The organism is Rhizobium anhuiense (genome assembly GCF_003985145.1).
Classification (GTDB): domain Bacteria; phylum Pseudomonadota; class Alphaproteobacteria; order Rhizobiales; family Rhizobiaceae; genus Rhizobium; species Rhizobium anhuiense.
This window is the reverse complement of the sequence record NZ_ML133536.1, coordinates 1-57671: the sequence shown is the minus strand read 5'-3', so window position 1 is coordinate 57671 and position 57671 is coordinate 1. Positions and strand designations below refer to the sequence as shown.

The window sequence follows — 57671 nt, the reverse complement described above, 5'->3', positions numbered from 1 at the left end:
AGCGCTGTGGCAGCAATGCAACGCATCGAACAGTCATCCTCGCAGATCTCCAGTATTGTGGGGGTCATCGACGAAATCGCGTTTCAGACCAATCTTCTGGCGCTCAACGCAGGCGTCGAGGCGGCACGATCCGGCGAGGCAGGAAAAGGTTTCGCGGTGGTTGCCCAGGAGGTGCGGGAGCTTGCTCAACGCTCCGCGCACGCAGCAAAAGAAATCAAGAATCTTATCCTCAATTCGGTTGATGAGGTCAGCAGTGGCGTCAAGCTGGTCCGAGACACCGGCGAAGCACTCAAGATTATCATTCAACAGATAGTCCTGATCAACACTCAGCTTGATGCCGTCACCGCCGCTTCCAACGAACAGTCCGCAACCCTTTTTGAGGTCAACCGGACAGTCAATCAAATGGATCAGGTTACGCAGCAAAATGCAGCCATGGCCGAGGAATCCACGGCTGCAAGTACGGCACTTGCCATCGAGGCAAAACAGTTGCGCGGGATTGTAGCGGAGTTTCAAATTGAGAATGCTCTCTCTGAGAGGCAGACCAGTCAAACCAACCCGGAGACAGCGTCAATGTCTTCGCCAGCAAGCCGGATGCTTGAAGAGGTCGCGAACGCACTCGGCACAGTGAGTGACCGTCGAGTTGCAGATACATCCCGGCAATGACCGCGGACCGCCTCAGGTCGTTCCCAGATTGCTTCAAATGGAGTCCATTTTGCCGCCACTTAAGAAGCTTCCGAAGGATCTGTAGCGGATGTCATTAGATGACGAAATTCAGCAATTCAGAAAGAAGAAGACTGGCGGCACCGCGTAAAGCCGCCAGGCATTCGCTGTCTCCGAAAGCAAGGGCAATTTCATCACCCGGGCGATGGAATACCAATTCCCGGAAGCTTTCCTGGATTAAATGAAGCATCGGGTTTCCCCCTCGTACGATGTCGCCGTGAATAATGATGAAATTGGGCGCCATGAACTGCTGGAGGTTCGCCAGACCGACCGAGATATTGAACGCGTAGTCGCGAAGTAATTCTCTTGCGCCTGGGACATTGTCGTTGGCCAGAGTCAATAATCGGCTCACATCCAATGAGTGAGGTTGTGGCAGCCGCCTGACCTTGGCCTCGTCTGCTAACCACTTCGAGCTGGCAATTGATTCCCAGCATCCGCGTCGGCCGCACTGGCATAACCGACCTTTGATGTCTACGGTCGTATGACCGATTTCACCGCCTGCACCTGCGGATCCCCGATAGAGATGCCCATCAAGGTAAAGCGCCCCACCCAAAGTCTCGCCGATATGGACCGAGGCGAAGTTTCTCCGACCGCGGCCTTGCCCAAACCATCGGTCTCCAACCAGCAAAGCTCTGGTATCCTGATCGACACACACGGTAACTCCAAATCTTTTGTGCAACTCGGCTTCGAGGGGTAAGCCGTCCAGGAATGGCCCGAGACTGACGGTCACAATTGTGCCCGTCTCCGTATTGATCGTTCCAGCCACTGCTACACCTATCCCTAAGATTGGCTTGCCAGATGCGATAGTTTCTTCGACACAGGTGCATATAATACGTGAGGCGTCGGAGGGGTGTGTTAGGTTCTTCGGAAAATCGGCGGCGTGTTGAGCATAGACCTCGCCCTCCAAAGAGACCAAACACGCACTCACGCGGTCGTGCAGCAGGAGCACCGCGCACATTGGTCTTGCATCCTTGGAAAACCATAACTTGGTAGCTGGCTTGCCCCCTGTTTCGTTCGGAGGTATCACTTCTCCTTCCGCTAGAACACCCTGATCGATCAGGGGCTGCACAATCCCTCCGATAGTTCCTCGAGTCACACCGGTAAGGCGGGCCAGATCTGCTCTGCTAGATGGCCCTATGTCGTACAAGGCTTGCAACAATCGGCCCCGATTCGCGGCGCCCAAGGTTCCCGTTGGAATCAATCTTTGAGCCAGTACAATACCCTTAGTGCTCTCATCAATATGGTGATCGTCAGGACTGCCCTCGCGTTCTCCCAGTCGATGAGCTTCGTGTCTTCTTATCAAGGATTCCATCGCATCCAATCCTGTTGCCGAATTCCATTGCCACCAACGGCCAGTACTAGCGGAGGGCGACCTTTCGCCATTCGGTGGGGCTCGGATTATGAGCTGGGGTGGCAATGTGCTGTTCGTCCAACGCTTCTTCAATCGGCACCGGGCGTTACGGGAAACTTTGGCCGGTTCCCGTCCCCAGCCTCATTCAGTGATCTCAGTTGTCCGGCCAGCCGTTAAAAAACTATTGAAATTTCCAACGTGCTCCGCACAGAAGCTGACCAAAGTGACGCCTTAGGCGCCCGTCCGCCAATATACAACAAATATTCAGTAACATACTTATTGCGCCCGCCTGCTCCTAATCTACTTTAAAATATACTTTGTGATATACTGTAATTTAGCTACCAAACGTGGGAAAGCAGTGCTAGCGTTTGTGTGGGCTGATCAGCATTCTAGTGAGCATGATTGGAGAACGTGATGAACGGATTCGGTGCACTACGGCTCATAACTCGCAACACAACTGGTGCTTTCTCAGGCGAGAAGCTCGCCGTTTTCGGTGGGAAGCCTGTGGTCCCCCAGGGACGTGTTACACCTTGGCCCGCCGCGGAGAATAAGCACTTGCATGCACTCCAAGGTGTTGTGGATGGTGGAAGGTATCACCGCGTTAACCACCCAATCGTGAGCGATTTGGAACAAGATCTTGCAAGCTGGACTGGGAAGTGGCAAGTGCGCGCTGTCGGCAGCGGAACGGCGGCCATTCACATCGAGCTCGACTACGTCAAAGAGCGAGGCGAGCAAGTTGTTACCGCGGCACTGAATTGGCCAGGAGCGGTAGGACCAATCAAAATCAGCGGTCTCGAACCCGTCTTCGTTGATGTCGACATGAACTTGGCCGGGATTGATCAGCGCGCGGCCGCTGAAAAGTTCGGCCCTAATGTAGCTGCAGTTTTAGTCACTCACCTTTTCGGAAACAATGTTCTCGTCCCCGACGCGAGGTCTGCAGCGCGAGCTCAAGGCATTGCTGTGATCGACGACATCTGCCAATCAATCGGCGCCGCGAAAGCAATCGTCGGCGGTGCGCATCTTGATGCAGACGCGCTCGCTCTATCCGGAAACGGCGCCAAGCACCTTGGGGCCGGCGAACTGGGATTTGTCATTACTGAGGACGCCAACTTGATTGCACATGTTGATCGCGTATCGCTGTCCAGCTCTTCTCGAAGTGGAGCGCGAATATTCTCGCCCTATTCCCAAGGGTACAACTACAGGCCGAACGTATTCTCGTCATCTATAGCGAAGCTGCGGGTAACAGAGATGGATACGCAACTGCAAATCCGAAGAGACAATTGCAAGCTTTTGTGGGAATTGATCGGCGAACTTGTGGGCATATCTCCTCTCTTCAACCCATCCGACTGCGACCATTCGATGCTCAACTTTCCCCTCCGGATCGAACCTGAGGCGCTTGGCTTCGCACCCGGCCCGGCTGCAAGGGATTTCGTGGTCAGGTCTCTGCAGGCCGAAGGCGTGCCTATCTGTGTTTGGCTCACGAAGCCCGTATTCGAATATCTTCCGGACATTTGCGACAACTGGAAGGCCGCCGATTTCCCGAACACAGTGAAACTGTTGGATACGATGTTTTACGTCTCGGAGATTGCGCCACCCAACAATGGCGAATTGATGGAGCTTTATGCAGAGGCGTTTCACAAGGTTTGGAATGCTCTTCATAAGCAAGGCCCGAAGATCGCCGCAGGAGCAATTTCCGGCTGAGCACCGCGCATCAATTTCCCAGTGCCGCAATGGTCAACATCCGATCGGCTACAATCCTACCCTGCTCAATGCCTGGAAGATTGAAAGCTGGCACTGGGACAAAACTCAGAGTCATTCTATAATGAGGACTGCTTATGTCTTTTTCAAAAAGTCCGGAACTACTGATCTTCGACTGCGATGGGGTTCTCGTCGATAGTGAGCTTATTGCAACTGCGGTGCACATCGAAGCTTTGGCTAAATTCGGCTACATCATATCGGCTGAAGAGTATAACGATCGCTTCATAGGGATGACTGACCAGCAAAGTTATTCAGTCATAGAATCCGAGGGCGACTTACGCCTACCGGAGGATCATCATGAATGTGTGATGGCCGAAGTTGCAAAACGATACCCTCGCGATCTGCGTGCAATCAGCGGCGTTCGGCAAACCTTGGAGACCATTAATTTAAAGAAGTGCGTGGCGTCGAACAGCGATGCTGCAAAGCTTTCCTTGGCGCTTAAAGTCACGGACCTACATGATTACTTTTGGCCCCATGTCTTCAGCGCTTCGCAGGTTGCGAGTGGTAAGCCTGCGCCGGATCTGTTTCTGTTTGCAGCAGATCATATGAACACACCGGCTAGCAGTTGTCTCGTTATTGAAGACAGCGTTGCTGGCACTCAGGCGGCGGTGGCAGCCGGGATGATGGTGATTGGCTTCGTAGGTGCTTCGCATTGCCTTCCTGGGCACGGAGACAAACTGATGGAAGCAGGTGCCACTAAGCTGTTTAGCCGCATGACCGCGTTGCCACAAATCTTAGCAGGTTTGTGATCACGCTGTTGCGTGCTGGCGACCCGTCTTGAATCGCGGCGTCACCGTGCAGGATATATCGTGAGGTCCGATAGCTCACTAGTGCAGGGGCTTCACCTCAAGTTGACCGATCGTCACTCGATTGCTCGGCCCGCCAAAAAATGGAGACACTATGACCGAGAAAGCAATGGTAGCTGGAACTCCGGTAACGATCGAGTACCTAGAAAGATTTCCGAATTTCATTTCCATTTGCGCAAGTTGGTCTTTCGGACAATGGGGTTGTCAATCAAATGGCTCGTACGAACAAACGCGAGGCGAGTTTGAAGCGGCAACAAAAAGCTCGATGCCGCTAACACTAGTCGCCATCGAAAACGCGTTGCCAGTAGGAATGGTCACGTTGGCTGATCGTGATTTCGATGGAAAATCTCATCTATCCCCTTGGCTTAAGTCGCTTTTTGTCCATCCATTTCACCGCAAAAAAGGAATAGCCAGGTTGTTGATCGAGCGGCTCGAGCACGAAGCATCGTGCTTCGGTTGCAAGAGTCTTTATCTGACAACAGAGGACGCGCAACTTCTTTACGAGAAGAGCGGCTGGCGGGCAATTGATCACGTCCAAACATCGTATGGCGAAGCGGCGTTAATGAAGAAAGCCCTGCTTCCTCTCAACTGAGGCTACGCTAGGACGAAATAATTGCGCCGGAGCTCCAAGCTGCTTTCATGACAGCTCTCTCAACGCTTGAGCACGCGATGGCGCTACGTGGCAACGCAGCGGCTTGGGTGGAAGCCGATTTATGGATCATCTTGATGTTGAAGAGCGTGTTATTGCCGGCACATCGCAGCGATAGTGGGCCGGCTAAAAACTTCCTCGCACTAAGGGCACCCCCAGGATTTCGCTCCCCCAAGCCTTGCTGTGATGGGCTGTTGCAAAAGGCCGCACGAACAAGCCGTACAAAGTAGCGAGCTACCCAAAATTCTCATCGAAAGGTTTTGAATCTTTATGGACACCAGCAACAATGTGGCATCAGTGCTTGTGAATTTTTGCTCCTCGCGTCTCGGTTACCTCGGCGGCCGACGTGATCTGCGTGCATCGCTCACTTTAACTTCTCTTCTTGCTTTCGGTATTCCATCCTACGCCGCAGCAGAGGCGCTACTTCCGGTAAAGCCTTCACCATATCTTGTAAGTGCGATTACAAGAAACATGTTCAAGCTGCCGAAACCCGATGACGACTTGGTCCTGCTATCTGCGCACCGCGGATCCTGGGAGATCTATCCTGAGAATTCAGCCTATGCCTTGCAAGACGCCTGGAATTCGCAGATTGAGAGCGTGGAGGTCGATGCCCGCTTCACCGCAGACAAAGAAGTCGTTCTATCTCACGACTACAGGATTGATCGCGAGTCAACTGGAAGCGGCCTATTATATAATCAGAACTTGTCGCAGCTACGACAGGCCGATCTACGGGACCGACATGGCCGCGTTTTTACGGATTCACAAGGGCGAAAGGCGAAGTTCCTAACATTCTCCGCCGCGCTCGATCTACTCGCCGAATATGTTTCCGATGATGGTCATGGGTACGTGATGATCGTCGATATCAAGGCGGCAGTCGATGATCAGGACCCTACTGATCCCATCGAGCTCATGCAACGCTGCCTTGACATTCTCGCGAGCAAGGGAAATGCGAAACTCAGCAAAGCCGTTGTATTCAAGCTCAAAGCAAAGGATGCGGCGGATGTCGGCACGATTCTAAATCGGACAACCTACGACCCCAACCTCATTGGCGGGCTAATTGTCGTCGAAAACCCGGATGACGAGAATGTGAAGGATTCCAGCTATGATCCCCACAAGGATCCAATCTACGATCAATGGAATGTGGTGCCGTTCTCCATTCAGTTTGAAATGAACCAATTCTATAAAGGTGACGGTCTGCAGGCATATTTCGACTATATCGACCAGCAGCAGGGCTTCGCCACCTATCATGAAAGTAACTACTTTCCAGAGGGCGTAGCAAACAGCGCCGGAAAATGCTGCTTCGAGCACAACACGGATCCGAAATCGACCGCTCAGCGAGGGATCGTACCAGATTACCGAGGAGATCCTGAGATGGCGCTCGTCAATCGTACCAATCTTATCACCACTGATTGGCCCGACGTAGTCGGCGATATGCTGCGCCAGATACGGCGCCGCAACACCTCCGAACTCACTCGCTAGAGCAAGACCTCCGCATTCAAAAAGGGAATGTTTTGATGAATAATGGAATAAAAATCTTCCTATTGTCTTCCGCGCTGGGCTGTCTTGTCGCTGGAGAAGGGCAAGGGGCATCATGTACCAATGAAGCCAATTGCCTTAGAAGCGCGTCGGAGAAAGTATCTCAGACGCTCACACCGAAGGTAGTGCCCATTTTCGGGGAATTTCCAAAGCTGTACATACACGACTCGGCGGCAGAAGCGGATTATCCAGTGCCCGAAGATACGAGGCAGGCATTTGACTTCTATACCAACAAGACTTCCTTCAACCTTCCACCGCGCACGTCAATCGAGACTAGTCAAAGCGCGTCGATCAGACCAGACACGGGGTTCACTGTCCTTTTGGTCGAAAAAACCCGTGAAAATACTGTTCCTAATGGCGGCAGCGCCTTATCGCTTCTAAGTTCTAATTCAAACGATGCTTACCTATCATTCGCATTGGGAGCTGCACCCAATCCGAATGGTCAGAAGTGGTCATTCGCGAAAAGCCTGCTTCAAAGCGACATGGCGTCTACTGCATGGTGGCAGAAGCCCTGGGACATGAACGTCGTGGGGCCAACAGGGGCATTCTCCGGCACTGAGTGGATTTACTATACCTTTACTCCAGACGGCAAAGTTCGCATGGACCGTTTTGCGCCATACACATATTTTCTAGCGTTTACAGCTTACCAGTGGGATGAGGCAGTGCTCGACAGTGGGTTCCCGCATTCTCCTTTCAGCTCTGGCACGCCAACCGATCGTCCGAAATCCGTCATTTTCGGATCGGTTGGCCCATGGGTTATTGGCGCTGCAGCAGTGCCCGGTCAGACATCGCCCATGATTGAGCCAATTGAGGCGCTACCGGGGTTTGAGGGAGTGACGATCTTCTCGAACCCCTTGTCGATGAAAGAAGTCGTAGCGTATCAGAACTCCCTGAAGAGGAGCGACTTTCTGGACGTCAACATGCTGCCCTGCAACAGCGGCCAGTACCTTTCCGGCGAGATAAGGACTCCCTGCGGCACGGCTCGTCCTGGCAATCCTCCGTCGAATGTAAAATCGGTGGCTGGTGATGCGATCCGCACTAATATTGAACGCTTTGAATAACGAATGTTGGACGACTCTCATTTGTTCCAACGGCGATCAGACGGCATCAGTTTCAGCTACCGCGATGCCGCAATCCCGGTCGCTTGTGAACCGAATGTCTGACAAGATTGGGCAAAGATGGTGACCACTCAAGCGTGGAAATCGCCGCGCTAAGATATTCTAGAACTCTAGCAGGATTAAGCCGTCTCAATTTCTGAGCATTGCAGCAGTGAGATTTTCTCCGGCGCGGCCCCAGGTGGCCGGCGTGCGATCCTCAAATAGTGTCGCCAGCGGGCCCCGTTTCGTGAAAGCCTTTTGAGTTCGCTCAGCGACTTGAGCGTAGGTCCTCGTCCGGCCCTTATTCATCTCTGGCCCAGCCCTTGCTGTCGGCTGTCTTCGCTAGGAGGAATGCATAACACCTGCTGATCTCGTCGAGCTTTCTCACTAACTCGCCGTCCGATCCACCAAGCAAGGTTTGATAGCCCTCGCCTCTTGTTGACCTCTGCCAATCATTCGCAATAAAGCGCGCGGTCGCATTGCCGAGGGAAGAAACCCTTGGTTTAGGGCTGCCAAACGATACGGCTGCGCGCCTCAATCCGTCTAGGAAGCTTGCGTCATCGAGTCCGCTATAAGGTTTTCCTTCGGAATTCGTCGCATTGAGGAAGATCTGCTCGTCACCGACTACGCTATATCCGCCGCCCAAGCCATTTTTCGTTGCATCCGCTGCCTCGAAGAATCTCTGCGCCACGGTGGCGCTAAGGCTGCCCTGCGGAAACCGCACGATAACAAGGCCTGTCTTACCTGTCGTGTCGTCGAGGCGAGAGGTAAGAACGCGATATTGGCGCAAGACGTAGCCTAGCGAGCTGGCAAGCCTATCCGCCGCGGCATCATCGAGATCACCCTCGGTCTGAAGCGATGCATTTGTTTTGAGGAGATACCCGCCCGGCGTAACCTCTGTCCTCAAGGTCGCAGCGTCGATCCCGTTGTCTGTTATGATCTTTGGCACAATGTCTTTTGAGACTTCGGCTGAAAACGTCGCTCGATCAATATAGCTGGCCTGGCCGAGCCGCGGCAAATGGAAACCTACGGAGGGCGTTGCCCGATAGGACACAAGCACCTTTCGCTCTGCCAGCGCTGTATTCTGGGATGCTTAAGGGATGGAGGCAGCCTCTTTGATTTGGCAACATAAATTAAAATGCTGGTAGGTGATGCCGACGACGGCTTTTGGATTGCCCGCAGCAGCCGCAGATATGCGCGGCACTCGACAAAATTCTTCAGGCTCGTTGACTAGGATCATTCGTCGAGATGACAGTTTGAAATGTCACAAACTTTTCGCAGGCCCCGGAAAACCTGTTAATCCACGTTCGTTCACCTCTTGCACAATCCTTGAGACGGCACCCTGTTCTAGATCAAGGTGGTTCATCAACGCGGACTCCACCAGGGTCGTTGCCGTGCCTAGTTCAGACATTGCGTCAATTAGCTTCTCGAGGCTTTCAACAAACGCGGGCCGAAGTTCCGACGCAGTTAGTTCCATTCGTAAAGGGTGAGTGCAAAAACAGAACCGGTGGACGATTTTGCAAGCCTCGCAATTCGATGCTTCTTGCGCGATTTTAGTGAATATCGCTTCTGCCCTTAAGGCAAGTTCGTCAGAGGACAATTTATCCGCCACGGTCCAGCTCTCTGGGGCCTGCGGCCGCATTCGATTCAATGCCGAGATCAGGGTTTCACGTCCGACAACATAAACATCTAACAGAGCTCTTTCCGACATCGGCCTGGTGAAAAAGCCTCTTTGAGGGATGTATTGAATCTTCCCTTCAGCTGCGAGCCGCTGAAGCGCTTCGCGAACTGGTGTTCGACCAAGATCGAGCTTAGACGCTAGATCCTGTTCCCTGAGATGTTGCTCCGGCACACGGCCGTTACTGTGGAGAATTCTTCGAATAGCATCGTAGGCAATATCGGCCTTTGCAGGTTCTGGTTCAGTAGAAAAATTCGAGCCACCCCCACGACCTTGGGGCGCGTTCTTGCAACACCGCATTTGATAGTTTTCCTCTGTCGATATCCTTCAAGGACCCTACAGGAGCTTCTTGCTTTGAGACCGGACGGTCGCTTGGAATTGAAGGTCGAATTAGTCGACCCTTCCAATACCGGCACCGCGTTTCACGCCCGAACCAGATTCGGGATCAACCACCTGTATTACAGCCGCGGCCGTAATTGGCAGCTATCGCATTCTGCCGCTAAGTTCAATGCCATAGGCACAAGGCTGCGTCGGGATGGCGCGCTGGTCCAATGTCTACCGCCCGTCGTATTACGCGCAAGCGGCCGCCTTTAAGCGACCCGTGTCTCCAAGGCCTGGAAGTGCGATCAATGTACTGACAGTTTTCAAAATCAACATGTGCATGATAGCTCTTCGGTGGACGTGATCGGTTACTCCTATCAATCAGCTGATTATAGGCTTCGGCGGATTTGATGTAGCCGCGGCTCGCGAGAGCCTCGACTTGTCCATCAGTAGCGATGGCTTCGCCGTTGTCAGAATCGCCTCCAGCGCAATCAAAGACACGTTCAGATTTTGAATGAGACCATGTGATCTGATGCATTTGTTCCGGTTCGTGTTTGGTGGCGAGATGTGCTTTGGTTAGGTCCAGGCCTATGCTTGCCTCGTGTTCGGCAGGTGGTTGTTGCAATGTCGACAATATTTCAAGGCTCAGCTCCATGCCGGTCACTCCGGGACGGTTAACCCGATAATATCTTCCGCTATCTGCGACTTCGCGAAGCGCATCCAGATGCTCGTTCCGTGCGGCCGGCTGCCAGCGTATACCACGCCGTTGAGCAAGCACGCGTTCGCCATCGAGCAAGACGAGCCCCATTTCCGGGCTATCACACCTGGGTTCGTTTGGATGCATTTTGTCACGTCGGTTCATCTAAGCCTCCCGTCGCTGACCGGGGTAGTCCCATGCCGCGTGTTGAGCAGGTCTAGACGGCACTCCGCCATAGATCAATATTTAACAATAATATATTTTCTGATATATTTAGCCAATCGCCATTGCTTACGTTTATACTTTGTTGGGCGAGTACACAACTCGGTACGATATAGTATTACGCAAGGGAGTTCAAGATTTGCTTGAGTCCGCAAATGTTCGAGCTGACAATCTCCCGTTGGCGATGGCCAAACCTCGAAGTGGTAATGTACGGCTATGACTCCCTCAAGCAGCACGAAAAGTTCCCCTTCTATCTGACAACCCCGACATGTTGGTCGGATTGAGTATTTCGTCACCACCGGGCTAATCGCCAATGAGTTGAATTTACTGGAAGAATCTCAGTCTCGACGGAGACACTTCCTTCGCTCTTGTATTGAAAGTCGAACACCAGATTGCTGACAGGATAACGCGTGGGACGAACACCGGTTACGCCGAAGTCAGTTTACTCGGACCACCATTATATTCGGCCGGCAGAGAAAGCGTTCTCGGAAGGTCGGAAACGATGACATCCTGGCTCCCCTTGCGGTAGATCCGACTAGCTTTCGCTGGACGAGCGATGGTCTGACTTGACAGCTCTTGAGAAGAGCTCGGATTTTGACTCGTCAAGGATACGAAGGACCGCGGCCGCCCTAGGAGTTTTAGACAAGGTTTGAGACGTGCGTCGCGCTGAAGTCGCTACACAGCGGCCTGCAGCAGCTCACCGAGTACAGGAGGCGCTTAATGGGAGGCCCTTCAAGCTCCTACAGCTTATAGGGCCATCCAGGCTTCAGACTTAGCCGAGCTGGACGCTTCCGCCTAATTGGCTGGCGCGAAGGCTAGCGCCTGAAGTCATTCGTCGCACCCTTGCTGTAGAGACAGCTTGCCGACTGCGATTGGTGGAAACCCAGGCACGCGATCATCGTGGCACGGTGATCGATGAGCGAATCTGACCGCATTTATTCTTCCACCAATCGCAACACTGGGGGCGCGTCATATGCGCGGAACGTCTTAAGGTCGACTTGAACCATCGGGCCACGCGGCGTGTGTATCGTGAGGGTACTGATATCGACATCAATGCCGGATTTGTGTACGTCGCGGATGGCGTCATTCATTTTTTGAAGCGCTGCGCCTAGCCTTTCCTTAGCATGCTTCTGCCTTGTGAGGTAAGATGTCATGGTGCCCTGCTTGTTTGCTGCTTGAGTTCCGCTTATGCGGTCAATTTGATTCGCGCTATGAATCGATAGCGTTTCGAGCACGATCGAACGGGCTCCTCTTTAGTTTAGACACCGTTGCTGGTCGCTAAGTAACTGCTGTAGCAGGTCGGACCTTTGCAAATTTCGCATTCTTCCCTCCATGGCGAGACGAAAATATGCTTCCCGATCGTTGCGCGAGCTCCATTTCGCTTCAGCACCAGCGCAACCCATTTGGCCATAGAGAGTTGTTCGCCCTCGCCGTGGCGTGCAGTTTGCTGCGCCACATAGAACGCCAAACTGAAGTTTTTATTCCGCCCATTGGGCGCGATTTCAGGATGGCAATCTACAATAGGGAGAAATATTGGCATCGTGTCGTTATCATTAGTCCATTAAAAATATAGAATTACGGTCGCAAAAGGATGTCGCCGACATGAAAATTCTGGGTCTTGCGGGAAATGTAAAACGACCATCGCGAACTGCCTCCCTTGTGGAAGCACTTGTGTCGGCAGCCACATCGAAGCTGGGTCTCGATGGGCAAACCATAGAACTGGTTGACGCTGCCCCCATTCTCTTCAAGGCGCTTCGATCGGACCAGTTGGATGCCGAGGGGCGGGCGATTATCGACGCCGTCGAGGCGGCTGATGTCCTTGTTGTCGGGTCGCCGGTCTACCGGGCATCGTATACCGGCGCTCTCAAGCATCTCTTCGACCTTGTTGACTACCGCGCACTGACCGGAAAGCGGGTCATTCTGGCTGCCACAGGTGGCACACCGCTGCACGGTTTGATGACCGAACATCAGTTGCGCCCGCTATTCGGCTTCTTCAACGCCCTGACACTGCCGACGTCGATCTACGCTACCGAAACCGATTTCACGGATTATGAGATCGCCAGTCCTGTGGTTCAAGAGCGTATCGAGCGCGCCGTTTCAGAACTCGCTCAGGTGCTGCCGCTCTCTGATCACACCGCTGCCGCGCGCGCTCATGCAAACCGCCCGGCGCTCGCCGCCGCGTCAGCCTAGCCATTTCAAGAGGGAGAGTATCATGTCCTATGCCAGCAGAGAGCCGGTCAAATTCGCCTACTGGGTTCCCAATGTTTCGGGTGGCCTCGTCATTTCCAATATTGAGCAGCGGACGAGCTGGACGATCGAATATAACAGAAAGCTGGCGCAGATCGCCGAGGCCGGTGGCTTCGACTACGCGCTGAGCCAGATCCGTTTCACCGCCGGTTATGGCGCCGAATTCCAGCATGAATCCGTCTCCTTTAGCCATGCGCTGCTGAAATCGACGACAACGCTGAAGGTGATTGCCGCCATTCTGCCGGGACCATGGAATCCTACACTGGCGGCCAAGCAGATCGCCACCATCAATCACCTCACCAATGGTCGTGTCGCCGTCAATATCGTCAGTGGCTGGTTCCGAGGCGAGTTCCACGCAATTGGCGAGCACTGGCTTGACCATGACGAGCGCTACCGCCGCTCGGAGGAATTCATCCGCGCACTGCGCGGTATTTGGACCGAACACAATTTCACGTTCCACGGCGATTTTTATCGCTTCAACAATTATTCGCTTAAGCCCAAGCCGATCGATCCACAGCCGGAAATCTTCCAGGGCGGCTCCTCTCGCGCTGCACGCGACATGGCATCGCGTGTTTCCGACTGGTACTTCACCAATGGCAACACGCCGGAGGAAATCAGCAAGCAGGTGGCTGACATCCAGGGCAAGGCGAAGGCTAACGGTCATTCCGTCCGCGTTGGTGTCAACGCTTTCGCCATCGTCCGCGAGACCGAGGTAGAGGCAAGGGCCGTGCTCGCCGAGATTATTGAGAAGGCCAATCCAGAGGCGGTCAATGCCTTCGGGCACGAAGTCAAGAACGCCGGGAAATCATCACCTGAAGGCGAGGGTAACTGGGCGAAATCCTCTTTCGAGGACCTGATCCAGTACAACGACGGCTTCCGCTCCAACCTGATAGGGACACCCCGCCAGGTCGCCGAGCGGGTCATCGACCTGAAGCGCGCCGGCGCGGACCTCATCCTTCTCGGTTTCCTGCATTTCCAGGAAGAGGTCGAGTATTTCGGCAAGCACGTCATCCCGTTGATCCGCGAGTTGGAAGAAGCCGAAACGGCGACGGCCGTCGCCGCCGAGTAATCGCAACACGTTGTCGGCCGGCCCGCAAAGCCGGCCGCATCAACGATGACAGGCCAAGAACCCGGTGGTTCGTGGTGGGATAGCGTGCGCCTATGAACTCGTGGGCTCGTGGCGCGCCGTCGAAAGCAGGGGCTGCACACTATGACATTTGCCTTCGGAGGCTTGGGAGCGGCGCCGTTTCCGCCGGACGTTCAGGAGCACTTGGCCGGCTTGGACAGAGGAACAGGCGCGGCCTGGGCGTCGCCCATTGAAGCCGGCGCAACGGACGGCATCATTCTGGAGCTGGCCCGCATCGATCTATCCTTCGGTGGCGTCGTCGCCCTGAAGGATATCGATCTGTCCGTTTGGCGTGGCGAAATCCTCGCCGTTATAGGGCCCAACGGTGCTGGCAAGAGCTCGATCATCAATGTGATCAGCGGCGTATACCGACCCGATCGCGGTTTTGTGTGGCTCTCCGGGCGCCGCCATGCCCAGGTCCCGACGCAGAAACTTGCCCGTCTCGGCATCGCTCGCACGTTCCAAAACCTGGCATTGTTCAAGGGTTTGAGCGTTCTCGACAATGTCGTGGTGGGACGAGCGCACAAGACGCGGTCTAGCTTCGTCGAACAGATCGTCGGCCTCGGTCGAGCCCGCACGGAACAGAGGGATGCCCGCAGTCGGGCTTTCGAGGTGCTCGAGTTCCTCCACCTTTCGCATATTGGCGATCGTCTGGTCGGTACACTGCCTTATGGTCTGCAAAAACGGGTGGAATTGGCGCGCGCTCTGGTGGCCGAGCCCGACATCCTGCTGCTCGATGAGCCGATGGCCGGAATGACGGCGACGGAAAAGAACGAGATGGCCGATTTCGTGCGCGCCGCACGTGACAGGTTCGGTACCACCGTCGTGCTGATCGAGCACGATATCGGCGTTGTCATGGGGTTGTCCGACCGCGTTGTCGTGCTCGACTACGGCCGCAAGATCGCCGATGGAACACCCAACGAAATCCAGCGCGACCAGCGCGTGATTGATGCCTATCTCGGTGTCGCTCCCGAAAATGAAGAGGGGGCGGGCATCTGATGGCTGACTTCGACTGGCTGTTCTTCATGGAGGTTCTCGTCGGCGGCCTTTTGTCCGGCGTCATGTATTCGCTGGTCGCGATCGGTTTCGTCCTGATCTACAAGACATCCGGCGTCCTCAATTTTGCGCAAGGGGCGATGCTCCTGTTCGCGGCGCTGACCTTCGTCAGCGTGACGGAACGCGGCATTTCCTTCCCGCTCGCATTCGCGATCACCTTCGCGATCATGGTCGTTATCGGGATAGCTGTCGAGCGTACCGTGTTGAGGCCGCTGACCAACAAACCGCCGATCACGCTCTTCATGGCGACGCTCGGCCTCTCCTATATTATCGAGGGCGCTGCCCAACTGATCTGGGGCACGCAGGTGCACGGCCTTGATCTCGGTATCGAGGATGTGCCGTTCGATGTCGGTGGTGTCTACATCAGTCAATTCGACATCTTCGCAGCCGTCGTTGCCGCCTCCATGGTGCTGCTGCTCTCTGTCTTCTTCCGTTACACCCGCATCGGGCTCGGTTTTCGCGCCGTGGCCGACGATCAGTTCGCGGCGCTCGCCGTCGGGTTGAGACTGCCTTGGATCTGGGCGACGGTCTGGGCCACCGCAGGTCTGGTGGCGCTGGTCGCCGGTCTTTTGTGGGGAGCCCGCGTCGGGGTGCAATTCTCACTGTCGCTGATTGTCCTGAAGGCCTTGCCGGTTCTCGTCCTCGGTGGGTTCGACTCGATCCTCGGCGCGATCCTCGGCGGGTTGCTGATCGGCGCGTCCGAGAAGCTGGCTGAGGTCTATATCGGCGGATATTTCGGCGGCGGCATTGAGGGCTGGTTTGCCTATGTCATCGCGCTCGCCTTTCTTCTCGTGCGCCCTTCCGGCCTGTTCGGCCAGAAGCTTGTGGAAAGGGTCTGACCGATGTCCACGACCACCCATGATCTTTCGGTCTACAGTTTCCCGGCGCACTGGGCGACGCCATTGCGTTGGCTTGCCATTGCCTATGGTGTTGTGCCGCTTCTCGGGTCCGACTATCTCTTCGAGGCTATCCTGTTGCCGTTCCTGGCGCTCAGCCTCGCCGGCTTGGGGCTCAATATCCTCACGGGTTATGCAGGGCAGGTGTCACTGGGAAGTGCTGCCTTCATGGCTGTCGGTGCCTTCGCAGCGTTCAATCTCAATCTTCGCGTCGACGGTCTGCCATTGATCGTCAGCATGATTCTTGCTGGTCTTGCGGCGGCCGGCATCGGTCTGGTGTTCGGCCTTCCGAGCCTCCGCCTCAAGGGCTTTTACCTTGCAGTATCGACCCTCGCTGCGCAGTTTTTCGTGCAGTGGGCGCTGACCAAATTCAGCTGGTTCTCCAATGACTCCGCGTCCGGCGTGATCGATGCGCCGCAGCTTTCGGTCTCCGGATTTGTTTTCGATGACCCGGTCGGACGATACTATTTCGCGCTGACGGTGGTCGCCGTTCTCACTTTGCTGGCCCATCGGTTGGTGAATTCGCAGACCGGCCGCAATTTCATCGCCGTGCGTGACAACGAGACAGCGGCGCGGATCATAGGCGTGCCGGTGCTGAAAACCAAGCTTTTGGCCTTCGCAATCTCCTCCTTCATCATCGGCATCGCCGGAGTCCTGTGGGCGTTCGCCTATTTGCGCACGGTCGAGCCCGCCGGTTTCAATCTTGACCGGTCGTTCCAGGTCCTGTTCATCGTCATCATCGGGGGGCTTGCATCGATCCGCGGTGCTTTTTTCGGAGCGGCGCTGATCGTTGTGTTTCCCCTGGTCCTGTCCCGGCTTGGCTCCTTCCTGCTCGGAAATATCTTCAATTCAGGCGTGTTGGATATGAGTCAGCGCATCGTGCTCGGCGCGCTCATCATCCTCTTTCTGGTCCTCGAACCGGATGGGCTTGTCGCCCTTTGGGATCGGGTCCGAAAACGAATCCGTGCCGCCATCGTGCAGTCCTGATCGAAACGGAGCTATCAAGGCTCTCGAAATGCCACCAGCCCTTATCAGATCAACCCGGACCGGCGCCTTGCCCCGGTCGATACCCGGAGTATGTCCAAAAATGACGATCCTTGCCAAATTCAAGATTGCGGCTCTTGCCGCCGGCCTCGCCTTCACGGTGGCCCTGCCGATGGCCCATGCGGACGAACAATATTTCCCGCTCCAGAGCTATCGCGTCGGCCCCTATGCTGCCGGCGGCACCGGCTTCTTCGGTGGTTTCATCGATTATCTGAACCTGATCAACACGCGCGACGGCGGCGTGGGTGGCGTCAAGCTGACATGGTCGGAAGCTGAAACGCAGTACGAGGTCGAGCGTGGCGTCGAAGCCTACGAGCGCCTGAAGTCCAACCCGAACGTCGCCGCCTGGAACCCGCTTTCCGTCGGCATTGCCTATGCGATGATCGATCGCATCACCGCCGATAAGGTGCCGTTGATTACTATCAATCATGGCCGCACGGATTCGACCGATGGCCGCGTTTTCCCTTATGTTTTCCCGCTGCTGCTCAATCCATACAGTGAGACCTCAGGCATCGTGAACTACATCGCCGGCAAGGAAGGCGGTATCGAAAATCTCAAGGGAAAGAAGATCGTCGTTCTCTATCACGGCTCGCCCTATGGCAAGGAAACGATCCCGATTTACGAACTGCTGGCGCAAAAATATGGTTTCGAACTTCAGCAGATCGAGGTGCCGCATCCTGGCAACGAACAGCAGTCGCAATGGCTCACGATCCGCCGCGCCAAGCCAGACTTCGTCGTCCTACGCGGTTGGGGCGTGATGAACCCGGTCGCGCTGAAAACCGCAGCCAAGGTTGGCTTCCCGGCAGATCATATTATCGGAAACGTCTGGTCCAATTCAGAAGAAGACGTCATCCCCGCTGGTGATGCCGCCAAGGGCTATACGGCGATCACTACGCAGGCATCTGGCACAAAATACCCGGTCGTTCAGGAGATCGTCAAAACGCTCTACGACTCCGGCAAGGGCAACCTCGAAGACAAGAAGCGTATCGGGTCAGTTTATCATAACCTCGGTATCGTCAACGGCATCCTCAATGTCGAGGCAATCCGTATCGCGCAGGAGAAGTTCGGCAAGCGGACGCTCACGGGCGACGAGGTCCGCTGGGGTTTTGAACACCTACAACTCAACCCGGCGCGTGTCGAGGCGCTCGGCGCCAAGAGCCTGTTCCACTCGATCAACGTTACCTGGGATAATCATGAGGGCAACGGCTACGTGACTTTCCAACAGTGGGACGGGAAGAAGTGGAACGTTGTCTCTGACTGGATTGCACCGGACTGGGCACTGTTGCGGCCGATCATCGAGAAGTCCTCGGAAGCCTACGCGACCGAGAAGGGCATCAAGCTTCGTACCGCGGCAGACGCCGAAACGGCGACCAACTAATCCCTTCATGCCGCGCCTGACAACAGGCGCGGCATGAAGAGCTGGCGCGAGGGTGGTGCCTCTCTCTCCAACCTCTCGCCTTCTCTCAATCTCGCCTTTCAAGGCAAGAGGACACTGTCATGGCTCTGGAAACCACTCTGCTTGCGGTCGATGATCTGAAGGCAACGTACATTCACGCCATCACCGCACTCGACGGCGTCGGTTTCCATCTGGCGCGTGGTGAAATTCTGGCGCTCCTTGGCGCCAACGGCGCGGGAAAGACGACGACGCTCAAGGCGTTGTCCAATCTGCTTCCAGCCGAACGTGGGCAAGTCGTTTCCGGCAGCATCCGCTTCGACGGGCTCGATGTCCTGCGCACAAGCCCTGCTGCACTGGTGCGTGCCGGTCTCGTGCAGGTGCTTGAGGGCCGCCATTGCTTCCGCAGCCTGACGGTCGAGGAAAACCTCGTCTCCGGCGGGCTTGGCCGCAGCGGCACGCGCGCTGAGATCGCCGAGGATATCGAGAAGATCTACGCGCATTTCCCCAGGTTGAAGGAAAAGCGTCGTGCACTTTCCGGCCTGACCTCGGGTGGCGAGCAGCAGATGACGGCGATCGGCCGGGCGCTCATGTCGCGGCCGCGCCTCCTGGTTCTCGACGAACCATCCATGGGACTGGCGCCGCTCATCGTCCAGGACATTTTCCGGAAGCTCCGCCACCTCAATCGCGAAGAAGGTCTTTCTATCCTTGTGGCGGAGCAGAATTCCGCCGTCGCTCTGAAATATGCGGATCGCGCCATCATTCTCGAAAACGGCGCCACGGTGCTGACCGGTGACGCACAGGATCTGCGCGGGCGCGACGACATCAAGTCTTTCTACCTCGGCCAGAGAGCCGTGGCTCCCTCCATCCCCGCCGTTGTCGGCTAACACGATCCAAGAGGAGAAACACCGTGACCCATCCTACCATAAATACCGAAAATGCCGCAAAGGCCGTGCCACCTGTTCCACGCCCGTCGCAGCCCGCCCACATTATCAAGACTGACGCCGAAGCGATTGCCATCGCCAAGACACTCGCGGCAGAGTTCGTCAAGGAATCGGCAGCACGCGATCGCGACCGCATCTGGCCGGTCAAGGAACTGGACGCGTTTTCGCAAAGCGGGCTTTGGTCTATCAACGTGCCGAAGGCCTTCGGCGGTCCCGAGGTCTCTTATGCGACGCTTGCGAAGGTCATCGAGATCATCTCGGCGGCCGATTCATCCATCGGACAAATCGCGCAAAACCACCTGGGTGTGGTCGCCGCCATCCGCACGGTGTCAGACGAAGACCAACAGAAGCTGCTCTTCGCGGAAGTGTTGAAAGGAACGCGCTTCGGCAATGCCTTCTCCGAATTTGGATCCAAGCGTGCGGTCGACTTCGAAACAAAATTCGTTGATGCCGGAGATCATGTCGTGGTCAACGGCCAGAAATTCTACTCGTCAGGAGCGCTGCTCGCGCATCTGGTGCCAATCGTGGCACTGGATGACGAGGGCAGGGCCTGGTACGCAATTGCCGAGCGCGGTGCCCCGGGTCTGACTGTCATCGACGACTGGTCCTCCTTTGGCCAGCGTACCACGCTGTCGGGCACGGTACTGCTTAACAACGTCAAAGTGTCGAAGACGCATCTCGTGCCTGGCTACAAAGGGTATGAAGTGCCGACTGCGGACGGAGCGATCTTCCAGATTATCCAAGTGGCTGTCGATACCGGCATCGCGCAGGCCGCGATTGACGAGACCGTCAGTTTTGTGCGCACCAAGAGCCGCGCCTGGGTGGATTCCGGCGTCGACAACGCTTGGGACGATCCGTACACAATCCAGGCGATCGGGGACTTGACGCTAAGGCTTCATGCGGCGCAGGCGCTGCTTGAAAAGGCAGGTTATGCCATTGACCGAGCGATCCTCGACCCGAACGCGGGAACCGTTGCGGAAGCCCAGATCGTTACCGCCGAAGCCAAGATCCTCTCCACTGAGATCGCGATCGCGGCCGCCAACAAGTTGTTCGAACTGGCAGGAACGCGCTCGACCCTTGCAGAGCACGGGCTTGATCGCCACTGGCGCAACGCCCGCACCCATACTCTGCACGACCCCGTCCGCTGGAAGTATGCCATTTTGGGTAAGTATTTCCTGAACGGCGAGAAGCCACCGCTCCACGCCTGGAGCTGAGGGTTTCGATCTGCAAAGCACCCTGAGATTAGGTGCTCTGCAGATTTGTCTCCAGCGTATACGAGGGAAGAAGTTGTGGCCTTCGTCAACGACTGTCGCGGACATTGTTGTCACTGCTCGGCCGCCGATCGTCATAGCCCCAAGTCTTTTTCATATTCTGCCGGCCATCTACGAAGGGCGCATAGTCGTCCGGAGATAAACATTTTGGCATCCATTATTCAAATCCCTCAGATCAAATCAATGGATTTCACTAATTCGCTCTTGGAAAACATAAGGGGGGCTGGCAGCGCAGGCTGCCTCACAAGGAGTATATGCGATGATGATCAAAGGCACTGATAGCAGCCCCTTTATTAACGGATCCGATGACAACGACACAATCTATGCACGCGAGCTCAATGACTGGATCAAAGCCGGCGGCGGCGATGATTGGGTTTGGGCTCAAGCCGGCCACGACGTGATCTTTGCCGGTGACGGCCATGACATTGTCTATGCGGGGGATGGCTCAGACACAATCCATGCTGGTGATGGTGACGACCTCCTGTATAGTGACGGCTCATTCAAAGCCTTCAACCCCTTCGAAGTGCGCCGCGTAATACCACATAGCGGCGAGAGCGACGACAGGCTCGACGCCGGTAAGGGAAGGGATACCCTGGTGGCCGGCGACGGCGCAGATGTTCTGACTGGCGGCGAAGACGGCGACGCCTTCGTGTTTCGGTTCCACGATCCTATGGTTGGAACAACGCACTGGTATACGACTGTGACGGATTTCGACCCGAAGCAAGACCGTTTTGTCATGGACGCCGGTGACTTCGGCAAAGGGGATCTGTTTGGCGCAAATTTCATCAACCACTCGAAGGGTTTCCCAGGCGAATTTGTGGACACTTTCTACAATGGCGAGGCCGCGAAAGCGCACGGTCAGCACGTCGTGGTAATCACGGATCGAGGGTTCACGTCTGGCTCTGCCGCCGCGACCGCTATTCACGACGAAGTCCCCGGTGACATCATTGTCTACCATGACGAAAAAACTCTCGGTCAAGATGGCAAAACTCACGGTGCGACACTAGCCTATGTCGATTCTGCGAACCACGCGCATGCCTTCGCTCATGTCGACAATCTGCACGACATGTCGGATCTTACCTCGCTTACGGCGGAAAATTTCGGCTTCATTTAATTCGAAGATCCGAGGAGCGTTCCACCCTTGGGGCGCTTCTCTTTCCCAACGTGGCGCAGGGAACTGAAAATAGAAACGACGTGATTTATTGATCGACTGCACCAGTAAAGGTACGCCATTGAAACAAGTTCTCGTCGCCGATGACGACGCCGCCATGCGCCACCTGCATCCTGGGGCGGTTGCGCAAGCTGACTTTCTTCTCGCTGGCTGAGGCTAATGCCGCTATTGGCACTTGATCGCATCAACGATCACCTCATGCGTCGATTGGGTGTTACCCGGCGGCAAGTATTTGAACGTGTCGAACGTGCTGCGCTCGCTAGCCTCCCGGGTGAAACTACGAATTCGCCGAATGGCGTCTGGTCCGTGTCTCGACCGATTATCACGTCGAGTTCAAAAGCTTCTTTTATTCCGTCCCCCATGCCCTCATTCGCCAGCAGGTCGATCTTAGAGCAACGGCGCGCACCATCGAGATCTTTTACCGCGGCAAGCGCATCGCCGTCCATCAGCGCCGCTATGGCGGCTGTCGTCATGGAACCGACCCAGATCACATGCCCAGTTCCCACCGGCGATACGCTGAGTGGATACCAGATCGCTTTGGGCGCTGGGGCGCATCCATCGGTCAAAGCATGCCGCGAGGATTTCTCCGTTGCATACCACCGCGTTCCCCGGCTGTTCGCCACGCTCGCGCTTGCAAGGGGTGACGGGCGATACGGCAGAATCCCCAAATCTATCGCCAAGACCGACCTGCTGATCCTCGATGACTGGGGACCGGAAAAACTCAGCGATGATCAGCGCCGCGATCTTCTCGAGATCATCGAAGACCGCTACGAGCGTCGCTCGACGATCGTCACAAGCCAGGTGCCCCTGGATCGCTGGTGGGAAATTATTTCAAACCCAACGCCGCCGATGCGATACTGGATCGCCTCGTTCACAACGCCGAGGCATCGATATCATTGGCGAAAGTATGCGCAAACAGCGTTCACCGATGGCGCTTGAAACACAGCAAAGCTTGACCTGGCACAAAACCCGATCCAAACATCAAACAGACCCAGGATCAGCCCGAAAAATGGCCGGCTTCAAATCGGAATCGGTGGCCGGTTTCATCGGAATACGCACCCAATGCAACATCTGAAGATCGACCTGATCGGCTTGCTTAATGCCAACGAAGCGCATCGTCGGTCGCCTTGCAGCTTCTGCGATCGCCGCAGCATCGATGATGTCATTCTTGTTCGATTTTACATAGACTTCACTGCGCCGGGATGATGCGGACGGAATGCCCCATCGTCTGCAACTTGGCGCAAGCCATTGGGAACCCGGACGGGATTCCATTCCGACAAGCGTTCTGTTCGCTCGTTCGAAGAACTGCAGTAGCGTCTCGCGCCGGAACTATCCAGGCCGACCACGTGGAAGAGGTTCTTTCCGATATCGATGCCGAAGACGGCGCATTGGCGCAGTTGGTTGCGATCCATAATTTCAGCCCTCCTTTGCCCACCTCCGTTATGCTCTCGGGAGACAGGGCGGACCATCCCATTAGCTCTAAGCCCTGCTCGTAAGCGGGAGGTGGTGAAGGGCATGTGCCGCGATTGGACGACCTCCCGGCCGGCGCCAATACAACTCAGGCGCTGGCGCGCTAATGACGTGATCAGGTTAAACCATCCCGCATCCAGCGCTCGGCTATTGCGAATGTGCGGATTGGATGTTTGCATTTGCGGCTGCAACCGTCGAGGCCTCCCTGGGTGACGCGACTTTGGGAGCCGCAAAACCACCGCGGATTGCTACATTCAACCGCACGTGATCCTTGGCCAGTTGTTGGATCGCCGCAGCGAGGCTCGCCTGAGCGCTGGACACCTGCCTTTGCGCTTCGAGAACATCGAGGAGAGAAGAGGCGCCATCCGTGTACGAGGCCGTCGAAAGCTTCAGTGCTTCTTCGATCGTTTCTACTTGCCTGCGACGTGAGTTCTCTGTGTGAACGTCGCGTCGGACGGCTGTCAAAGCGTCCTCGACTTCCTGCACAGCTGTCAGGACGGTTAATTTCCAGCTTATGTAGGCTGCTGCGGCGTCCGATTTAGAAGTCTCCACGTTTGCCCGCAAACGGCCGCCGTCCAGAATTGGGAGGTCGAGGCTCGGCCCGAAGGACCATTTCAAGATACCCCCGTGACGGCCGCGCTGCTTGGTATAGGAAGGGGTGATCGAGCCGGAGAGCGTTATCGCGGGGTAAAGCTGTGCTTCCGCCACGCCGATCTGTGCAGTCGCGGCGGCGAGATCCCGTTCAGCCTGGCGAATATCGAATCGATTGCGAATAAGATCGGCGGGAATGCCGGCATTGATCTTTCCGCGATAGACCGGCTGCCCTTCACTTTTCTGCAGTTGCTTGATCACTGTTTCCGACGGCAAAGCGAGGAGGGCCGCAATGTGATGCGCCGACACGCGAAAATTCAGTTCTAGCCTTGGTATTTCGGCAATCGTCGATCGGACAAGTCCTTCGGCTTGCAAGACATCCAGCCGGGAAGCCGCTCCCGCTTCGACTTGAAAATTCGTGAAATCGTAGGTCTCCTGGCGGGACTTCAGGTTCGCTCGGGAAATCGAGACGCGCTGCTGGTAGTACCGGGCGTCGATGTAGGAGGAAACAAGATCTTTGATTAGAGCTAGCTTTGCGGCGTCGACAGCCGCATGCGCAGAATCAAGAGAAGCCAGTGCGCTTTCAGTGCTGCGCCGGTACTGACCGAATACGTCCAGCAGCCAAGTCAACGATAGTTGCACGCTGGAGATATTCTGTGTGCTCGTGACATCTCCCCCTTTGCCGATCTCGCCGCTTGACGTGTGTGATGCCTTGGGAAGGCCCCCGGCGCCAGCGATGGTGACGTCCGCGGCGGCGGCATTAACCCTTTCGAGCGCCTGCTGAACACTGAGGTTCTCATCCAGGCCGGAGGCAACGTACTGGTTGAGCGTACGATCTGAAAACGAATCCCACCACGCCGACACCGCAACATCGCCGGCGCTCTGTTTTGCACCCTCGGAAAACTTCTCCGGCAAAGGCGTTTCCGGCGGTGCATGGTCGGGCCCGAGCATGCAAGATGACAAAAGTAGCGGCAACACCGCAGCGGCCAGACGGAACGAATGCAATCAATCAGCCTCCATTACAGCGAAATTCAACTCAAACCCGTTTCGCCTGCCCGAAGGATGATGCCAGCGCGCAATTGCCGACGCAGCAGATCGAGAATTCCGGCGTGACACTACGAAATCGCGTGCAGCCAAAACAACAAGTCGACACCCGCTGGCGCGAGCTGGCGTCAAATCCCTTTAGGCCTGTCGTTCGGATCAAACTGAATTATAGTGATCCAATTAGCAGTGAGTGCCGGTCGGTTCTCGTTCTCGATCTCCACCGTAACCTCGTAGGTAGTCACCAGCATGCTTGCGCCGCGAAATTGACATTCAGAGAGAACGAAGCGACCGCGCACACGGCTGCCGGTCTTAACTGGTGACATGAAACGCACCCGGTCTAAGCCGTAGTTAAGGCCCATGGTCTGCTCGCGGATCTTTGGCATGCCGCTAAAGTTCATCGCCGACAGAAGCGAGAGTGTCAGGAAGCCGTGAGCGATAGTGCCACCAAACGGGCTTTCGACTGCCGCGCGTTCCGGGTGCACGTGGATGAATTGATGATCGTGTGTCGCATCGGCAAAGAGATCGATTGTAGTTTGATCAACGGTTATCCATTCGGATTTACCGAGCTCCTGGCCAATTCGCGACGGCACGTCGGCGAGCGAAAGTTCGTGCATACGACCTCACTTATTTGATGTCTGATCAAGTCGTGGATTTTCTCGGAGGCGAGTTGCGATCTAACCAATCGTCACGATCATTCGACTGTGACTGATTTAGCCAGATTCCGCGGCTGGTCCACATCTGCCCCCATGACGACCGCTGTGTGATACGCAAGAAGCTGCAGCGGCAGAGAAAAGATCATCGGCGAGATAATCTCCTCGACATTGGGTAATACGATAGTGTGCATGGTGGGGAGTTTCGACATCGAAGCTCCCGTCTCGTCTGTGATCAGAACGATGCGGCCGCCGCGGGCAGCCACTTCCTGCATATTGGAGACAGTCTTATCGAAGAACCGATCATGTGGCGCGATGACGATGACTGGCATATTTTCGTCGACCAATGCGATCGGACCGTGTTTTAATTCTCCTGCCGCATAACCTTCGGCATGGATATAGGAAACCTCCTTAAGCTTCAGCGCACCTTCCATGGCCAATGGGAAACTTGTGCCGCGGCCGAGATAGAGCACGTCGCGGTAATTCGACAATTCCCGTGACAAGAGCTCTATCTTCGGCTTGATGTCGTTCAGCACCTGTCGCATAACGCTCGGCAACGTCGCCAAACTTTGGACGAGCAATTGTTCCTCGCCATCTGTGATCGTGCCTCGCGCCTTGCCTGCGCCGATGGCTAACGCCGCGAGAACAGCAAGCTGGCAAGTGAATGCCTTGGTAGAAGCAACGCCGATCTCTGGCCCGGCGAGGATCGGAAAGATGGCATCTGCCTCGCGGGCAATAGTTGATTCTCGGGTATTGACGACAGCGCCTATTCTCAGACCCTGTGCTTTGCAATAGCGCAGCGATGCAAGCGTGTCAGCCGTCTCACCAGACTGAGAGATGAAGAGCGCTGCCGACTGCGGCGACAACGGGATTTCGCGGTAACGGAATTCAGAGGCGACATCAATTTCAACCATTAAGCGTGCGTAGCGCTCGAACCAATATTTGCCAATCAATCCCGCAAGATATGCCGTGCCGCAGGCGGCGATCGCGAGGCTCTCAACCCTGGCGAAATCGATGTCGGTTGAAGTCGTTGTGACATGACTATCTTTGACATTGATGTAGTGCCCAAGAGCACCGGCGATGACCTCGGATTGCTCGTAGATTTCTTTTTCCATAAAGTGCCGGTGATTGCCCTTGCAGACCAGGTCGGCGGTAGCAATCGATCTGTGCCGCGGGCGCGTAACGACTTTGCCTTCGATATCGAAAACCTGGACACTCGTTTTGCCTACAACAGCCCAATCGCCATCGTTCAGATATGTGATGTCATTGGTGAACGGAGCAAGAGCGATCGCGTCGGAGCCTAGAAACATCTCACCATCGCCGTGGCCTATCACTAACGGTGGTCCATTGCGCGCCACCATAATGGTCGCGGGATCATCCTCGAACAGGATGGCAAGAGCGAAGGCGCCCTCGACGCACTTCAACATGGCATGCATTGCCTCAAGGCATCCCATGCCATCCCGGCGGAATTTTGTCAGGAGATGCGCAATCACCTCGGTGTCCGTGTCAGTCTGGAACTTGGCCCCTACCTCCGCCAATGCGTCCTTTAGCTTGGAGAAATTTTCGATGATGCCGTTATGAACAACGGCTACACCATCGGTAAAGTGCGGGTGAGCGTTGCATTCTGTCGGTGCGCCATGGGTCGCCCATCGTGTGTGGGCAATGCCGACAGTGCCGCTCAGGGGCGCTTCTTTCAATCTCGTTTTAAGGTTCCCGAGCTTGCCTTCCGCACGGCGCCGGTGCAATTCTCCTTCGAAGATCGTAGCAACGCCGGATGAATCATAGCCGCGATATTCCAGCCGCCCCAAGGCTTCGATCAGCCGCTCCGACACGGGCTTATGTCCCACTATGCCAACAATCCCACACATGCTCGTCACCCATGTCCCAAGAGCCCCCGACAGGTAATCAGGAGGCGGACGCCGCTCGGCGCGTGTCCTCCAGCGCGTGCTAATAAATCCAAACAGATTAGTACAATTGATTGTTGGGATAGCTATCATCCACGTTATGGATGCAGGTGTACTTAGGTAGGTGGTCAATCAACGCTGTACGTGGCGAAAGGCGCTTTCTGCAGAGTGGGACCGATAGGCTGCGCCGGGTGATCGGTGCCTACTTCTGAAGATGTTCCTGGCGACAGCAAGATATTTACCGACGACATACCGCGCGTGGATTTCTATTCAGAGCGAGCAATTGTCATTCATCGCGCGCACGAAAACAATTCGTGCTCATGCAGGTGAAGCGGTCTGTATCTGCGAGTTGAGCCTTAAACGTAATTGACCCCTTCGCATGCGACCAGTTCGCAACTCATAAATCGGAAGCAGAACCAGCATCTCCTGGAAAACATCAGTCGATCTAGATTCGACAGGTTGGTTTCGGGCGCCGATGGGAAGGAGGCTTTGGCATGGGACGAACGCAGGCTATCTTCAAACGGTCTCCGAGGAAAGGTCACATGGCCGCGTGTGTCGGCAGTAGATGGTGCCTTAAGTTTTCGACAGGACAGCCGGATCCTGACGCTGGAATCCGGCGGTCCGGTGCAATGTGCAGCCGGTCGTAGCAAACGCGATCAGTAAATCACTTAGCACGACTGCCCGACCGCATTTGCAAAGAGAACTGCGTCAGAGTGCCGACGGTCGCACGGGCCATGGCGACCCAGAATCGTCGTTCGCACAAGCAACGAGACTACCCCTTACCACCGGATTTTCGCCCGACGCCTAGTTTTATGATTGCGGCAAGCGTCCACCAACCCTGACCCGAGCTGGATTTCCCATCGCCGTGCTTCCTGCAGGAACATCTCGAGTGACCACGCTACCAGCGCCAATGACAGCATGATCGCCGATCGTCACGCCCGGGAGAATGATTGCTCCACCACCAATCCAGACGTGCCTGCCAATGCTGACCGGTCGTCCCAACTGCAACCCAGCCTGGCGCTGCTCTGGATCATGTGGATGGTCCGCAGTATAAATCTGCACAGCGGGCCCTATTGCGGTTCCGTCGCCGATAGTCACTGCTGCCACGTCAAGGATGACGCAGTTGAAATTGATGTAGACCCACGCTCCGATACGGATGTTGAACCCGTAATCGCAGTGGAACGGAGGACGAATAGCAGCTCCAAGCCCGACAGCCCCCAATCGTTCTACCAGAAGCGCATGCCACCGCTCGGCGGGGTCGCCCAGCGTGTCATTGTACCGTTTCAGCCAAGCCCCGGTGAGGAGCAACTCGGCTTGGATCTCAGGATCCGCTGCGTTATACATCTCGCCTGCGAGCATCTTTTCTTTTTGGCTGCGTGTCATCGTCTCTTCTCAGATCTTGTTCGAGGAGTGGTCGGTCATTGCGCTCGGATTCACCTGGTTGCCGGCAGAGCGCACAGAGGAGTTAACAGCAATCTTTCGCCTTTTCGCGGTCTGGTTCGAAAGTCATCTGCTCAAGCGCGGCAAATCCTGCAGATAGGCAGACCGGGAGCGACCTTCGCATTCACCGGCTGGGGGAGGGCACAATAAGATGTGTCTATTTAGCTTGGCAGATTCCGAACACAGCGGCAAGCGCATAGGCAGACCAAGGCTGACTAAGAGACCGTCATAAAAAGACTTTTACTCAAGTTACTGCCCGGCTTCCCGAAGGTTTATTCTATTCCAGTCTCTATGGGCCGTCCGCCTTGCTCGATGCCGGCGGGAATGCAAATCGTCAGCGTCTTGGCGGGGCGCGGCATGACGAAGGGCTGGTTCACCGACGGAGGCCGCTATCGCGGCCGCCGTCAATAGAATCCTTGGAACCTGAAAGATTACCGCTGGCCAGTGCCTATGAACTGCTCATTAGCTGTAGTTTCTTTCACCCACCGATTGCTTCTTAGCGTGCAGAATTGGGTCGCCAGGGTGACAAGCGCGCGACAGCGGGCGGAGGTGGATATTCCACTTTCCGCCTCACCTTCGCGCAAGACCGGACGAGAACTGCTGGATGTAGGAAATTCACCCCTTACTGGCAGGCGGTCAGGCCCCCCGGATTTCGAATGGCGGCAAAACCGACGCCGTCGATCGTGTCGTCGTTACGGGCAATGAAGCAGTAATTGTCATCGGCGGGGGGAGCGGCGACGATGCAGGAGTTGGCCCCAGCCGGAATGACATAGGTGTCGGCTCCGACGATCGCAAAGACGGAGGCCGTTCCGTTCGGATGGGGCACCGGCTGCTTGGTGAAGAGGATCGCGTCGTTCGGCGGGGCGACCGCAATGGGCTGGTAGTTCCGGCAATCGGACGAAAAAACGAGTTGCGCGGCGGCAGGCAGCGCTGTTGCGAGGATAGAGACGATGGAAATGGCAAGCCCGGCAGCGATTTTATCGCGACGTGCTGTTTGGCCAGCGAATTTCGACGTGATACGTAACATTGCTATATTCCTTTCGGTTCAAGGGTTGGCTTGTTCAAGCGTCAATGATGATCCGGTTCTCTGGGTCTACGGTCCTCCTGTCGCCGAAAAGGTTCCGTCAGCTTTGTAAGTCACGGTGTAGCTCGCGTAGCCGATGGTGAAATCGCAGCATGCCGAGTTGCTCTCGTCATAAGTCACGGTGCTTCCGACCGGCTGGTAGCCCATCTTCACGAAAAAGATCTGTTTCGGTATGCAGTTCATGACGGCGTTGGGGAAAGGAGCGACGAAGCTCGAGAGTATGATAGCTTGATTGTCGTTCAGTGCGACGACGCCACAATAGAGCTCGGGACGCGGCAACGGCGTGTAGGAAGGCACGTTTATGCCAAATCCTCCGATCGCAACTCCGGCTTGATTGGCGGGCGCGGAAAGTCCAAGCGGATCGAGCGTCAAGGTCGTGCAATTGTCCGGCGAACCGTCGACCGTGGTGAGCGTAACCGGTCGGAACGCCGAGCTGCTGCCGACCACGGATAGCGTGGCGGCATTGAGCGAGAGAAGCGCGATAAGCTGCGAGGGGGACGCCGCCTGTTTGGTGCTGAGGGCACCTGCATAGACCTGACTGTCCAAACCGAAATTTATCTGCGCTCCCGAACTTGCGTAATTGCCGATGCTTTGGCAGCCGAGACTGCCGCTGAGGATGGGACCATGGCTCGGCAGCAACGGAAATGCCGCCTGCTTCTGGAAAACATAGAAATATTGCGTCGTCTGCGAGAAGTTCCGAACGATGATCTGGTAGGACGAACTGGTCATGGCGTGTGACAATCCCCTCTGAGATCAAGCCTGTCCGTCGCCCGGCGGGCGGCGGCAACGCGCGAATGCTGCGCATGCAGGTGAAGAGGGGACGGTTCTTCACCTGCATGGCTGCCAAGGTTTACTGGAGCTGCGTCGTCCAGGTGCCGTCAGATTTCAGGCTGACGTTGCAGACGGAATAGCCGCCGGTGAAGTCGGAAAGCGCCGCGTTCACGCTCGACTGCGTGAAGTTCATCACGACACCTGGCGTGTAGGCGCCGGTCTGGACATAATATTTCAGGATCGGCTGGCAATCGGTATTGCTGGCCGGGTTTGCCTGCACGAAGTTGGAGAGCACGATGCCGCCATTGACGGCAACCGCTGAGCCGACATTGAAGTAGGGCGGCGAGTTGAAAACCGGCGTGGTGATGCGGAATGCGCCAGGCTGTACACCTTCCCCGTAGATTGGCGAGGATAGTCCGAGCGGATTGACCGTCGCAGTCGTCCAGTCGTTCGGTTTACCGCTGCCACCCGAACTCGGAGCAAGATCAATGGCGCGGCTGGCTGACGAGTAGCCAGATGATGCGCCAATTTGCGGCGGTGTATTCGCCTGCTGGATGCCGGCATAATATTGCAGGTTGACCTGGAAGGTCAGGATCGCGCCGGTGTTGTCGTAGTTGCCGAGCGACTGCGAGAAAAGGCTGTTCGAATAGACTTGCCCGCCGCCGGTATAAATTGCCGGTTGCTGGAAGAAGTAGAAGTTTTGCGTCTGGGATTCGTAGTTTTTCACGTTGATGGTCAACATTGTAGACATGTCGGCAACCCTTCTGCGTTGATAGTGAAAACAAGGGTCTTCGCGTCGGCGAGGGCAGGGTGGGCTAGCCTTCCTGCCGGTCTCGTCATTGAAACCCTAACTAGAAAGATCGTTGATACGGTGAATTTGAGCAACCTAAAGCTGTTGAGCGCAAGGTAAAAAAACCGTGCGGAATTGTGCTTAGCGTAACGCTTGTTCCGGAGGGATGGATTCGAGCAGCCCAATAAGATTGGACCGAGCCGCCGCAGATCGGCCACGTAGCGCCATTACCCACAGCAATTCCGTGGCGGAGATCGCGCTGTTCCTATGCCCGTCTATGGTCCCTCGCCCCAAGAGCAGCCAATCGAGGGAAACATCCAGCAGGCGCGCGAGAGCGCAGGCGCTTTCGAGGGACGTATGGCCGCCATTTTGCCAGCGCGAGACGGCCGCGACTGATACATTCAGTTCGGCTGCAAGAGCGTGTACTTTCCGGAACTTGCCCCGAGATATCGCTTCTCGAATGCGTTTGCCGCGGGCTGGATCGTAGGTCACGAACGATTCTTCCTTGGTTGCGTTGAATTGGCAGCCACAGCGAGCTTGAGATCGATCAAGCTTCGGAAATGCCTGTGAAAATGAAAGGTAAGTCGAAGCGCCGGTCAATCTGGTGAAATATCCAGATTGCTCGAGGTCGGCGCCTGTTGTGAAACATCGACGATCAGGAGGAACGGATATGTTGCGGATACTCACCAAAGACATGCTCGAGACCGATCGACGTGCGTTCGATGCAATGTTTCGGGCTCGCGCCGTCGTTTTTCGCGATCGGCTGGGATGGCAGGTCGATGTCCGGGATCAATGGGAGAGGGACCGATATGATGAGGTCGAAGATCCCGTATATCTCGTCACTCAACGACCTTCGGGCACACTGACAGGTTCGCTACGCCTGCTGCCGACCACTGGCGCGACGATGCTCAAAAGCGAGTTTCGGCATTTCTTCGATCAGCCTATCGACGTCGACAGCCCGACGACCTGGGAATGTACTCGCTTTTGCGTTCACCCATCTGCCGGACACATCGCGCAATCGCGCGCAGTCGCCACCGAACTGCTCTCAGGGCTTTGCGCTCTTGCCCTCGGCGCCGGTATCGAAAACATCGTCGGCGTCTATGATGGGGCGATGGTCGGGGTGTATCGCAGGCTCGGCTGGAGGCCGACGCCGCTTGCCCGATCACTGCCCGAGATCGGCAAACTGTATGTCGGCCTGTGGGACGTGACTGGAGATAACTGTCGGACACTTCGCACCAACCTAGCCCGACTTCTCAATCAAACCTCTTCCTGTCCTGGCAGGGCCCTTGTCGATGGTGGCATGCGGTAAGGCCAGTCGCCGTCCCGCCGCCCACAGTGTCGTCAGTTCCTTAACCTGTTCTTCACATCGCGCCATGGTTGCCATAAAACGTTCTTTTCTCGTTCACCGCGAAATGTTACGACTACCCCAGTCAGGAAAACACACAACCGCGAGTCCATCTCATGCTGAGCAGTTCTCGTTTTTTCTACAGTTTGGACCGGATCTCCGCATCGCCGACGTTGGAAGATCTGGAAACGACGCTGGACGAAGTCCGCCACATCTATGCGATATCGCACATGGTTCTGCATGTGACCCGCTCCTCGGGCGCAGCGGCCAACAATCCATTGCTGATGCTGACCTACCCGCCCGAGTGGGTGAAGCAATATCTTGCCCGGGATTACTTCAGCATCGATCCCGTCGTGCGGCTCGGACAGCGCGGCTTTCTGCCCGTGGAATGGTCCGCGTCAAAATGGGATTCAGGGCGCGCTCACGGCTTCTTTAAGGAGGCGATGGCCTTCGGTATCGGGCAGCAAGGCGTGACACTGCCGGTGCGTGGGCCTCACGGGGAGCGATCGCTGTTTACGATCACCTCCAATCAGCCCGCCTCCTACTGGCGTCGGTTCCGCATGGACAGCATGCGCGACCTCCAGTTTCTCGCCCACCATCTCCACGACAGGGCCATGGTTCTGTCGGGCCTGAGAAAAACTGCGGATTTTCCGCAATTGTCGCGCCGCGAACTGCAATGTCTCGATATGACGGCCAGCGGCCTAATGGCAAAGCAGATCTGCGCCCGCTTGTCCATTTCGGTAAGTGCGGTGCAGCTCTATCTTGCGTCGGCACGCCGAAAGCTGACCGTCGCCACGACCAGTGAAGCTGTCGCCAAAGCCACGGCGCTCGAATTGATATCAGCGTGGTGATAGCTTTCTCCGATGACCACGAAGGCCGCAAAGTCACCGAAGGTTCATCAATGCCAACAAGCAGCGGTGCCGAGCCCACTTCGTCAGACGTGTGTGCTCGCTGATGCCGGAAAGAGCGGGCGACCGGCTGCATCCCTCTCATCCCACAGCCTTTGCCCCGAGACGGCGGAGTAGCATGGTTTGCGCGGAGGAAAATTTCAGATGCGAGAGTATCCGAGGAATTAGAGCGAGACTATTTGACAGGATTGCGGTGCCTGCTTCAAGCATGTGCCGCTGGCCTTACAAGGGTTAGTCGTGACGATCTTCACTTCATTGCACCTGCTTGAACGCAAGGACAGCATTCATGCCGCCCATGGCGAAGGCGTTGCTCATGGCCACGCCCACCCTGCGCTCTCGGGGCACATTTGGCGTGACGTCCAGATCACAATCGGGGTCTGGTTCGCGATAGTTGGCCGTGGGCGGCACGACACCTTCTTGGATCGCCATCACGCAGGCTATCATTTCGAGCGCACTTGCTGCCCCGAGGCAGTGCGCGTGAGTGGATTTGGTGGAAGAGATGGACATCGATCGAGCATGGTCACCAAAGACGCGCTTAATCGCCGTCGTTTCGATCTGATCGTTGGCCTTGGTGCCGGTGCCATGGGCGTTGAGGTAGTCTACATCCTCGGCATTTAAACCCGCATCAACAAGGCAGGCGCGCATCGCCGCCTCCGGCCCATGCACAGCTGGTGCAGCTATGTGGTAGGCATCGGCGGAAAGGCCGATGCCGGCGACCTCGGCAAGCATCGTTGCACCGCGGGCGGCGGCATGCTCATAGCTTTCCAGCACGGCCATGCCCGCACCTTCGCCCAAAACTAGTCCTTTCCTGTCGCCCGAGAATGGCCGGCAAGTATCTGGAGCGAGTACGCGCATTGCTTCCCATGCCTTAAGCACGATCCACACGAGTGGCGCGTCGCTTCCTCCAGCTAGCATAACGTCCGCCCTACCGAGCTTGATCTGATCTACCGCTGAAGCGATCGCATGGTTGGCCGAGGCGCAGGCAGAGGTGGCACCGAAGACTGGCCCCCGCAGCCCGAGGTTCATGCTTACCTGACAGGCAGCCGCGCTAGGCATTGCCTTTACCCCAGTGAATAGCTCAGTGCGAGTCGCGCCGCCCAATAGGAGGGTGCGGTAGGCCTTCTCGGTAGCGTCCCAGCCGCCAAAGCCAACGCCCACTGTCGCGCCGAAACGGTGGGCATTTCCTTCATTGCACGAAAGGTCGGCCTGTAGCATGGCTTGTTTAGCTGCAAGCACGGCTAGCAGGCTGAAGCGGTCCATGGAGATGAGCTGTTTGCGATCAATGTCGTGTTGAGGCAGCACCTTGATCTCGGTCCCGATCATCCCCTTCAGCTCATGAATCTCTGAGTTTGAGATCGGGCCGATGGCGGAGCGGCCTTCGCGCATCTCCGTCCAGATAGAGGAAGCATCGGTGCCCAGTCCGCACAGTCCGCCCAATCCGGTGATAACGACGCGTCTGTCCATTCAGACCTCCTTGGTGAGCAAGCCACGGACGGCTTCCACCACGTCGCCGATATTGTTGAGGTTCGACCAGGCATCGGCCGTATTCATCTCGATCTTAATGCCGTAGAGCTGCTCCAGATCCCAAAGGACATCGGCCAAACCCAGCGAATCGATGCCAAGTGAAGTCAACTCAGTGTCAGTCGTTATTTCGCCGAGCGCTACGATCGTTCTCCCGCCGTCTTCAGCTTTGACGAGCTTATTGATCGCACTGATAATTTCCAGTGTGAGTTGATCAGCCATTTGTATTCCTCTCCATCATGCCTAATTTCGACGAGCCGACGGCCTTGCGAGAAGGCTCGATCTAATTGCTGCTAACATCGGAAGATGTTCCGGCTCGTCTGCGAAGTGACGACAGAAACCAATAAAACTTACCGGAATCTCACCGCGCGGCTGCCCTGCTATGGATCATATGGGATCATTGGTAAAATTGATTGTGTGGATCAAATGCATCCACGCTATGGATTGTGGCTCGACATATTGCCGCGGCTAACTTCTCGCGCCGGCGCCGTTTCAAACCCTCAAGAACAAGATTTATCGCGGGATCGAAAGTAGAGCTTCGGCTACTATCCCGGGTCGGCGCGTTGGTCATTTTCGCGCAGAAGCGCATGTGCGGAAGGTCGGGGAAGTCACCGCAGCTGGATGCTGGTTTCCGCGATCGGCCGAACATAGGTTACAGGAATAAAGTTTTGAATCACCTTTGCATGAGGCCAGGGAAAGCATACGAATCGTACCTTCTCAGGTAACGATCGCTCTCGGCAATAGCTTCGATTGCTAGCTGAGCTGAGGCGGCGGGGGCCGCCTGTAACATAATGCCTCCTTTGGGAACACAGCCAACGCGCTGTGATGAGCCGGCGGTGCCGCTTACGACGTACAACTTTCCATCTCAGATTCCATGCGCGAAGCCTCTTGGATCATAATCTCGCGCATCCAGATGTTTCCAGGATCAGTGTTGTGAAGAGCCGGCCATTGGACAGCCTCAGTGAATGAAAGAAGCGGCAAAGGATGCTCAATGATTCTTAGTGGGATAGTTCGTTCGTAATGTTTGACCAGCCGCAGGGGGATGGTTGCTATTCGATTAGTGCCAGACAGCAATGGCGGGATCAAGTTAAACCCCGGGACGACGAGCTCAATACGCCTCTTGAGGCCGTGCTGCATCAATAACCATTGCTCTACGGAAGGCTTAAGACCACGTCCGAACTTAGCCGCAACATGTCCCATGGACATATATTGCTCCAAGGAGAGCTGCCCTTGTAACTGCTCGTTCGTAGGGCAGCCGACGCACACCAGTCTCTCTTCGAAAAGCCTTGCCTTCGGATGGGCGCCGGACATGAATAAATCCGGGAGGATCAGAAAATCGACATCACCACGGCGGAGAAGCTCCTCCGGATCGTCGTCAAGTGGCAGCAACTCGAAGCTGACCCCTGGCGCCTCCCGAGCTAAGCGCAATATTATCTTGTCGAAGAAGACCAGTGCCATGAAGTCTGAGAGGATAATTCTGAATCGGCGGTCGGACTCCGCTGGGTTTATTGGATCCCAAGCTATAACGGAGACCTGGATATGCAAGAGGGCTTCGCGGACAGCGGGGGCAAGTGCCTCTGCACGCGGGGTCGGAACTAGCTCCCGTCTCTGCATGATAAAAAGGTCGTCGCGGAAATAGTCGCGCAACCTAGAGATGGCGGCGCTCATGGCGGGTTGGCTGAGGTTGATGCTGCGCGCCGCTGCTGTGAGCTTGCGCTCGGTCATTAGAGCGTCGAGTGCTACAAGAAGGTTTAGATCTAGGCCTTTAAAACGCATGGGTTGAATATCCATTTCATAGATGATTGCCATCCAAACAATCAATTTTACCAATCTTTCGGATCACTTATAGAAAACCCGGAACTTGATCAATATCAGGGCCAGGAACTAAAAAACGAAGTGCCGGGCAGGGGCCCGGTTCGAGACTCTTAAACCTCTTAACCGCTCGATTGCCTAACCGGCAATCCAACAAGTATGCGCAACAATATCGCGCAGCTCTGATCGTGGTTGGGCGAAGAAACAACTTGGAGCTTTTGCATGTCTTCTGAAGTGCGATGGAAAATATGCTGGGAAAATGAGCTGGAAGCTTCCGACCACGCGGAACTCGCTGATTTTTTTTGTAAGACCTATGGACCGACGGGAGCGTTCAATGCCAAGCCGTTCGAGACTGGCCGAAGCTGGGGTGGTGCGAGGCCCGAACGCCGCGCAATCGCATATGACTCGCACGGCGTCGCTAGCCACATGGGCTTGTTACGCCGCTTCATAAAGGTCGGTACGACTGATTTGCTTGTGGCTGAGCTAGGCCTGTACGGAGTGCGACCGGATCTAGAAGGATTAGGCATCGCTCACTCGGTCCGCGCCATGTTTCCGGTTCTGCGCCAGTTGAGTGTTCCATTTGCTTTCGGAACAGTTCGCCACGCCATGCGGAATCATATGGAAAGATACTGCCGAGACGGGACCGCCAATATTATGACCGGGCTGCGTGTGCGCTCCACGCTTCCAGACGCGCATTCCGACCTGCCAGCCACGCGCACTGAAGATGTCCTCGTATTGGTGGTTCCCGTCGACCGTCCAATGACTGAGTGGCCCGCGGGCTCGTTGATTGAACGAAACGGGTCGGAACTATGAAACGGCCCGCATATATGAGCGAAGTACCGGTCAATCACACAAGCGGCCACGAAGCTCGCTGCGTTTACTTGACGTTCGACGACGGTCCTAATCCATTCTGCACGCCGCAAATCCTGGATGTTCTAGCTGAGCACCGCGTTCCGGCGACATTTTTTGCTATCGGCTCATACGTGAAGGATCACCCCGAACTCATTCGGCGTCTTGTGGCGGAAGGTCATGATGTCGCCAATCATACCATGACGCATCCCGACCTCGCCACCTGCGATCCCAAGGATGTGAAACGTGAAATAGACGAGGCGCATCAAGCTATTGTCTCGGCCTGTCCCCAAGCCTTGGTCCGGCACTTACGAGCGCCTTACGGGGTTTGGACTGAAGACGTCCTTTCAGCATCGGTGAGGGCTGGACTTGGAGCCGTTCACTGGTCGGCCGACCCTAGAGACTGGTCTTGCCCGGGCGTCGACGTGATCGTTGATGAGGTGCTTGCTGCTGCTCGGCCTGGGGCAATCGTGCTTTTGCACGACGGGTGTCCTCCCGATGAGGTTGAGCAATGCTCGCTTGCCGGACTCCGTGACCAGACGCTCATAGCACTCTCTCGAATTATTCCGGCACTGCATAGCCGCGGATTCGAGATTCGTTCACTTCCCTGAAACACTGGACAAACGAGAAACCATGACCCTGCTCGCAACAACCAGCATCGCCGCCATCTCGCTTTATGCAATGCTCTCCACTGTTTATAAGAGCGCGCAGGTCTTTCATGCTAGGCGGACAACGATCTCAACAACACCTGCGAAAGACATTGAAACCAACCCCGTGCCAAGCGTTGATGTCATCGTGCCGTGCTTCAACGAAGACCCAATCGTTCTTTCGGAATGCCTCGCGTCGCTTGCGGAGCAAGATTATGCCGGAAAATTGCGCATCTATGTAGTCGACGACGGTTCCAAAAATCGCGACGCGGTTGTGGCTCAGCGCGCTGTCTATGCAGACGATGAGAGATTCAACTTCACAATTCTCCCTAAAAATGTTGGAAAGCGCAAAGCGCAAATCGCCGCTATAACCCAGTCCTCTGGGGATCTCATTTTGAATGTGGACTCAGACACCACGATCGCCCCCGACGTCGTATCTAAGCTTGCCCACAAAATGCGGGATCCAGCAGTCGGTGCGGCGATGGGCCAAATGAAAGCCAGCAACCAGGCGGACACCTGGCTAACTCGCTTGATTGACATGGAGTACTGGCTTGCCTGCAACGAGGAGCGCGCGGCACAAGCTCGCTTCGGTGCAGTTATGTGTTGCTGCGGCCCATGTGCGATGTACCGTCGGTCTGCTATGCTTTCGCTGCTCGATCAGTACGAGACGCAGCTTTATCGCGGCAAGCCGAGTGACTTCGGCGAAGATCGCCATTTGACGATTCTCATGCTGAGCGCAGGCTTTCGAACTGAGTATGTTCCGAGTGCCATCGCGGCGACAGTCGTTCCAGACACGATGGGTGTTTATCTACGCCAACAACTACGCTGGGCACGCAGCACCTTTCGGGATACTTTGCTTGCGCTCCCCGTACTGCCTGGTCTCGATCGATATCTCACGCTGGACGCAATCGGGCAAAATGTCGGCCTGCTACTTCTTGCGCTGTCGGTATTGACAGGAATTGGCCAGTTTGCGCTGACCGCCACACTACCCTGGTGGACGATCCTGGTCATTGGATCCATGACTCTTGTCCGCTGTAGCGTGGCTGCCTATCGCGCCCGCGAACTGAGGTTTCTGGGTTTTGCTCTCCACACGCTTGTGAACATCTTTCTCTTAATTCCCTTGAAGGCCTATGCCCTTTGTACCCTATCCAATAGCGACTGGCTGTCGCGCGGATCAGTCGCGATTGCGCCCACGGTTGGGCAGCAGGGCGCTACCAAAATGCCAGGGCGGGCGACATCTGAAATTGCCTATAGTGGCGAGTGATGAACGCGTCACTGCAGCTCAAAATCTGGGACAAGAAATGAACGGGCAATTAACGAATTTGAAGACGACGATCGCTGATCCGCACCAGGATCATCTCATCCTATCGGAGCGGCAGCACCAATCGAAATTTAAGGCAATGGATTCGCCTTCTGGCTCATTGTCCCCAGTCGCAATCGACCTGGCCGGCGTTTCGAAATCATATGGTGGTAAAATCGTCGTCAATGACTTGTCGTTTACTATCGCCGCAGGAGAATGTTTTGGTCTTTTAGGACCGAACGGCGCAGGTAAAAGCACGATCACCCGTATGATCCTCGGAATGACGTCGCCGAATGCAGGCAAGATCACTGTACTCGGAGCGCAGGAGCCGGGCCAGGTTCGCTTGGCGCGCGCGAAAATCGGGATCGTGTCTCAGTTCGATAATCTCGACCTGGAATTCACGGTCCGCGAGAACCTTTTGGTATACGGCCGCTACTTCCGCATGAGCACCCGAGAAATCGAAACGGTGATCCCATCGCTGCTTGAATTTGCGCGACTTGAAAGCAAGGCGAATACGCGTGTGGCAGACCTATCGGGAGGGATGAAGCGACGCCTCACTTTGGCGCGTGCGCTCATTAATGACCCGCAGCTACTCATTTTGGACGAGCCGACCACTGGCCTCGACCCACACGCGCGCCACTTGATCTGGGAACGACTTCGATCGCTGTTGGCATGCGGCAAGACAATTCTTCTGACGACCCATATCATGGAAGAGGCTGAGCGGTTGTGCGACCGGCTGTGCGTGCTTGAAGCTGGGCGAAAGATCGCCGAGGGCCGACCGCATGCCCTGATCGAGGAGCAGATTGGCTGTCCTGTGATCGAAATTTATGGCGGCGATCCGCAGGAGCTTAGTCTCTTGATCAGGCCGAATGCTAGGCGACTGGAGATCAGCGGAGAGACCCTGTTCTGCTACACGCCTGATCCAGAGCAGGTGCGCGCGCAGCTGCGTAGATATACGGGCCTGCGCTTGCTGGAGCGTCCACCAAATCTAGAAGATGTCTTCTTGCGGTTAACCGGACGCGAGATGGAGAAGTAGAATGAGCGTAGCAGCATTATCCGCCGGCGGTTTAAATTGGCTCGCAGTTTGGCGCCGGAACTATTTGGCTTGGAAAAAAGCGGCGTTGGCATCCATTCTGGGAAATCTAGCCGATCCCATTATATATCTATTCGGGCTCGGCGCTGGATTGGGAGTGATGGTGGGGCGCGTTGACGGCGTATCGTACACTGCTTTTTTGGCGGCTGGAATGATCGCGACAAGCGCGATGACTGCTGCAACCTTCGAGACTATCTATGCGGCCTTTGGCCGAATGGAGGGCCAGCGCACCTGGGAAGCAATGTTATACACGCAGCTCAGGCTGGGGGATATCGTCGTTGGGGAAATGGCGTGGGCGGCAACCAAGGCGTCGCTCGCAGGCACCGGTATTGGTATCGTCGCCGCCATGTTGGGATACACTCACTGGCTGGCTCTTCTCTACGCTCTTCCGGTCATCGCCATCACGGGCTTAGCCTTTGCGAGCCTTGGAATGGTCGTCACGGCCCTCGCGCCCAGCTACGATTATTTCATATTTTATCAAACGCTGGTCATCACACCGATGTTGTTTTTGTCAGGCGCAGTCTTTCCCGTAGACCAGTTGCCCGTAGCATTCCAACAGATAGCCGCCTTCTTGCCCTTGGCACATTCGATAGATGTTATCCGCCCGACGATGCTGGGCCAACCAATCGCCAATGTCTCCCTGCATATCGGCGTTCTCTGCATCTACATAGTCGTACCATTCCTCGTGTCGACCGCATTGCTTCGGCGGCGACTAATGCGGTGACGGATGCTGCTTCACATCATCATCAGAATCAATCCGGTCGGTTTGCTTTGCTTGGCCCGGCATCTCGCAAGTCGTATGGAGGCCAGGCGACGGCGCGTCTCCTGGTAAGCGACTGGCCTTGTGATGACGGTGAGGAAAGGCTGCCGTCAAGGGTGCCGACACATTGCGTGCGGTCAGTGCGGGTATCGCCGCTGTCTCGCTCGTGCAGCAGGGAGTTGAAGAGCGGCGACCGGATCTGCCCTCAAGCGCAAAACGGTCCAAATTCAAGTGCTAGCCGCCTTCAACGTCACGTGTGCGCCGAGAGCCCGCCCCATCTGGCATGTCCCGGATGCACCACTCCTTCTCACCAAGTTGCTTCGAGCACCATGTTCAGCGGCGTCTGGGCTGCTCGTCTGACATGTGTGAACCCGCCTGACCGGATCACCTCCGTCAATCGCTTCTCTCCCGCCTGAGCGCCAAGTGCTAATCCCGTCTCCTGCGCCAGGGAGGTGGGAACGCAGATCATCGTCGAGGCGGAGTAGTAGAGCCGCCCGACCGGGTTGATATTCTCCTCAAGCGTGTCTCCCGCCAAAGGCTCGACGACCATCCAGGTGCCGCCTTCCTTCAGTGCTTTTTTGATATGAGACGCCGCGGCTTCCGGGTCGCCCATGTCGTGTAGGCAGTCGAAGCAGGTGATCAGATCGAAGTCGCTACCGTCGAAGTCCTGCGCGCGGCCCACCTCAAACTGCACGTTCGTCAAACCGTGCGCTTCAGCGTGCGCTTTCGCAGCCGCGATCGAGCCCAAATGAAAGTCGTAACCCGTGAACTGGGATTTGGGAAAGGCCTGCGCCATCAGAACCGTTGATACCCCGTGCCCGCATCCGACGTCGGCGACCGTTGCACCCGATTTCAACTTGGCGTTCACGCCATCGAGCGCCGGCAGCCACTCCTGGACCAGCGCATTGACGTAACCAGGGCGGAACAGCCGCGCGACAGCGCAGAACATGCAGCCAGCCTGGTCACCCCAGGCAACGCCTTCACCTGTCTTGAAGGCAGACTGCACCTTCGCCTGATTTCCGACCATGGCGGCAGCCGTATCGAAGGCGCCAATCAGGTTGACCGGGCTGTCGGGTTCAGCAAACACGTAGGCCTGCTCGGGCGTGAGCGAGAACCGGCCATTCTCGTAATGCACATAGCCCGAAGCCGCCTGCGCTGCCAACCACTCGCGCACATAGCGAGGCGTGCATCCCGCGGCCACGGCAACCTCCTCGGCCGTCGCGGGTCCGATCGCCTTCAGCGTCTTGTAGAGGCCAAGGTCATCGCCGATCCGCACCAGCGGCACGCTGAATGCACCACCAAGGTCGCCAAAGATGCGGTCCACGAGCTCCTTAAGCGTTGTTTCGTTGAGTTGGGTCATGTCGGATTCCTCCTGATATACGGGCAATCTTTTGCCAATCGTCGTCTTCAACGGACCGGCAAAGGATGGATGCTCTCGATGGGGCGTATGAACTGCTTGCGCTTTGCACTTCGTCTATCGACCGGCGCACGCACTCTAACTGGATAGCCTCCTCGCATCGACAGTGACGGGCAGGCGCCTGTTCTGCGACAGGTCGGGAAGAGCAATCTGCCATCCGTTTTTCAGCAGAATAAAGCCGCCCCATAGGCTTTTGTGCTCAACCGAGATGATCGGTTCCTCGAGGTCTTTCTTGTGAATATAGGCCGATAAGCCGACGTCAGTTCTGCTGATTGTCACTCTCATGCATGTTCCTTCTCGCTGGCTGCTTTGGGAGCTTTCAAAGTCGAGCGTTATCAAAGCCCATTATTCTGGTTGGAAATATCCCCAGGCCGATACCTCCGTTATGGCTCTACATCAGATTTGGGCGGAATCCGCTCACTGGATGTGATACCGGTAGTACGCAATTTTCTAACCGCATGTTCGCCCGCTCGTCTCATTTTTCGCGCTTTAGTCGGTGGCGATCAAGCAGGGACGCAGGTCTTTGGCATCGGACACACCGAAGCGCATTGTTGCGTGTCAAACTCACCCTTGCACTCGGTACATTTTTTTGAATCCACAACATATCCTTCACCTTTGAAACTGATCGCATCTGAGGGACATGCAAATTCGCAAGAGCCGCACTGGGTGCACTGGGATGCAATGATCTTATAAGCCATGTTTCAACTCCTGAGTCAGTCAGAGGGGTAACGCCGTCGGCATCGACGGCTTGCGGTCAAACTCGGCGATGTACAGCGCGCCGATCGCAGTCTCGATGTAAGCATAGGCAAATGCGTCCGTTGCTCGCACGCCAGCTTTTGCCAACCGCTTCTTTGGTCCATCGCCAATTTTGGCAGAGAGCAGAATATCGATACCGTCGAGTGCAACGATGATTTGATCCAGAGCGCTCTCCTCGCCTACGCCACCCAAGCAATATGGCAGAACCTTACGGTGTCCCACCAAGTTGATCCCTTTTCGAGAGACGGCATACAATTGGAGTTCTCTTACCTGACCGAAATGTTCGTTGATCCGGCCGCCACCTTTAGTCGCCACGGCAACGACAAGAGTTCCCGACGAACCCAGTGACTTGACTGCTTTGTTCGCGTCCAATTTTGCTGCAAATTGATCCTCTCGCTCATGCTCGACCAGCTTCCGATATACCTCGCGCTTGTTGGCATCGTATCCAGCTTTGGTGGAGATTTGGTCGAGGGCAAACTCTCGCTCACGATCATCGCCCAGCAAACCGATGGCGTCGGCCCGGCACTGTTGGCAGTGGCGCATAAGCTTAACGTTACCATCGAGACAGTCTTGAAGTGCCTTTAGTTCGAACTGCTCCGGGCAACGCTGACCCGTGAGACCGTAATAAGTACCATGCGAATGCTTTGAAATCAGGGGCACAACATTGTGCATGAATGCCCCGCGGTCTCTGATCCATTGGTTAACTTCCACGAGGTGCGTGTCATTGACGCCTGGAATCATAACCGAATTGATTTTGGTGAGGATGCCGCGTTCGGTCAGCATTTCCAAACCCAACATTTGGCGCTCGTGAAGGATCCTGGCACCTTCTATCCCAGTGTATCGACGATGACCGTGGAGTATCCATGGATAGATCTTCGCCCCGACTTCCGGATCCACCATGTTGATGGTGATCGTCACGTGATCGACGTTCATGTCAGCTAGCTCATCGACATGGTCCGGAAGCGCCAATCCATTCGTAGAAATGCATAGTTTGATGTCAGGTATTTCTCTGGCAACGCCTTCAAACGTCGCTACTGTTTTCTTCCAGTCGTAACAAGCGTCGCCCGGTCCGGCAATGCCGATTACGGAAAGCTCCGGCACTTTGCTGGCGACGGCAATCACCTTGCGTAGTGCCTGGTCGGGAGTTAGCTTGACTGATGCGACCCCGGGACGGCTTTCGTTGGTGCAGTCATATTTGCGATTGCAGTAGTTGCACTGGATGTTGCAGGCAGGTGCGACCGCGACATGCATGCGAGCAAAATAGTGATGGGCTTGCTCTGAAAAGCAGGGATGGTCTTTGATTCTCTCCCAGATCCGCGCATCCATGTCATCCGTCACCGAAAGGTCATAGGACGAAGATGCGCGGCCGCCGCGCATAGCGGGCGCCATCGGCGCCCGGTCGAAGGGGGCGCTGCTGGTCATCCCGACCTCTATTTCCGGTTCCGACATCGCATTGTTCCATTGGCTAGGAAAGGTTAAACCTCCAAAAGCAAGATCGATTCCGGTCGACGAGACATTGCTGTTTAAGCGCTTATGTCGCCTTTACCGCCCGTTTCCGCGCTCGCTGTCGGAGATGTTTTGTAGCAATCAAGGCAGGATTGCGCCCGAAGTCGCTTCTCCGGCAACCAAAGCTTACGATGCTCTTGACATCGCTCACCTTCACTCTTTGATCACATCGATACCAAACCGGCGCAGCGCATAGCCCACCTGCCGCGGCGTTTTCCCTAGTATACGAGCCGCCTTGGCCTGTACCCAACCAGCCTTCACCATTGCATTGATCAGCCGATCACGCTCAGTGAGACCGGGTGCCTCCACTGTGGCTGCGGAACCCGTGAGAGTACCTGCGTTGGCCCCCAGTCCGCCTAACGTTGCATCTCGTGGGTTGAGACGATGCACCGCGTCGTTGCCAATACCGTCGTGGGCGTCTTTCCAGAGGAGCGCCGAAGAACACTGGTCTTGCTGACAGGCAAAATCTGATGAAGCGATCGTATTTGAACTGGCGAGAGTAGCGGTCCTTTGTACGCAATTGTCCAGCTCACGAACATTGCCGGGAAAGGCGCATTTCGACAAAATGTCTATTGCCGACGGCGCGAAGTCGAGATCTCGATCATTTGCCTTGTTGAATTGCTCGAGAAACACTTGCGCTAGAAGCGAAATGTCTCCGTCGCGCTGCCGAAGCGGCGGCAAAATGATGGGCACCACATTGATCCGGTAATAGAGGTCGGCTCTGAACTCCCCTCGAAGGACGGCCACTTCAAGGTTTTTGTTGGTGGCGCATATAACTCGGACGTCTACTTTCAATGTCTTCGTTCCGCCGAGACGTTCGAATTCGCCTTCCTGTAACACGCGCAATAACTTCGCCTGGAATTGTGGTGATACATCGCCAATTTCATCAAGCAACAGCGTTCCGCCATTGGCCAGTTCGAAGCGTCCAGCTCGTTGAAGGAGAGCGCCGGTGAAAGCACCCTTCTCATGGCCAAACAATTCGGATTCCAGAACGGTTTCCGACAGCGCGGCGCAATTCAACTTAATAAACGCCTTGCTTTTCCGTATCGATAACGCGTGTATTGCTCTTGCAAAGCATTCCTTGCCAGTGCCGCTCTCTCCTCTCAAGAGCACCGCGGAGTTCGTCGCCGCCACGATATTGGTGGTAGCTAATACCCTCTTGAGCGCGGGGCTCTCCCCAACGATCCAGTCGATTTTATCGAGCTGGGTGGGTTGAGGCTTGGAATTGATTTTCGGAATCTGTCCTGCTTGTTGTTCCTCGGCGACTGCGCCGCCATCGCTGCACAATTCGCGATAGCGCTGGCAGGTTAAGCCGATCAGGACGGCAATCATTGCCAGAAGGGCTTCGTCCTCATCTCCGCTTTTCTGCGCGAAATCAATCCACAATGCGCCAATTGCTTTCCGGTTTACTTTAACGGGGAGAACGGCAGAATTTTTCCCAAAGTGCTTCTCACCGCTAGTGATGACACGATTTATTGCGTCCGCGTGTTCAGTCGTAAGAGAACGCGAGCGAACGTCGTGCCCAATGGGAGCCCGCACGTTTATCCAGGGCTCTCCTCCGGCGCCGTGAATCACGATTCCGCCATCGCGCAATTGCAGATGCTTGACGAGGGCGTTCATCGCAGCCTTCAGTACGTTGTCTAGAGGAAAAGAAGAGATGAGCTCTTTGGATATGTCGTAGAGTATATGGAGCCGCGCCTCTGGTTTAATCATGCCTACAAACAGGGGAGGGTGCACTGCTTTTTACCCTGGTGCGCGAAATATGCTAACGCATATTCCTAAGTTAAAAATACGTGTTCCGGCGGCATAGAAAATTGCCTTTCGAAAGGTGATGAGTGGATGCACACTCAATCGCCGCCGCTAATGCAGCTGGATCGGTCGCTGCTATTCCGGCGGAGGTAGGGACTCCTCATCCAAATTTGAAGAGGACCCCGAACCCGCCCCGGGGATAATTCCATTTGATGTCGCCACTCGCTTCGCATAGCACTCTGCATGTGCCGCATTCCAAACAGCCATCGGAAACAATCGCCACCTGACCAATTTCGTTCACTTCGTAGCATTTGGCCGGACAGACTTGCGTCAAGGCGAGCAGGTTCGGGCTTGGCGACCGGTGCGGTCGCACTGTGATATGCGGACGTCCAGTGTCGACGAGATATCGGTTTTGGTACAGCTTGTCCTCAATGCGCTCAATGATGGTCGCCTTCATCGAATTTTCCTTTAACGCCAAGATGCGGCGGAGCGGACCGCGTCGCTGATCAACCCCCAACGGGATCGTGCCTTGACAAAGGAGGCAGCTGTAGCCTTCTCCCTGTTGATTTTAGGTGCACCGTCGACACGCACAAAATTTTGCGCTGCCTGTGATATAAGCGTTGGATAGGTCATGAAAAAATTGTGACTGTCGGTGTGGAGGAGGCTTGGAAGATCTTTGTGTTTGATCAGGTCTTTCATGACGAACGACTTATCCAGCATGCCCTTATAGAGAGAGAGATTGCGCTTCGTCATCAAGCCGCCACGGCTCTTTATCTGAGAGATCGCTTCGCCGGCCATGAGGCCTGATGTCATCGCGAGGTTTGATCCCTCCCTATGCACGGCATTGTTTAGTTGCGCCGCATCGCCCACGACCACCCACCCGTCGCCAAAGAGTTGCGGGATTGCCTTGAAGCCCCCTTCGGGAATAAGATGCGCGGCGTATTCTTTTATCTCTGATCCGGCCAGTAATGGTCGGATCGAGGGATGTCGCTTGAAGGCGTCAAGAAGGCGGTACGGATTTTCCATGCCTTCTGCTAAACCGGAGACGAGGCAGCCGATCCCCACCGAGATCGACTCCTTGTTGGTATAAACGAAGCCCAGTCCGGCCATTCCGCGTGAGATCGTGCCGCCGGCTTCGATCACACAGCCTTCGCTACCGTTGAGGCCGAAGCGCTCTGCGATGACCTCTTCCGGCATGAAATGCATTTCCTTGACAGCGAGTGCCACGTTTTCCGGCTTCGGCATATCGCGTAACCCGGCTCGTGTTCCAAGCAGTCCGTTCACGCCCTCAGCAAGGACGACTACGTCCGCGAGGATCACACCGCCCTCTCGGTCCGTGTGAACGCCTATTACTTTACCGTTCAGGTCCCAAGCGAGTCTGGTCGCTGTCGTTTCACAAAGGACTGTGCCTCCCGCCTCGCGCACCTTGCGTGAGAACCATTTGTCAAACTGGGCGCGGATGATCGTATAACGGTTTGGCTTCAGTTCATTGAAGTCATCAGAGCGATAGTGCACGCCCGTGTGCGACGAGTCATCCATTAGCCAGAATCGTTGCTCGACCAGATGCCGTTCAAGAGGGGCGTCATCGCGGAATTCTGGGATAATCGCCTCCAACATGTTGGCGTACAATATAGCCCCTTGAACATTCTTAGAGCCCGAATGTTCTCCGCGCTCCAGCTGCAGCACTTTTAGACCGCGACTAGCCATCGAATACGCTGCGGCGTTACCGGACATCCCGGCACCAATGACGATCGCGTCGAACTTACTCTTGGTCATCTAGCCTTCCTCGGTCCATAACCTTGATAGAGTTGTGCGGTGGCATTCGCTTGGCGAAAGCTTCTGTCAACGCCGGCAAGAACTCCAGCGCGCAAGCGACAACGCCGATGTGGGCGAAGTCAAAGATCGGAGCGTTCTGGTCGAGGTTGATAGCGACAATCAGATCGGCTCCTTCGACGCCAACGCGATGCTGGACCGCGCCAGATATTCCCGCCGCGATGTAGAGCTTGGGTCTAATGGTATGGCCGGACTGACCAATTTGTCGATCAGCAGGCATCCAGCCTTTTTGGACCAGTGGGCGCGAGCACCCGACTCCCCCGCCGATCGTCGTTGCCAGGTTTCTCAAGTATTGCAGGTTTCCTGCAGTGCCGAGGCCGAGACCGCCGCCAACCACAATGTCGGAGTTGGCCAGATCGGATTGCTCAGACCCACTGTTGCAAAGGAACGCGAGGACTTTGGTGACGATCTCCTCCTCAACCATCAGGAGTTGATGTTGGATAACGCGTCCGATTGGCTTATCCACACGTTGCGGCGTCGCCATGACCCTGGACCGCACCGTTGCCATTTGCGGCCGGCTGTTCAGCGTGTAGATCGTGCACAACAAGGACCCGCCGAAAGTTGGCCGCGTTGCTGCGAGTGAACCATCTCCATCCACATCCAGCTCGGTGCAATCAGCCGTAAGCCCTGTTTGTAAGGTCGTTGCTACAGCACCGGCTAGGTCGCGGCCGAGCGTGGTCGCGCCGAGAAGGAGAATTTCTGGTTTGTGAGTAGTGACCAGATCCGTCAAAGCCTTGGTGAAGGGTGCGTTTCGATAGTTGTCGAGGAGGGGCGATTCTACCAGATAGGCGACATCAGCTCCGTAAGCGAAGGCCTCTTCGATCGCAGGCTTGGTGCCCACGCCTTCAGACGAACCGAGGATTACCCCGGCCAGTTGGACACCCAGTTTGTCAGCTAGTCTGCGGCCTTCGCCGAGGAGTTCAATTGATACGGGATGAACATTGCCGCGCTCAAGTTCCATGAAGACCCAGACATGCCGGTGATCTTCGAAACACTTAAGCAGCTTTTTCCCTGAGCTGGCGCGGCCGACCGCGTTTGCCGTCGTTTCATTTTTTCTAGCGACCAAAATCTACTCCTCGCTGCTCACCGATTGCCATGGGACGTGAGCTTGCGTTCCAAAACAGGCTGGCGGGCAAAAATTGCAGCGACCGTCTCCGCGGCGACCTCGGCCAACGTTTTGTCGTTAATCTCCATTTGCATAGCTTTTTCGGCGCGCGGACCAGGAGCGAATACTCGCTTCACGACCGTCGGCGATCCCCGCAGGCCGCATTTGGTCAACTCCCCAATGCCGGCGTCAGCGGCCCCCCATTTAAGAACCGGGCTTCGCGCTGCACGGAAGGCGTCATCAAGAGAACCCCGGCGGATAGCATTGACACCTTCCAGCACGGTGATGAGACATGGCAACGTGCTCTTCAGCATCTGCGTGCCGCTCTCCGCGTGCCGTTCAACCATGAGCTCGCGCGAAGTGGGATCAATGGAGACAATCTTCGTTACGTAAGTCAGTTGCTGGAGGTTCAACCTCTTTGCAATTCCGGGTCCGACCTGGGCCGTGTCGCCGTCAATTGTCTGCTTTCCCGTAAAGACGATATCAGGCGCCCCATAGCTCTCGCCAATCTTCGCTACTGCTTGAGAAAGAGCATACGAGGTCGCCAGCGTGTCAGATCCAGCAAAGTGGCGGTCGGTCAGAAGCACTGCGCGGTCTGCGCCGTGGGTAAGGGCTTTGCGTAGCGCTTGCTCAGCCATGGGCGGTCCCATCGTCAGAACGGTCACCTCGCCCCCATAGCGGTCACGAACTTGAAGTGCCTCTTCGAGAGCAAACAGGTCGTAAGGGTTAATGATGGTCGGTACGCCTTGGCGCATGATCGTATTTGTCACCGGGTGGACGCGTATCTGCGCAGAGTCAGGCACTTGTTTGATACAGACCACGATGTGCATAGTCGTTTAAGCTCCCCAATCGGATTCGGGCTTTAGGGACCCGGCTAACTTTGAGCACTGCTCGCGCCAATAAAGTTGCGCCGCAAGAAGATGCTGTCCGGGTTCAGGTTGATGCCCTCCTCAATGGCCGAGAGCGCCGTCTTCCAATTCTTAATCTCTGTCGCCGCCGAGACTCGATCATGGAACTAATCGCCGCAGCATAAGTCTCGCCTTCAGCAATCCGCTCCTTTTCGGCATTCTTTGCTTCCGCGCTGGCGCGCCAGCTGCCGTTAATCACTTTTGGCAAAACGTCCTCGAGCATAATCAGATCACCGATAAAGGCGATACTACAGTCTCGGTCGACAACGAACGTCTTTGGAACGTGGAACGACAGGCTGGCTTTGAGCCAAACCTCTTTCATTTCGCCTGAGTGGTCGAACCCCATCCGAATGCTCGTATTCGGGAGCGATTTGGTTATAGACGCGTCCACCTGGGCTCGGGCGTCGTCAGCCGTTGCAGCTTCCTCACTTGCTGCGATCCCGATGAACTCAACTCCCGTGTCGCTGAATTTCGCCAGATCGGATGTCTCCTTCCCGCAATAACCCCAGGTAGTCGAAAAGAACGCAACGATGCCTATTTTGCCGAGCTGGATTTTGGAAAGCGGATCGCCGCGCAGCCAGTTCTGCACTTTGATCGAAGGGGCTGGAGAGCCGCTACTTAAACTAGAGGCCATGTTTTATGCTCCACAGTATTTTATGGGCCGCTTCGTGCTAGAGGAATGAGCCCTTCCGGCCAAGTATCAGGTCGATTTGTTTTGATATTGAAAGGCCATCGCGGCGATCGTTCCATAGGTTGGACATTGAACGTTTGTGATCCCGTCTTCTGAAATGGCTTCTGCGGATGCGGCGTGACATTGCAAATTCCTTCTTCTGAGAGCGTGACGATATTCACCGTCGTGACGGGAAGGTGCCGAGGTCTGATGCAGATGATGCAGGAGGCCATTCCAAATCCCCTCGCTATTTAAGTCGATTGCTGGAGGGACAGCCTCCTTCCAATGCCGATCAGACCGGGGCCGTGTCGCCGTCAATTGTCTGCTTCCCGACGAAGACGATACCAGGCCTCCGAAGTCCGGCACTTGCTTGATACAGACCACGATGTGCATAGGCGTTAAGCTCCCAATCGGATTTGGGCTTTAGGGACCCGGCTTACTCTGAGCACTACTCGTGCCAATCAGGTTGCGCCGGTAAGCCTTCGAGATTGCACATGTTTCGTTGTCGTTATGCGGAGGGGTTTTGTAGGGGTGCCGACATGTCGTGTCGCAATCCGCCCCGATCACCACAGCGAACCGAGGGGCGGTTCGATAGGCTTCAGGTCGGATAAGTCCACGATAGCTGCGCCACGAGCCGGAAGGTTTCAACGCCGAATAATACGCCGGGAAATAGCAAGGGGACTGAAGTTCTGGTGCGGTGGGCGTGTATCGAGATTCGGTTTACCGTTGATAGTCTGACTAGCGACACCGTATGCGCGATCAGAAGCACAGCGATCGAGAGAATAACGTTGCGGGCGCCTAGTGAGGTTGGACAAGCGGTTTAACTGGACGTTGCGGCGTGAGCAGGATCATTGGCAGATGCGTAGAGAAATCCTTGCTGGGAATCTCAATCGAAAGCCGTCCATAAACGCTGCCGCAGCGCATCGAGCTCTTTCTCCGCCTCAATCGTTACATCAACGCCGTTCTGATCGGCTGGGCGAGCTACCGTATGATCAAATGAACAAGCCGAAGCCACTTGATCTGACGCGACTTGCTACATTGAGCCAGCGCCATCCTTCAGACGCATGACAACAATCCAACATTGTCGTCACCTTTGTCAGATCAGCGACAAAGGTTACCTCCTCGATCGCGCGCCTTTTCCGCCCACATAACTGGAATAGCAGGGAATTATTGTTCGTCATCTAATCGGCCTGCTTGGCATGAATCTTGAGAGCTATTGCGAGGCAGCGGAAACGGCCGCCGCCGCGTTGCGGAATAACCGCATTGCTTCGAACACAGGAAGGAACGCCAAGCATGGCAGCTCTGCGTCAGATTTTATGGAAAGGGCGGATTTGGCAAGTCCACTACGTCCCAAAACACGCTAGCGGCCCTCTTGGACCATCGCGTACCACGGATACCGGTGATCATTCGAATTGGGATACGCTAAATGGCCAGCAAGTTGAAAAAGGCCCTGACACGTCTTGTTGATGCGGCCAAGCACCTCAACATCGACCCGATAATTCTTGAAAGATGGGCGTCCCCGAAAGCGACCACGCACGCCCGTCTGACGATCCAAATGGACGACGGTTCACACAAGCACTTTCCGGCCTTGCGCTGCCGCTATGACGATACCCGCGGCCCAACCAAGGGCGGCATTAGATATCACCCTAGTGTAACGGCAGATGAAGTAGAGACGCTCGCCCTCCTGATGACTGTCAAGTGCGCAGTGGTGGACCTGCCATTTGGTGGCGGCAAAGGCGGCGTCCAGATTGATCCTCACCCTCTCTCCAAGACTGAACTGGAGCGTCTTGCGCGTGGCTATGTCCGTTGCTTTGCCCATGTCATCGGGCCCAACCGCGACATCCCGGCGCCCGACGTCAACACCAACGCAACGACCATGGCATGGATGGCGGACGAATACGCTTCTATCGTTGGCGAATGGACGCCGACGGTCACCACCGGTAAGCCAATCAGCCTTGGTGGCTCGCTTGGCCGTGATGATGCGACGGCCCGTGGCGGCTATTATCTCCTCCAATTCCTGGCGAAGGACCTCGGCTTTACTCCGGGTGCACGAGCCGCGATCCAAGGCTTCGGCAACGCCGGATCTCACATGGCGCAGTTGCTCGAATCGGCCGGATACAAGATCGTGGCCGTTTCCGACTCAAAGGGTGCAATTCGTTGCCCGGCGGGCCTCGATATCAAAAAGCTGAATGCTGCTAAAGAGCGCAACGGAGGCGTTACCAGCTTCGCGAGTTCAGACGGTGTCTCGAGAATTGCTGCCGACGAACTGGTTTCGGTGGATTGCGACCTGCTCGTTTTGGCAGCCCTGGAGGACATGGTCCACGCGGGTAACGCTGCCAACGTAAAGGCTCCGATCATTCTTGAACTCGCCAACGGCCCGATCACGCTGGAGGCTGATGAGATCCTCAAGAACAGGGGCGTTGTCATTCTTCCGGATATCCTCGCGAATGCGGGTGGGGTCGCTGTCTCGCATTTCGAATGGGTGCAGAACCGCCAAGGCGACCGTTGGCTCATTGAGGACATACATGCCCGGCTGAAGACGAAGATGGAAGAGGAAGGAGCCGCAATATGGGCGTGTGCGAAGGACAAGAACATCACCCTGCGAAGCGCCGCCTACGTCCACGCGCTCTCACGACTTGTAGACGCTATTGAGGCGAAGGGGACTTAGCAATTCTTTGCAAGCTAATGGCCGAAAGGAGACCAGTACGAACCACCGCTGTGCGGAGTGACAGCTAAAACATCTAAGTCCGAGGCGCGGTTCATTGGAGTTTCGAAGTCGAGCGCCTCTGACATCCCTAGGCCTTCAGCCAAGATCAGGAGTGAAATGATGACCGATATCGTTGGGCACTACGTTGATCACGAAATGACGTCGCCATTTCAAATGGCGCAGCATTCAGCGAAGATCAAACCGATGGCGATCGATTTAGCGAAACGCGGGATCCTTTTAATCACAACCTGCCTGCGCGTTGAAGTCTATGGAGAAGAGTCTGCGCTCGGAAATATAGATCTTTTGTTCTCTGGTTTTCCGCGCGCGCTTGTCAAAGGTGCGAGGGCTGTTGCTAAGCGTCTCGCGGAGATCTCTTCCGGTGCTAAATCCCAGATCCTTGGGGAGCCCTACGTTAACGATCAAGTTTCGAATGCTGTCGCGCTCCTTGATCCGGCGCTTCCAATTTCTCGGATCGCACGGCTGGCACTAGGTGTGGGTCGCGCATCGCGAGAGCGACTGCACTTCATCGCACCGTTCAACTATGATCGAATTGTTTACGACTTAATAGCCGAGCAATTTAAGGGGATAGAGGAACCCGGCCGTCTTTACATGATTGGGGCAGGTATGCTGGGGCGCGACCTAATCAGCACTGGAGGGGCAGATCGATTCCGTTCCACTGTAGTCGTAACGCGGAATCCCAAAAAACTTCGCAGGCGCCTCCGGGGCTCCTCTGACAGGGAAATCGCGATAATGCGTCCAGAAGAGATTGGGGGCGTTCGAGAGCTGCGATCATGCGCTGTTATCGCAACCGCCGATTTAAGTGAAGATTACAAAGCGGCTCTAAAGGGCGCCCTTCTGCGACTGGAGCCACGCATCATAGTGGACCTTTCGTCAATTCCGGTGCTGTCGAAATGCGCGGTCCCGAAGCTCAACTATGTGACTATGTACGACCAAGATTTTCTCAGGCTTATAGATCTGAACAATCAGCATTTGGTGTCTAAACTGCCTCTACTTCTTTCCGATATCGAGAGAACGCTACCGACGGCTGAGGTCTTCTAGACTACGTCATCTATTTACTCACGCAGGGGACACTCTTGTGGCCAGTAAATTGCGATGCAATACGCGAACCTTGGAAAAATGGGAACCTCTAGAGACAATTCAGTGCGAATTTGCCTTCGGATACAGCCTCGGACGGATGGAGGGTCAACACCCAATGCGAACAAAAGCACTCGTACTCATTGAAGGATCGAGAAGTAATGGTCTGCTGTACGTCCAGGCCGCCCGACGTCGTGGACTACAACCGATTACCCTGGCGGCTGATCCAACGCAGTATGACTACCTTATGGCGGAAGGCGGTAAGGCGATAATGGTCGATACTGACGATTTCGATTCGGTGAAGCGTGAGTGCCTCAATCTGGCTACGACCTATGATATTGCCGGGTTTGTCGGTTTTGCGACCCGCGGCGAGTCGGTTAACGTGACGGTCGGAAAGCTATGCCGGTGCTTCGACCGACCAGGTCCGGACCCCCTTTTGATCGAACGTTGCTGCGACAAATTTAATCAACGTCAGCTCCTGACGCAAAATGGCCTGCCAGTGCCGACCTTTCGATGGGCAGCTAGTGCAATGACTGTGGATAGGGCTGCCGCTAACATCGGGTTCCCGGTTATTGTTAAGCCCGCAGTTGGGAACGGAAGCAGCGGTGTCCGATTATGTCGCGATGCCGCTGAGTTAGCCGAACACACAACCTATCTGCTGGGAGGGGCTTTCCCCTGGCGGTCTTCGCCGACAATACTTGTTGAGGAGTTCGTAGAAGGGCCTTTTTATGACGTTGTTACAATGGGGAACGCAGTCATTGCGATTGGTTCAGCCGAATTTGGGCCCCCGCCTCATTTCGTTCCTCGTAGAAGCATGTTTCCAGCCCAGCTAACTGATGAGGAGCACGAGGGTATCACGGATGTCTCGTTGAGGTGCTTGCAAGCACTCGGCCTCGGCTGGGGCCCAGCAAATGTTGAACTCCGCTGGACAAAACGAGGCCCAGTCGTGATGGAAGTCAACCCACGGCTTCCGGGTTGGACCACTTCTCGGCTGGTCCAGTTGGCCTACGGTCTAGATGTCATCGAACAACACATCAACCTTGTTATCGGGGAAAAGTGCGACCTGCATACAAGCCGCTCCCGCGTCGCGGCTGCCCATTTTTTCGTACCTGATCGGGACGGCACACTGGCTCACATCAGAGGTACCGATCTGGCGGAGATTGTACCAGGGATCGCTGAGGTTAGATTCCATGTTGACCCGGGAGCCTCTCTTGTCAGGAAAGGTGATTATCTAGACATAATTGGACATGTTATCGCCGCTTCGACCAACCACGCTGAAGCCGAGGCGATACTTCACCGAGCGTTGAACCTAGTCGATTGGGCTGTAGCGCCATCTCCGGATGAACAGGGCAACGGGAGACTGCTTGGCACTGAACCACGGAGTGTTTCAAGACCTGGTACCTTCTAAGATACGACGGAGATATGTATGTTTCTCAAAGCCGACGGAACTCAAGTGTGGTTGCGGAGTTCGACCAGATTGCCGTATTTGTCCCTGGTCGGCGCCATTGAAACTTCAGAGAGCTATGACGTAATCCGATCCAGACTTTCTCGAGCTTACGAAATGTTCCCCGGAATGGCATCCGATGACGCATTCCTGGTGCTAGAAGCCGAGGGCAGTAAATTGGTCTTCTGCGCTCGGCCGGACAAAGTGTGCGCGTTGTTGTTCCTGGGAAAATTCACACTCGCCGGAGACAAGCAACGAATCGGTTTGCTCGAGAGTTGCTTTGAATTGATGGTAAACTCTGTAAACGAAATCAGCTTGCGGGTGGGCGCGACGATTCATTTCGAGGTCGTGCAATCAGAACTCGCTTCACAAGCTTGAGGTTTTTGTGAGTCCATGCTGAACCGCGACCTGCGGGCTTTGAGAGGCTAACCGGTACGCCTGATTTGCGCGAGGAGTTTCTGGCGGAAGACTTCTGCCGGCGTTTTGTAGCCGAGGCATTTGCGTGGCGTTGCGTTCAGG

At 55.7% G+C, this 57671-nt stretch carries 53 protein-coding genes and 4 pseudogenes (1 of these 57 running past the window's edge); 30 read left to right on the top strand and 27 right to left on the bottom strand.

Annotated features, from left to right (window positions below; genetic code table 11):
* On the top strand, positions 1–663 hold the final stretch of the coding sequence (locus EEQ99_RS28410) for a methyl-accepting chemotaxis protein (protein ID WP_127431438.1). Its footprint begins 1269 nt before the window's first position; 663 of the gene's 1932 nt are visible here — the last part of the coding sequence; the start codon falls outside the window, past its left edge; the stop codon is at positions 661–663.
* Positions 664–757: 94 nt separating this feature from the next.
* On the opposite strand, the gene EEQ99_RS28405 is transcribed toward EEQ99_RS28410, so the two are convergent.
* The gene (locus tag EEQ99_RS28405; protein WP_127431437.1) at positions 758–2032 is read right to left on the bottom strand and encodes an ROK family protein; all 1275 of its coding nucleotides are present in this window, start codon (positions 2030–2032) and stop codon (positions 758–760) included.
* A gap of 453 nt (positions 2033–2485) precedes the next feature.
* On the opposite strand from EEQ99_RS28405, the gene EEQ99_RS28400 reads away from it, so the two are divergent.
* The 5 genes from EEQ99_RS28400 to EEQ99_RS28380 all read left to right on the top strand — a co-directional run bounded on the left by EEQ99_RS28400 (position 2486) and on the right by EEQ99_RS28380 (position 7881).
* Positions 2486–3772, top strand: coding sequence for a DegT/DnrJ/EryC1/StrS family aminotransferase (locus EEQ99_RS28400; RefSeq protein ID WP_127431436.1), 1287 nt, complete (start codon positions 2486–2488; stop codon positions 3770–3772).
* 134 nt (positions 3773–3906) lie between these two features.
* Positions 3907–4578 (top strand): HAD family hydrolase, encoded by a 672-nt coding sequence (locus EEQ99_RS28395; protein ID WP_127431435.1) that lies wholly within the window; start codon positions 3907–3909, stop codon positions 4576–4578.
* A gap of 151 nt (positions 4579–4729) precedes the next feature.
* A complete protein-coding gene (locus EEQ99_RS28390; RefSeq protein WP_244604857.1) occupies positions 4730–5227 on the top strand; it encodes a GNAT family N-acetyltransferase in 498 nt (165 codons plus the stop codon).
* Positions 5228–5554: 327 nt separating this feature from the next.
* Positions 5555–6763: a glycerophosphodiester phosphodiesterase family protein gene (locus EEQ99_RS28385; protein ID WP_244604856.1), complete on the top strand. Its 1209-nt coding sequence runs from the start codon at positions 5555–5557 to the stop codon at positions 6761–6763.
* Between the two features lie 35 nt (positions 6764–6798).
* Complete coding sequence (locus tag EEQ99_RS28380; RefSeq protein WP_127431434.1) at positions 6799–7881, top strand: hypothetical protein; 1083 nt, start codon at positions 6799–6801, stop codon at positions 7879–7881.
* Positions 7882–8218: 337 nt separating this feature from the next.
* Here EEQ99_RS28380 and EEQ99_RS28375 read toward each other — a convergent pair whose 3' ends face one another.
* The 3 genes from EEQ99_RS28375 to EEQ99_RS34775 form a co-directional block, all read right to left on the bottom strand.
* Complete coding sequence (locus tag EEQ99_RS28375) at positions 8219–8977, bottom strand: hypothetical protein (protein ID WP_244604855.1); 759 nt, start codon at positions 8975–8977, stop codon at positions 8219–8221.
* Between the two features lie 204 nt (positions 8978–9181).
* The gene (locus EEQ99_RS28370) at positions 9182–9895 is read right to left on the bottom strand and encodes a GntR family transcriptional regulator (protein ID WP_127431433.1); all 714 of its coding nucleotides are present in this window, start codon (positions 9893–9895) and stop codon (positions 9182–9184) included.
* Between the two features lie 205 nt (positions 9896–10100).
* Positions 10101–10778, bottom strand: coding sequence for a hypothetical protein (locus EEQ99_RS34775; RefSeq protein ID WP_164735975.1), 678 nt, complete (start codon positions 10776–10778; stop codon positions 10101–10103).
* Positions 10779–11395: 617 nt separating this feature from the next.
* Here EEQ99_RS34775 and EEQ99_RS35500 point away from each other — a divergent pair.
* Positions 11396–11488, top strand: a pseudogene (locus tag EEQ99_RS35500) (helix-turn-helix domain-containing protein); the annotation flags it as partial.
* A 282-nt stretch (positions 11489–11770) separates the two neighbouring features.
* On the opposite strand, the gene EEQ99_RS28355 reads toward EEQ99_RS35500, so the two are convergent.
* Complete coding sequence (locus tag EEQ99_RS28355; protein ID WP_244604854.1) at positions 11771–12070, bottom strand: hypothetical protein; 300 nt, start codon at positions 12068–12070, stop codon at positions 11771–11773.
* A gap of 367 nt (positions 12071–12437) precedes the next feature.
* Between EEQ99_RS28355 and msuE the strand changes: the two genes are divergently transcribed.
* The 11 genes and pseudogenes from msuE to EEQ99_RS28300 form a co-directional block, all read left to right on the top strand.
* Positions 12438–13025, top strand: a complete 588-nt coding sequence (msuE, locus tag EEQ99_RS28350) for an FMN reductase (RefSeq protein WP_127431432.1) — start codon at positions 12438–12440, stop codon at positions 13023–13025.
* A gap of 22 nt (positions 13026–13047) precedes the next feature.
* Positions 13048–14151, top strand: a complete 1104-nt coding sequence (gene sfnG / locus EEQ99_RS28345) for a dimethylsulfone monooxygenase SfnG (protein WP_127431431.1) — start codon at positions 13048–13050, stop codon at positions 14149–14151.
* Between the two features lie 162 nt (positions 14152–14313).
* Positions 14314–15207 (top strand): ABC transporter ATP-binding protein, encoded by an 894-nt coding sequence (locus EEQ99_RS28340; RefSeq protein WP_373289165.1) that lies wholly within the window; start codon positions 14314–14316, stop codon positions 15205–15207.
* Positions 15207–16103 (top strand): branched-chain amino acid ABC transporter permease, encoded by an 897-nt coding sequence (locus EEQ99_RS28335; RefSeq protein WP_127431429.1) that lies wholly within the window; start codon positions 15207–15209, stop codon positions 16101–16103. Before EEQ99_RS28340 ends, EEQ99_RS28335 begins: the two co-directional genes overlap by 1 nt.
* Positions 16104–16106: 3 nt before the next feature.
* On the top strand, positions 16107–17147 hold the full coding sequence (locus EEQ99_RS28330; RefSeq protein WP_127431428.1) for a branched-chain amino acid ABC transporter permease: 1041 nt from the start codon (positions 16107–16109) through the stop codon (positions 17145–17147).
* A gap of 100 nt (positions 17148–17247) precedes the next feature.
* On the top strand, positions 17248–18582 hold the full coding sequence (locus tag EEQ99_RS28325) for an ABC transporter substrate-binding protein (protein ID WP_127431427.1): 1335 nt from the start codon (positions 17248–17250) through the stop codon (positions 18580–18582).
* 119 nt (positions 18583–18701) lie between these two features.
* Positions 18702–19484, top strand: coding sequence for an ABC transporter ATP-binding protein (locus EEQ99_RS28320; protein ID WP_127431426.1), 783 nt, complete (start codon positions 18702–18704; stop codon positions 19482–19484).
* Positions 19485–19507: 23 nt separating this feature from the next.
* Positions 19508–20755, top strand: a complete 1248-nt coding sequence (locus tag EEQ99_RS28315; protein WP_127431425.1) for an SfnB family sulfur acquisition oxidoreductase — start codon at positions 19508–19510, stop codon at positions 20753–20755.
* Positions 20756–21071: 316 nt separating this feature from the next.
* Positions 21072–21926, top strand: coding sequence for a calcium-binding protein (locus tag EEQ99_RS28310; protein WP_127431424.1), 855 nt, complete (start codon positions 21072–21074; stop codon positions 21924–21926).
* Positions 21927–22282: 356 nt separating this feature from the next.
* The gene (locus tag EEQ99_RS35620; RefSeq protein ID WP_373289166.1) at positions 22283–22627 is read left to right on the top strand and encodes a Mu transposase domain-containing protein; all 345 of its coding nucleotides are present in this window, start codon (positions 22283–22285) and stop codon (positions 22625–22627) included.
* Positions 22548–22902, top strand: a pseudogene (locus EEQ99_RS28300) (ATP-binding protein); the annotation flags it as partial. The gene EEQ99_RS35620 and the pseudogene EEQ99_RS28300, both read left to right, overlap by 80 nt.
* A 134-nt stretch (positions 22903–23036) precedes the next feature.
* Here the strand turns inward: EEQ99_RS28300 and EEQ99_RS35615 are convergent.
* From EEQ99_RS35615 to EEQ99_RS28255, 9 genes and pseudogenes are all read right to left on the bottom strand, one after another.
* Positions 23037–23395, bottom strand: a pseudogene (locus tag EEQ99_RS35615) (IS110 family transposase); the annotation flags it as partial.
* Positions 23396–23600: 205 nt separating this feature from the next.
* Positions 23601–25049: an efflux transporter outer membrane subunit gene (locus tag EEQ99_RS28290; protein WP_127431423.1), complete on the bottom strand. Its 1449-nt coding sequence runs from the start codon at positions 25047–25049 to the stop codon at positions 23601–23603.
* 167 nt (positions 25050–25216) lie between these two features.
* Entirely contained in the window at positions 25217–25702 is a 486-nt protein-coding gene (locus EEQ99_RS28285) for a MaoC family dehydratase (protein ID WP_011654219.1), read from the bottom strand.
* A 77-nt stretch (positions 25703–25779) separates the two neighbouring features.
* On the bottom strand, positions 25780–27606 hold the full coding sequence (glmS, locus tag EEQ99_RS28280; RefSeq protein ID WP_127431422.1) for a glutamine--fructose-6-phosphate transaminase (isomerizing): 1827 nt from the start codon (positions 27604–27606) through the stop codon (positions 25780–25782).
* Positions 27607–28452: 846 nt separating this feature from the next.
* Complete coding sequence (nodL, locus tag EEQ99_RS28275; protein WP_127431421.1) at positions 28453–29025, bottom strand: nodulation O-acetyltransferase NodL; 573 nt, start codon at positions 29023–29025, stop codon at positions 28453–28455.
* A 679-nt stretch (positions 29026–29704) separates the two neighbouring features.
* Entirely contained in the window at positions 29705–30109 is a 405-nt protein-coding gene (locus EEQ99_RS28270; RefSeq protein ID WP_127431420.1) for a hypothetical protein, read from the bottom strand.
* Between the two features lie 66 nt (positions 30110–30175).
* Positions 30176–30895 (bottom strand): hypothetical protein, encoded by a 720-nt coding sequence (locus tag EEQ99_RS28265; protein WP_127431419.1) that lies wholly within the window; start codon positions 30893–30895, stop codon positions 30176–30178.
* 121 nt (positions 30896–31016) lie between these two features.
* Entirely contained in the window at positions 31017–31688 is a 672-nt protein-coding gene (locus EEQ99_RS28260) for a hypothetical protein (RefSeq protein ID WP_064649264.1), read from the bottom strand.
* 180 nt (positions 31689–31868) lie between these two features.
* Entirely contained in the window at positions 31869–32219 is a 351-nt protein-coding gene (locus tag EEQ99_RS28255) for a helix-turn-helix domain-containing protein (protein ID WP_127431515.1), read from the bottom strand.
* 178 nt (positions 32220–32397) lie between these two features.
* On the opposite strand from EEQ99_RS28255, the gene EEQ99_RS28250 reads away from it, so the two are divergent.
* Both EEQ99_RS28250 and EEQ99_RS28245 read left to right on the top strand, forming a co-directional pair.
* Positions 32398–33036, top strand: coding sequence for an acyl-homoserine-lactone synthase (locus EEQ99_RS28250; protein ID WP_127431418.1), 639 nt, complete (start codon positions 32398–32400; stop codon positions 33034–33036).
* 152 nt (positions 33037–33188) lie between these two features.
* Positions 33189–33923, top strand: a complete 735-nt coding sequence (locus EEQ99_RS28245) for a helix-turn-helix transcriptional regulator (protein WP_127431417.1) — start codon at positions 33189–33191, stop codon at positions 33921–33923.
* 309 nt (positions 33924–34232) lie between these two features.
* On the opposite strand, the gene EEQ99_RS28240 is transcribed toward EEQ99_RS28245, so the two are convergent.
* The 3 genes from EEQ99_RS28240 to EEQ99_RS28230 all read right to left on the bottom strand — a co-directional run bounded on the left by EEQ99_RS28240 (position 34233) and on the right by EEQ99_RS28230 (position 37277).
* A complete protein-coding gene (locus EEQ99_RS28240) occupies positions 34233–35444 on the bottom strand; it encodes a beta-ketoacyl-[acyl-carrier-protein] synthase family protein (protein WP_127431416.1) in 1212 nt (403 codons plus the stop codon).
* On the bottom strand, positions 35445–35723 hold the full coding sequence (locus EEQ99_RS28235) for an acyl carrier protein (RefSeq protein ID WP_127431415.1): 279 nt from the start codon (positions 35721–35723) through the stop codon (positions 35445–35447).
* A gap of 621 nt (positions 35724–36344) precedes the next feature.
* The gene (locus EEQ99_RS28230; RefSeq protein ID WP_127431514.1) at positions 36345–37277 is read right to left on the bottom strand and encodes a LysR family transcriptional regulator; all 933 of its coding nucleotides are present in this window, start codon (positions 37275–37277) and stop codon (positions 36345–36347) included.
* A gap of 258 nt (positions 37278–37535) precedes the next feature.
* Between EEQ99_RS28230 and EEQ99_RS28225 the strand changes: the two genes are divergently transcribed.
* From EEQ99_RS28225 to EEQ99_RS28205, 5 genes are read left to right on the top strand one after another with little or no spacing between them, the layout of a single operon-like run.
* Positions 37536–38126, top strand: coding sequence for a NodA family N-acyltransferase (locus tag EEQ99_RS28225; RefSeq protein WP_127431414.1), 591 nt, complete (start codon positions 37536–37538; stop codon positions 38124–38126).
* Complete coding sequence (nodB, locus tag EEQ99_RS28220) at positions 38123–38773, top strand: chitooligosaccharide deacetylase NodB (RefSeq protein WP_127431413.1); 651 nt, start codon at positions 38123–38125, stop codon at positions 38771–38773. Before EEQ99_RS28225 ends, nodB begins: the two co-directional genes overlap by 4 nt.
* A gap of 22 nt (positions 38774–38795) precedes the next feature.
* Positions 38796–40073 carry a chitooligosaccharide synthase NodC gene (gene nodC / locus EEQ99_RS28215; RefSeq protein WP_127431412.1) on the top strand — a complete coding sequence of 426 codons (1278 nt, stop codon included), beginning with the start codon at positions 38796–38798 and terminating at the stop codon, positions 40071–40073.
* Between the two features lie 37 nt (positions 40074–40110).
* Entirely contained in the window at positions 40111–41145 is a 1035-nt protein-coding gene (nodI, locus tag EEQ99_RS28210) for a nodulation factor ABC transporter ATP-binding protein NodI (protein WP_127431513.1), read from the top strand.
* A 1-nt stretch (position 41146) separates the two neighbouring features.
* Complete coding sequence (locus EEQ99_RS28205; protein ID WP_127431411.1) at positions 41147–41926, top strand: ABC transporter permease; 780 nt, start codon at positions 41147–41149, stop codon at positions 41924–41926.
* Between the two features lie 343 nt (positions 41927–42269).
* Here EEQ99_RS28205 and EEQ99_RS28195 read toward each other — a convergent pair whose 3' ends face one another.
* The 10 genes from EEQ99_RS28195 to EEQ99_RS28150 all read right to left on the bottom strand — a co-directional run bounded on the left by EEQ99_RS28195 (position 42270) and on the right by EEQ99_RS28150 (position 51870).
* On the bottom strand, positions 42270–43322 hold the full coding sequence (locus EEQ99_RS28195; protein ID WP_127431410.1) for a class I SAM-dependent methyltransferase: 1053 nt from the start codon (positions 43320–43322) through the stop codon (positions 42270–42272).
* 135 nt (positions 43323–43457) lie between these two features.
* Positions 43458–43664 (bottom strand): putative nitrogen fixation protein NifT, encoded by a 207-nt coding sequence (gene nifT, locus EEQ99_RS28190; RefSeq protein ID WP_127431409.1) that lies wholly within the window; start codon positions 43662–43664, stop codon positions 43458–43460.
* 218 nt (positions 43665–43882) lie between these two features.
* Positions 43883–44077 carry a 4Fe-4S binding protein gene (locus EEQ99_RS28185; RefSeq protein ID WP_127431408.1) on the bottom strand — a complete coding sequence of 65 codons (195 nt, stop codon included), beginning with the start codon at positions 44075–44077 and terminating at the stop codon, positions 43883–43885.
* Positions 44078–44096: 19 nt separating this feature from the next.
* Positions 44097–45584, bottom strand: coding sequence for a nitrogenase cofactor biosynthesis protein NifB (nifB, locus tag EEQ99_RS28180; RefSeq protein WP_127431407.1), 1488 nt, complete (start codon positions 45582–45584; stop codon positions 44097–44099).
* Between the two features lie 210 nt (positions 45585–45794).
* Positions 45795–47354, bottom strand: coding sequence for a nif-specific transcriptional activator NifA (gene nifA, locus EEQ99_RS28175; RefSeq protein ID WP_127431512.1), 1560 nt, complete (start codon positions 47352–47354; stop codon positions 45795–45797).
* Between the two features lie 196 nt (positions 47355–47550).
* Positions 47551–47847 (bottom strand): ferredoxin family protein, encoded by a 297-nt coding sequence (locus EEQ99_RS28170; RefSeq protein ID WP_127431406.1) that lies wholly within the window; start codon positions 47845–47847, stop codon positions 47551–47553.
* 11 nt (positions 47848–47858) lie between these two features.
* Entirely contained in the window at positions 47859–49166 is a 1308-nt protein-coding gene (locus tag EEQ99_RS28165; RefSeq protein WP_127431405.1) for an NAD(P)-binding protein, read from the bottom strand.
* Positions 49153–50289, bottom strand: a complete 1137-nt coding sequence (locus EEQ99_RS28160; RefSeq protein WP_127431404.1) for an electron transfer flavoprotein subunit alpha/FixB family protein — start codon at positions 50287–50289, stop codon at positions 49153–49155. Before EEQ99_RS28160 ends, EEQ99_RS28165 begins: the two co-directional genes overlap by 14 nt.
* Positions 50290–50306: 17 nt before the next feature.
* On the bottom strand, positions 50307–51158 hold the full coding sequence (locus EEQ99_RS28155) for an electron transfer flavoprotein subunit beta/FixA family protein (RefSeq protein ID WP_127431403.1): 852 nt from the start codon (positions 51156–51158) through the stop codon (positions 50307–50309).
* A gap of 103 nt (positions 51159–51261) precedes the next feature.
* Complete coding sequence (locus tag EEQ99_RS28150; protein WP_127431402.1) at positions 51262–51870, bottom strand: redoxin domain-containing protein; 609 nt, start codon at positions 51868–51870, stop codon at positions 51262–51264.
* Between the two features lie 1342 nt (positions 51871–53212).
* Between EEQ99_RS28150 and EEQ99_RS28145 the strand changes: the two are divergent.
* The 5 genes and pseudogenes from EEQ99_RS28145 to EEQ99_RS28125 all read left to right on the top strand — a co-directional run.
* Positions 53213–53284, top strand: a pseudogene (locus EEQ99_RS28145) (hypothetical protein); the annotation flags it as partial.
* A gap of 48 nt (positions 53285–53332) precedes the next feature.
* Positions 53333–54574 carry a Glu/Leu/Phe/Val family dehydrogenase gene (locus EEQ99_RS28140; protein WP_127431401.1) on the top strand — a complete coding sequence of 414 codons (1242 nt, stop codon included), beginning with the start codon at positions 53333–53335 and terminating at the stop codon, positions 54572–54574.
* A 159-nt stretch (positions 54575–54733) separates the two neighbouring features.
* On the top strand, positions 54734–55672 hold the full coding sequence (locus tag EEQ99_RS28135) for a Rossmann-fold NAD(P)-binding domain-containing protein (RefSeq protein ID WP_127431400.1): 939 nt from the start codon (positions 54734–54736) through the stop codon (positions 55670–55672).
* A 154-nt stretch (positions 55673–55826) separates the two neighbouring features.
* Positions 55827–57116 carry an ATP-grasp domain-containing protein gene (locus tag EEQ99_RS28130; RefSeq protein WP_127431511.1) on the top strand — a complete coding sequence of 430 codons (1290 nt, stop codon included), beginning with the start codon at positions 55827–55829 and terminating at the stop codon, positions 57114–57116.
* A gap of 18 nt (positions 57117–57134) precedes the next feature.
* Positions 57135–57530 (top strand): hypothetical protein, encoded by a 396-nt coding sequence (locus EEQ99_RS28125; RefSeq protein ID WP_127431399.1) that lies wholly within the window; start codon positions 57135–57137, stop codon positions 57528–57530.
* Positions 57531–57671: the final 141 nt, after the last annotated feature.

Excerpts from the sequence above, each read along its gene's own strand:
- EEQ99_RS28195 (WP_127431410.1), bottom strand. The coding sequence starts at position 43,322 with ATGACCCAACTCAACGAAACAACGCTTAAGGAGCTCGTGGACCGCATC.
- EEQ99_RS28135 (WP_127431400.1), top strand. The coding sequence starts at position 54,734 with ATGACCGATATCGTTGGGCACTACGTTGATCACGAAATGACGTCGCCA.
- EEQ99_RS28385 (WP_244604856.1), top strand. The coding sequence starts at position 5,555 with ATGGACACCAGCAACAATGTGGCATCAGTGCTTGTGAATTTTTGCTCC.
- EEQ99_RS28245 (WP_127431417.1), top strand. The coding sequence starts at position 33,189 with ATGCTGAGCAGTTCTCGTTTTTTCTACAGTTTGGACCGGATCTCCGCA.
- EEQ99_RS28380 (WP_127431434.1), top strand. The coding sequence starts at position 6,799 with ATGAATAATGGAATAAAAATCTTCCTATTGTCTTCCGCGCTGGGCTGT.
- EEQ99_RS28400 (WP_127431436.1), top strand. The coding sequence starts at position 2,486 with ATGAACGGATTCGGTGCACTACGGCTCATAACTCGCAACACAACTGGT.
- EEQ99_RS28265 (WP_127431419.1), bottom strand. The coding sequence starts at position 30,895 with ATGACCAGTTCGTCCTACCAGATCATCGTTCGGAACTTCTCGCAGACG.
- nifT (WP_127431409.1), bottom strand. The coding sequence starts at position 43,664 with ATGAGAGTGACAATCAGCAGAACTGACGTCGGCTTATCGGCCTATATT.
- msuE (WP_127431432.1), top strand. The coding sequence starts at position 12,438 with ATGAAAATTCTGGGTCTTGCGGGAAATGTAAAACGACCATCGCGAACT.
- EEQ99_RS28140 (WP_127431401.1), top strand. The coding sequence starts at position 53,333 with ATGGCCAGCAAGTTGAAAAAGGCCCTGACACGTCTTGTTGATGCGGCC.
- EEQ99_RS28325 (WP_127431427.1), top strand. The coding sequence starts at position 17,248 with ATGACGATCCTTGCCAAATTCAAGATTGCGGCTCTTGCCGCCGGCCTC.
- EEQ99_RS34775 (WP_164735975.1), bottom strand. The coding sequence starts at position 10,778 with ATGAACCGACGTGACAAAATGCATCCAAACGAACCCAGGTGTGATAGC.
- nodC (WP_127431412.1), top strand. The coding sequence starts at position 38,796 with ATGACCCTGCTCGCAACAACCAGCATCGCCGCCATCTCGCTTTATGCA.
- EEQ99_RS28270 (WP_127431420.1), bottom strand. The coding sequence starts at position 30,109 with ATGTTACGTATCACGTCGAAATTCGCTGGCCAAACAGCACGTCGCGAT.
- EEQ99_RS28370 (WP_127431433.1), bottom strand. The coding sequence starts at position 9,895 with ATGCGGTGTTGCAAGAACGCGCCCCAAGGTCGTGGGGGTGGCTCGAAT.
- nodL (WP_127431421.1), bottom strand. The coding sequence starts at position 29,025 with ATGACACGCAGCCAAAAAGAAAAGATGCTCGCAGGCGAGATGTATAAC.
- EEQ99_RS28310 (WP_127431424.1), top strand. The coding sequence starts at position 21,072 with ATGATGATCAAAGGCACTGATAGCAGCCCCTTTATTAACGGATCCGAT.
- EEQ99_RS28240 (WP_127431416.1), bottom strand. The coding sequence starts at position 35,444 with ATGGACAGACGCGTCGTTATCACCGGATTGGGCGGACTGTGCGGACTG.
- EEQ99_RS28130 (WP_127431511.1), top strand. The coding sequence starts at position 55,827 with ATGCGAACAAAAGCACTCGTACTCATTGAAGGATCGAGAAGTAATGGT.
- EEQ99_RS28165 (WP_127431405.1), bottom strand. The coding sequence starts at position 49,166 with ATGACCAAGAGTAAGTTCGACGCGATCGTCATTGGTGCCGGGATGTCC.
- EEQ99_RS28225 (WP_127431414.1), top strand. The coding sequence starts at position 37,536 with ATGTCTTCTGAAGTGCGATGGAAAATATGCTGGGAAAATGAGCTGGAA.
- EEQ99_RS28285 (WP_011654219.1), bottom strand. The coding sequence starts at position 25,702 with ATGCACGAACTTTCGCTCGCCGACGTGCCGTCGCGAATTGGCCAGGAG.
- EEQ99_RS28235 (WP_127431415.1), bottom strand. The coding sequence starts at position 35,723 with ATGGCTGATCAACTCACACTGGAAATTATCAGTGCGATCAATAAGCTC.
- EEQ99_RS28150 (WP_127431402.1), bottom strand. The coding sequence starts at position 51,870 with ATGGCCTCTAGTTTAAGTAGCGGCTCTCCAGCCCCTTCGATCAAAGTG.
- EEQ99_RS28250 (WP_127431418.1), top strand. The coding sequence starts at position 32,398 with ATGTTGCGGATACTCACCAAAGACATGCTCGAGACCGATCGACGTGCG.
- EEQ99_RS28155 (WP_127431403.1), bottom strand. The coding sequence starts at position 51,158 with ATGCACATCGTGGTCTGTATCAAACAAGTGCCTGACTCTGCGCAGATA.
- EEQ99_RS28320 (WP_127431426.1), top strand. The coding sequence starts at position 18,702 with ATGGCTCTGGAAACCACTCTGCTTGCGGTCGATGATCTGAAGGCAACG.
- nifB (WP_127431407.1), bottom strand. The coding sequence starts at position 45,584 with ATGTCGGAACCGGAAATAGAGGTCGGGATGACCAGCAGCGCCCCCTTC.
- nifA (WP_127431512.1), bottom strand. The coding sequence starts at position 47,354 with ATGATTAAACCAGAGGCGCGGCTCCATATACTCTACGACATATCCAAA.
- EEQ99_RS28335 (WP_127431429.1), top strand. The coding sequence starts at position 15,207 with ATGGCTGACTTCGACTGGCTGTTCTTCATGGAGGTTCTCGTCGGCGGC.
- EEQ99_RS28125 (WP_127431399.1), top strand. The coding sequence starts at position 57,135 with ATGTTTCTCAAAGCCGACGGAACTCAAGTGTGGTTGCGGAGTTCGACC.
- sfnG (WP_127431431.1), top strand. The coding sequence starts at position 13,048 with ATGTCCTATGCCAGCAGAGAGCCGGTCAAATTCGCCTACTGGGTTCCC.
- EEQ99_RS28260 (WP_064649264.1), bottom strand. The coding sequence starts at position 31,688 with ATGTCTACAATGTTGACCATCAACGTGAAAAACTACGAATCCCAGACG.
- EEQ99_RS28330 (WP_127431428.1), top strand. The coding sequence starts at position 16,107 with ATGTCCACGACCACCCATGATCTTTCGGTCTACAGTTTCCCGGCGCAC.
- glmS (WP_127431422.1), bottom strand. The coding sequence starts at position 27,606 with ATGTGTGGGATTGTTGGCATAGTGGGACATAAGCCCGTGTCGGAGCGG.
- EEQ99_RS28390 (WP_244604857.1), top strand. The coding sequence starts at position 4,730 with ATGACCGAGAAAGCAATGGTAGCTGGAACTCCGGTAACGATCGAGTAC.
- EEQ99_RS28395 (WP_127431435.1), top strand. The coding sequence starts at position 3,907 with ATGTCTTTTTCAAAAAGTCCGGAACTACTGATCTTCGACTGCGATGGG.
- EEQ99_RS28230 (WP_127431514.1), bottom strand. The coding sequence starts at position 37,277 with ATGCGTTTTAAAGGCCTAGATCTAAACCTTCTTGTAGCACTCGACGCT.
- EEQ99_RS28205 (WP_127431411.1), top strand. The coding sequence starts at position 41,147 with ATGAGCGTAGCAGCATTATCCGCCGGCGGTTTAAATTGGCTCGCAGTT.
- nodI (WP_127431513.1), top strand. The coding sequence starts at position 40,111 with ATGAACGGGCAATTAACGAATTTGAAGACGACGATCGCTGATCCGCAC.
- EEQ99_RS28185 (WP_127431408.1), bottom strand. The coding sequence starts at position 44,077 with ATGGCTTATAAGATCATTGCATCCCAGTGCACCCAGTGCGGCTCTTGC.
- nodB (WP_127431413.1), top strand. The coding sequence starts at position 38,123 with ATGAAACGGCCCGCATATATGAGCGAAGTACCGGTCAATCACACAAGC.
- EEQ99_RS28170 (WP_127431406.1), bottom strand. The coding sequence starts at position 47,847 with ATGAAGGCGACCATCATTGAGCGCATTGAGGACAAGCTGTACCAAAAC.
- EEQ99_RS28405 (WP_127431437.1), bottom strand. The coding sequence starts at position 2,032 with ATGGAATCCTTGATAAGAAGACACGAAGCTCATCGACTGGGAGAACGC.